A 56,365-nucleotide genomic window follows, 5' to 3' on the forward strand; every position below is an offset into this window, starting at 1 on the left:
GAAGCCCGAAGCGAAGCCAAAGGCAAAGCCCGAATCGAAGCCAAGACCCGAAGTGGCGAAGATCGACAGCAGCGCATACCCGCTGGAGGACAGCATTGGATTCCTGGTTTCCATCACCAACCGCAAGTTGATGCGGGTGCTGGACCAGCAGATTGCCCGCCATGGCATCACGTCCGGAACGTTCTTCTATCTGCGCGTGCTGTGGCAGGAGAACGGCATCAGCCAAGGCGACCTGGCGCGCCGCGTCAACTGCTCGGCGCCAACTGCCAATGCCGCCCTGCGAAAGTTGCAGACCGCGAAGCTGGTGGTGTTGAACAGCGATCCTGAAGACGGCAGGCGGGTCACCGTCAGCCTGACCCGGAAGGGACGCGAACTCGAGCAAAAGATACTGCCGATCATGGCGGAAAGGAACAAGCTCCTCTCCCGGGGGATGAGCAAGAAGCAGATCGATGAGCTGCGCAGGACATTGACCCTGTTGCAAGCCAACGCGGAATTTTAGGCAACACCGGCAGTTTCTTGATCCACGCACCGACAGAGGCCATCCATGGAAAAGAATCAGTTCTCCCGCAGGAAATTCTTGGCGACATCAGCTGCCGCCGGCGTTGCGCTGGCAGCACCGGCGCTGATCCAGGCGCAATCCCGCTCATCTGCGCCCATCAAGCTGGGGGTCAACCTGCCGACCTCCGGCGTCTTTGCCCAAGTTGGCCAGAACGCGATCGTGGGCATGAAAATGTACCTGGATTCGGTGAAGAGCAAAGCTGCCGGCCGCCCCATCGAATTGATCATCGAGGACGAAACGGTACAGGTGAATGTCGGCGTGGCGAAGGCGCGCAAGCTGCTGGAGAACGATCGCGTCCATGCGCTGCTGGGCGGCGTCGCCACACCGGTCATTTACGCTACGGCGCCGCTGATCATCAAGGAGCGCACGCCCTATGTCATCACAGTGGGCGGTGGCTCCGAGATAACGCGTCCAGGCAAGCGAAACAAATATACGGTGCGCACCAGCTACAACATCTGGGCACAGGCCTATCCGTTTGCCAAGTGGCTCGCGCAGAACAAGCTCAAGCGCGCCTACATTTTTTGCCCGGACTTTGCCGCAGGCAAGGAATATGCCGCAGCATTCCGCGCCGGCTTCACCGAAGGGGGTGGCACCATCACCGGTGAGTCGTACGCGCCGCTGGCCTCGCCCGATTTCCTGCCTTTCGTGCTCAAGGTCGCTGAGACCAAGCCGGAATCGGTCTTCGGCTTCTGGGCTGCCAGCGCGGCTGTTCGCTTCCTCAAGGCCGCCGACCAGGTCGGCCTGAACCGCAGCGCCAAGCTGCTGCTTTCGGGATTCGCCACCGACTACGACACTCTTCCGGAGACCGGCAATGCATCGATCGGCGCGCTGTCCATGCATGCGTGGAACCTCGACCTGCCGAATCCGGAAAACAAGGCATTCGTCCAGGGCTACACCTCGCAGTTCAACAAGCCGCCCTCCTACCTCCAGTTGTTCGGCTGGGATGCGCTGCGTGCCGTAGCCGCTGCAGCCGAGCGGGTCAAGGGCGATGTCGAGGACAAGGAAAAATTTGCGGCGGCCTTCCGCGGCCTGGTTTTCGCAAGCCCGCGCGGACGCATGGCCATCGACGAGACAACCGGCGACGTGGTGCAAGACCTGTACATCCGCGAAACCGTCGCCGGCGGACGCGATCTGCCGAAGATGAACGTGATCGCCACCTTGCCCAAGGCGACCGACCCGATGGCAAACCAGGCATGATGGCAATTTCTCTGATCGTCGAAACGGCAGCCGACTGATATGGATTATGTTTTCATACAGCTCCTGAATGGACTGTCGTTCAGCCTGCTGCTGTTCTTCGCAGCAGCAGGCTTGTCGATCACCTTCGGGCTGCTCAACCTCGCCAACCTTGCGCACGGCGGCTTCTACATGATCGGCGTCTATATCGCGTTGACTGTGCTGGCCGCCACCAAGAACTTCTGGCTGGCCCTGGTCATCGCGCCCGTCCTGGTCGCCGGCCTGGGTGCCCTGATGGAACTGGGCTTCCTGCGCAAGCTTTATCGGCGCGACCACCTCGACCAGGTATTGCTGACACTGGGCTTTGCCTACCTGATCTGGGACCTTGCGAACTGGATCTGGGGCGGCGACCCTTACCTGCTGCCGCCGCCGGCCGGCCTGGACAGCTCGATCAAGATTGCGAATATCAGCTACCCGGTGTATCGCCTCGGCGTGCTGAGCGCCGGCATTCTGCTGGCGACGACGCTGCTGTGGGTAGAAGCCCGTACCCGCATCGGTGCGATTATCCGCGCCGGCGTTTCCGACCCGGACATGCTGCGCGCCATGGGCGTGAATGTCAGCCTGGTGTTCACGCTCACATTCTGCTTCGGCGCGGCACTTGCCGGTCTCGGCGGCGTCGTCGGCGCACCCATCATCGGCCTCTATCGCGACGTCGACTTCGAGGTGCTGATGCTGGCCACCGTCGTGGTCGTGGTCGGCGGCCTTGGCTCCCTGCGCGGCACGCTCGCCAGTTGCCTGCTGGTGGGCATCCTGGACAGCCTGGGCAAGGTCTATTTCCCGGACTTTTCGTTGGTCTCGATCTACATCGTCATGGTGGTTGTGCTGCTGGTGCGGCCATCGGGCCTGTTCGGGCTCCAACGTTCACACATCACAGGGCATTGACATGAAATCGACGATGTCTCCCATTTCCATAGCCGTCGCGCCACCGGTGTCCGGCCCGCTCGGCGCCGATGCCGAGAAGCGCCGCACCAGGCTGGAAATGCTGGTTTTGTTATTGCTGATCCTGCCCGTGATGTTGAAGAGCGGATATGGCGTCACGGTACTGACCGAAGTGATGGTGTTCGCCATCGCTGCGATGAGCCTCGACTTGCTTCTGGGTTACACCGGACTGGCCTCGTTCGGCCACGCCATGTTCTTCGGGATGGGCGCGTACGCGGCGGGCTTGCTGGGGGTGCACTATCCGGCCCTTCTGCCATTCACACTTGCCGCCGCCGCGCTGGTCGGTGCCGTTGCTGCCTGCGGCACCGCCTACCTGGTGCTGCGATCGGCCGGGATCTACTTCATCTTCCTGACCCTCGCTTTGTCGCAAATGATCTTTGCCGTGGCGTTCAAGTGGAAATGGCTGACCGGCGGCGATGATGGCCTGCCCGGGGTGCCTCGCCCCAGTTTCGGTCCGCTGGACCGTTATTTCAGCGCCGACGACAACACCGTGTTCTACGTCCTGACACTGGTGGTCTTCGTGCTCTCCTACCTGGCACTCAAGCGCATTACCAATTCGCCTTTCGGCTCGGTATTGATCGGGATCCGGGAAAACCGCAGCCGCATGGAAGCCCTGGGCTACGACACGCGCGCCTACATGATCGCGGCATTTGCCATCGCGGGACTGTTCGCCGGCGTTGCCGGCGGGCTGTTCGCCCACCAGTTCCGCCTGGTCTCGCCGGAACAGTTGCACTGGCAAGCGTCGGCAATCCTGCTGGTGATGGTGGTGCTCGGCGGCTCCGGCTCACTGATCGGGCCGGTGATTGGCTCGCTGCTTATCATCCTGCTGCAAAACGTGGTCTCCAGCTACACGCAGCGCTGGCCGTCAATCATGGCGGTGTCCTTCATCATCGTGGTGTTGTATGCACGCGGCGGCATATGGGGTTTCATCAGCAAGCTCGGGCAGTCGCGGGGGGAGAAATGAGCGCTCTCATCGCGACCGGCATCACCCGGCGCTACAGCGGCTTCAACGCCCTGGAGGACGTGAATTTTTCGCTTGCGGCAGGCGAGCGCCGGGCTCTGATAGGTCCCAACGGAGCCGGCAAGTCAACTTTGTTCGACATCCTCGGCGGCCAGCGCGAGCCGAGTTCCGGGACCATCACCTTTGACGGCCAGGACATCACCAGGCAACCGGCTCACCAGCGTGCGCTCAACGGACTGGCCCGCACTTTCCAGCGCAACAACCTGTGCCAGGCACTGAGCGTGCTGGAGAACATCCGGCTTGCGGTGCAGGCGCACGGCAAGGCGAAGCATGACCTGATGCGCCACGCTAAAGCGCACACCGCGATCGTTGAGCGCGCGGAACAGGTGCTGGAAAACATGTCGATGTCCAGCCTGGCCATGCGCCGCGCCGGCGAACTCTCCTACGGCGACCAGCGCAAGCTTGAAATCGCGATGGCGATTGCGAGCGAGCCGCGCGTGCTGATGGTCGATGAACCTACCGCTGGCATGTCGCCGGCGGAAACCGCAGAAATGGTGGCGGTAATGCAAAATCTTCCACGATCGATGTCCCTGCTGATCGTCGAGCACGACATGGATGTGGTAGCAGCGCTGGCAGACCGCACCACTGTGCTGCAAAACGGCATCGTGATCGCGGAAGGCAGCTGGGACGACGTCCGCAACAGCGAAGTCGTGCAACGAGCGTATATCGGCGGGCAAAGGACACCTTGACGATGCTGCAACTCGAATCAGTCAACACGCACTACGGCAGCAGCCACATCCTGCAGGGCGTGAACATGCAGGTCAACGAAGGCGAGGTGGTCTGCCTGCTCGGGCGCAACGGCGCCGGCAAGACCACCACGGTCTCGTCTATCGTCGGCTTTGCCCCGCCCAGCAGCGGCAACATCACTTTCAAAGGCGTCGACATCACTCGCATGCCGGTGGAGCGCCGGGCACGTGCAGGCATTGCGCTGGTGCCGCAGGGCCGGCGGGTATTCCCGATGCTCACCGTCCGGGAAAACCTTGAAGTTGGCAAGCGTCCACTACCAGGCGGGTGGGACCTGGAACGGGTCTACGCCATGTTTCCCCGCCTGAAGGAACGCATGGGCAACCTCGGCAGCAACCTCTCCGGGGGCGAGCAGCAGATGGTGGCGATTGGCCGCGCATTGATGGCCAATCCCTCGCTGATCCTGATGGATGAGCCGTCGGAAGGACTGGCGCCGCTCATCATCGAGGAAATGTACCGTCACATCGAGCAAATTGCCAGGGATGGCACTGCCATCTTGCTGGTGGAGCACAGCCTGGACCAGGCAATTCGCATGGCTAGCCGCATCTACATCATGAACAAGGGATCGATCATGTTCGAAACCAATGATCCGAACGAACTCACCCAGGAAACACGGCACCGCTTGCTGGGCGTGGGCCACAAGGAATGAAGATCCGTCCTGTCCGGGCCGCACGCGGCATGGTTGGCGCCGGCAATCCGCTGGCCAGCGCCGAAGGACTGGCAGTGCTGCGCGCAGGCGGCAATGCCTTTGACGCCGCTGTCGCCGCGGCCGCAGTACTGGCCGTCGTCTCGCCTCATGAGTGCGGGCTCGGTGGCGACCTGCTGGCCGTGGTGCACCACGCAAAGACCGGCCGCACGATGGCGCTCAATGCAAGCGGCCGCTCGCCGGCAGCAGCCACCGTCGACCGCTATCCCGACGGCATGCCCCTGACCGGCCCGCGCTCCGTATCGGTACCCGGAATGGTCGGCGGCTGGGCCGCCCTGCTGGAAGGCTTCGGCACACGCCCCTTCGGCAAGCTGCTGTCCGGCGCGATCCAATATGCCGAGCAGGGCTTTCCGGCTTACGACGACCTGATCGAAAACGCGGCACAGCGCACGGCATCGATTTTTGCGAACCCGCACTGCAAGGCATTGTTTTTCCCGCAGGATCGGCCTTTGCGCGAGGGAGAGATGATCCGCCAGGCCGCTGCCGGCAGGACTCTGCGCGCAATCGCCGCGGACGGCGCTGCCGGTTTCTATCGCGGCCCGGTGGCTGAATCGATGGCGCACACCGTGCAGGCTGGCGGCGGCCTGCTTTGCGCCGCTGACCTCGCTGCCTTTGAACCGCTGTGGCAGGATGTGATGGACGCGCATTTCGGCGAGCACCGCATTTGCACCATGCCGCCAAGCTCATGGGCGACGGCCATGCTGCTGCAAATGTCCTTGATGGAAGCAGAGGGCATTGCGCCCCTATCGCAAGAAGCTGAATTTGTGCTGCAGGGCATCCGCACCCGGCGCCAGGCCTATGCAATGCTGGAAGGATGTATCGCCGATCCCGACGTCGCGGGTGAGCAGGCGCGCACCGTGCTGAACCAGCATCGTGCAGGCTTGGCAACGGGAGCGTGCCCGCCGGCACAGCCGGAAGGCCTGCATGGCATGGACACCAGCAATGTCGTGGTCATCGACAATGAAGGCAATGCCGTATCGCTTCTGCAAAGCGTGTTCGTCCCGTTTGGCTCCGGCGTGCTGGACCCCGAAACCGGCGCGCTCTTCAATAACCGCATGCGCGGCTTCGGCACCCGCCCGGACGATCCCAACTGCGTCGCACCTGGCAAGCGACCAGCGCAAACCTTGACGCCGGTCCTGGTGCTGAAGAATGGACAAGCGTGGCTGGCATGCGGCACGCCGGGCGGACCGGGCCAAACCGGCACCATGGCGCAATTCGCGGCGCGGCTGCTGTTCCACGGACAATCGATGCAGGATGCAATCGGCGCACCTCGCTGGTCCAAGACCCTGGTCGGCGACTTCATCCTGGAAGACACCGCAAGTCCCGCACTGCAGCAGGCGGTCCTGAAGGACGAACCCGAAGTGAAGGTAGCGCCATGGGGATCGATCAATTTCGGCTCCATCGTGGCTATCATGCGCGATGGCGAAGGCCTGGTCGGCTGCGCGGATAATCGGCGCAACGCAGCGATGCACGGCTTTTGAACCATCCACCTCAAGCCCTACAGTCAAGGAATCATCATGAGCGGAAAACTCGACACGCACCTCAAACAGGCTGGCATTGAAATCCCGCCAGCTGGCCCCGCCGCCGGCAATTACCTGAACTTTGTCGTCAGCGGCAACATGGCCTACATCGCAGGTTCGGTGCCGATTGAAAACGGGGTCCGCAAATTCATCGGCAAGGTCGGCCGCGAATTTTCGATTGAAGAAGGCCAGAAGGCAGCTGAACTGGCGGCGCTCAACATGCTGGCGCGCCTGAAGGAAGCCTGCGGCGGCGACCTCGATCGCGTGGTCCGTTGCGTCAGGCTGACGGGCTACGTCAATGCACCCGATGATTTCACCGAGCAACCCAAGGTGATCAACGGCGCATCAGACCTGATGGTCAGGGTATTTGGCGAGGCGGGCAAGCACACGCGCACGGCGATCGGCGTCGCTTCGCTTCCTTTCGGCGTCGCGGCCGAAGTGGAAGGCGTTTTCGAGATTCGTTGATACCCATGACAGTCAACGCAAACACGCTGCCCGCCTGGCGTAGCGATCCTGCTGGCCCGGCGCGCGGCGCCGTGATCGTCGTGCATGAAATATTTGGCCTCACGCCTCACATCAAATCACTGTGTGTGCGGCTAGCCGGCGACGGCTATATTGCAGTTGCTCCCGACCTGTTCGCGGGGCAGTTCGATGGTGAATTCCTGCCCTACACGCCGGACGGAAAGCAGACCGGCATCGCCGTCAAGAACCAGCTTGGCGAGGAAGCAATGGCGGCGCAACTGGCGCTGTGGGTAGAACAGCTGGCTACGGAAAACAATGTTGCCGTCATCGGCTTTTGCCTTGGCGGAACGCTGGCGTGGCTGTGCTCGGCGTTGCCCGGCGTGTCATGCGCAGTAGCCTACTACGGCGTCGGCCTGGGCCGTCATCTCGGCGTCCATCCACGGGCTCCGGTCCTGATGCATTTCGGCCGCAGGGATCCATCGATCCCGGCCGCCGAAATAGCGGCACTGCGTGACGCGCATCCCGCTCTCGAAATCCACGAATACGACGCCGGCCACGCATTCAACCGGGACGACGACGTCAACTATCAGGAAGCCAGCGCCAAGCCGGCGTGGCAGCGGACCATGGCTTTCCTCGACCAGCATCTTGGAGAAAAATCATGAAGCGACTGGCTGGCAAAGTGATCCTGGTCACTGGCGCCGCCCGCGGGCTGGGCCGGGCGTTCGCCGAGCGCTGCGCACAGGAGGGCGCTGCGCTGGCCCTGATCGACGTACTGGCGGATGCCGGCGAAGAAACGGCGAGGGGATTGGCTGCGCAAGGCACCGATGTCATCTTTCGCCGCTGTGACATTACCCGGACCGATGAGCTGGATGCGCTGCGCGATGAGATTCAAGCGCGCTGGGGCCGGCTGGACGGGCTGGTGAACAACGCGGCGCTGGCGACCGGCCTGGCCGGGAAAACATTCGACCAGATCGAAGAAGCGAATTGGGATCGCGTGTTCCAGGTCAACGTGAAGGGCACCTGGCTGGTGACCAAGGCTGTGCTGCCACTGTTGAAGGCGGCTGGCGAGGGGCGCATCGTCAACCTTGCATCCGACACTGCCATCTGGGGCGCAGACCTGTTCATGCACTACGTTGCCAGCAAGGGCGCCATCATCGCGATGACACGTGCCATGGCGCGCGAACTGGCGCCGTTCCAGATAACGGTCAACGCCATTGCGCCGGGATTGACGACAACGGAAGCGACCGAACTTGCCCCGCCACGGCGCTGGCAGCAATACCTGGACAACCAGCTGGTCAAGCGCAGTCCGGAACCGGAGGACATCGTCGGCGCTGCAGCCATGCTGCTGTCGGCCGATTCCAGCTTCATCACCGGCCAGACCATCATCATCAATGGCGGAATGACGCTGTCCTGAAATCCGCAATCCGCCATTGACCTGTCACGGCACCGCACCAATCCACATCATGAATTCCATACCAGTCAAAGTCAGCCGCAAGAGCCGGGAAGCCGAGGATATTTTCAGCTACGAACTGGTCAGCGCAGATGGCTCCCCATTGCCAGCCTTCACCGCCGGCGCGCATATCGATGTGCAGGTGCGTCCCGGCCTGATCCGCCAATACTCGCTGTGCAACGACCCTGGCGAGCGACATCGTTATGTGATCGGCGTGCTGCGCGACCCGGCGTCGCGCGGCGGCTCGGTGGCCATCCACGCCGGCATCGGCGAAGGCGACATCATTGAAGTCAGCGAGCCCCGAAACCTGTTTCCGTTGATGTCGGCCCGAAAGACACTGCTGTTCGCTGGCGGCATTGGCGTCACGCCGCTGCTATCGATGACGGAACAGTTGTCGAAAACGGGCTCGGATTTCAGCTTGCATTACTGCACCCGTTCGATCGAACGTACCGCATTTCGCGACCGGATCGCGGCGTCGCGCTTCGCCGACCAGGTCCACTTTCACCTGGACGACGGCGCCGCAGCACAAAGGCTCGACCTGCAGGCGCTGCTGGGTCATCCCGATGCCGACACGAATTTGTACGTGTGCGGTCCGGCCGGCTTCATCGAATATGTGACCGGCACTGCCCGTACGCTCGGCTGGCCGGCCCGGTGCCTGCATGTGGAGTACTTCACGGCGGCGCCGCAAGATGCGTCCGGCGACGATGGCTTCGAAGTGCGGATTGCGAGCTCAGGTGAGGTGATTGCCGTTGCGCCGGGGCAGTCGGTGGTGGCCGCACTCGGCGAGCACGGGATCGAGATACCCCTGTCGTGCGAGCAGGGTTTCTGCGGAACCTGCCTGACCGGCGTGCTGGAGGGCACTCCCGACCATCGCGATATCTTCCTCACCGACGAGGAGCGCAGCCGCAATGACCAGTTCACGCCCTGCTGTTCGCGCTCCAGGACCAGGATGCTGGTGCTCGACCTGTAAGGGCCGCTGCCGCTGGACCAATCAAACCCGGCGGCGGAATCGCCAATCGCGCCGTCTCAATACGCTTCCGAGAGCTGGTCCAGCAGGTTCAGTGAAGAAACCTGCAGCGGCATCAGGCGCGCGCAGGCCAGCAGTTCGGCGGCCATCTGGTCGACTGCCTCGTCGCTGAAATCGGCGGAGTGCCCGGTCAGCGCAATGCATCCGACCGCCCGCCGGTCCCATGAATGGAAGTTGGCCGACAACGCGCTCAGCCCGTCATAGAACTCGTCGCGCACCAGCGAATAGCCGCGCGAGGCAGCAAGCTCGAGATCGGCCTGCAAGGCTGCTTCCGAGGTGATGGTGGAAGATGTGTACGTGGCATAGGGCGCCGCGCCCAGCAGCGCCTTGCGGCGGGCGGGTCCCATTGCGAGCAGCAGCGCCTTGCCTGGTCCGGATGCATGCAGCGGCCCCTGCAACCAGTTGGAGTAGTAGGGACTGAGCGAGCCGGCGGACTGCATGATGTCGACCACGACCCGTTCCGTGCCGAGATAGGCCACCAGCACCACTGTCTTGGAGACCTTGGCCGCCAGTTCACGGATGATCGGATCGGCCTCCCTGCGCAACTGCTCCAGCGGATGCATCAGCGGCAGCGGCCGCATTGCCTTGGGCGAAGCAAGATAGCGTTTGCCATCGCCCACCCGGATCAGTTGGCGCGCCTCTTCGAGCGCGCGCAGCAGGCGCAAGGTGGTGCTCTGGTCGAGGTCGACCTCGCCTGCGATTTCTGCCAGCGACAGGGCACGTCCCGCGGGGATCAGCACATCCATGATGGCCAGCCCGCGTGACAGGGTGCCCGACCGCAGGCTGCTGCCGCTGTCGGCTACAGCCTCCAGCCCTTCGTCGCTTGCCATCTTTGGCGCGGGAGATCGTTTGGACATGTGTCAGGGTGCCAGGGTCAGAAGTAAATGACGCTTGAGAGCGCAGAGCAAGTCACGCGCCAGGCATGCGCAAAACCTGGCGCCATCTGCCAGGTTTTCAAGCCTGGCCACGTCCGGCTGCAATCGCCGCCGCCCGCACCTCGTCCAGCGTGAATGCCGGGCTGATCGCCTGCGGGTCAATCAGGCAATGGATGATGGACGGCCGCCCCGACGCCCTTGCCCGCGCAAAGGCCGGCGCAAACTCTTCCGTGCGCTCCACCCTCTCGCCATGGCCGCCGAAGGCTTTGGCATAGGCGGAAAAGTCCGGATTGCGCAGTTGGGTCGCGCTGATGCGTCCCGGATATTCCCGCTCCTGGTGCATGCGGATGGTGCCATACATGCCATTGTCGACGACGATTACCACCACCGGCAGGTCGTACTGTACCGCCGTGGCGAACTCTTGCCCGTTCATCAGGAAGCAGCCATCGCCCGCAAAGGCGATCACCGTGCGGCCGGGGAACACCCGCTGCGCACCGACCGCAGCCGGGACGCCATACCCCATGGATCCGGAGGTCGGCGCGAGCTGCGTGCCGAAGGCGCGAAAGCGATAGAAGCGGTGTATCCAGGTGGCATAGTTGCCGGCACCGTTGCAGATGATGGCATCGGCCGGCAGTGTTTGGTTAAGGTAGTCCATCACCTCCGCCATCTGCAGGTCGCCGGGTGTGCGGATCGCGCTGGCATCGCTCCACGCCAGGTAGTCGGCGCGGGCCTGCTCGCGATAGCTGCTGCGCGACACCGAGGGCGCCACTTTGGCCTGCCGCAGCGCCTGGACGAAGGCGGCCGGGCTTGCATTGATAGCCAGGTCAGGGCGGTACACCCGACCCAGTTCGCTGCTGTCGGGATGGACATGCACCAGCTTCTGGCTCGGCGCCGGGATCCCGAGCAGCTGGTAACCTTGGCTGGGCACCTCGGACATGCGGCTGCCCACCAGGATCACCAGGTCAGCCTGCTTCGCGCGCGCCACCAGCTGCGGGTTCGGGCCGAAACCAAGGTCGCCTGCAAAGCACGGGTTTTCAACGGAAAACAGCATCTGCCGCCGCAGCGACACCGTCACGGGGATGTCCCACTGGCGGGCGATGTCCTCGAATTCGCCGACCGCCTGGGCCGACCAGCGGGAGCCACCCAGCACCACCAGCGGACGCTGGGCCTGTCCCAGCAATGCGACCAGCTCGGCAATCTGGTCCGGCCCCGGGTGCGCCTCCACCGGCAGCGCCGGCTTGCCGTCCGGCGCGTCGGTCATGTCCACCAGCATGTCCTCGGGCAGCGCGATCACCACCGGACCGGGCCGCCCCGAGCTGGCGGTATGTACCGCGCGCGAAATGATCTCGGGAATGCGGTCGGCGCTGTCGACCTCGGTCACCCATTTGGCCATGGCCCCGAAGGCCGCGCGGTAATCGAGCTCCTGCAGTGCGCCGCGTTCGCGCACATTGCGTTCGACCTGGCCAACGAAGACCAGCAAGGGTGTGGAATCGTGCTGCGCAATGTGGATGCCCGGCGCCGCATTGGCCGCGCCAGGGCCGCGCGTCACGAAGCAGGCCGCGGGCCGGCCGGTCAGCTTGCCGTGCGCCTCCGCCATCATTGCTGCGCCACCTTCCTGGCGGCAAACCGTCACCTGGATCTCGGTGTCAACCAGCGCGTCGAGCACGGCCAGGTAACTTTCACCGGGGACGCAAAAAACATGATCAATTCCGTGAATGCGGAGTTGGTCTACCAGGGCGCGGGCGCCAGTTCGGGATGTGGATGCAGACATGGGCAGGCTCGATGATTTGGCAGGTGGGCGCGTGACACGGCGCAATTACCTATTGTCATTCATTGAAATATTAATTTCAATATTATTTACTCATAAGCCTGTTTATTAAAATAAATATCGTGCAATAATTCCGGCTGACCACGCGCAGATGTGGGGCGCAAAGATGGATTACATGACTAATGGAGACGAGTGACATGGAAGTAACAGGCAAGCGACTTGCTTTGAAGAGTCTGGCTGTGGCGCTGGTTGCCGGGTCGGCAGTTTTTTCCGGACTGGCGATGGCGCAGGCTGACTACCCGAACCGTCCCATCACCTTCATGGTTCCTTACGCTGCCGGCGGTCCGACTGACGTCATCGCCAGGAAGCTGGCGCTGGGCCTGACCCAGGAATTGGGACAGACCGTCGTGGTCGAAAACAGGACCGGCGCCGGCGGCCTGATCACGCTGGGCTTGCTGGCACGGGCCCAGCCCGACGGCTACACGCTGGCTTTCGTCGCGTCACCGGTGACGGCGATCTCGCCGCTGACCCAGCCCAATTTCCCGTATGACACGGTGACCGCGTTCACCCCGATTACCGACGTGGTCGACTATTCGCTGGTGCTGATGGCAGGCAAACATGTGCCGGCTAAAAATGTCGCGGAGCTGGTCGACTACGCCAGGAAGAACCCCAAGGCGGTTTCCTATGGATCTTCGGGTATCGGCGGCACCAACCACCTGGCCGGCGAACTGTTCTCCCGCGCCGCGGCAGCGCCGATGCTGCATGTCCCGTACAAAGGCAATGCCCCGGCGGTCAATGATGCGATGGCAGGGCAGATCAGCTTCGTTTTTGACCAGCCCAATACCGCCCAGGCCATGGCGCGCAGCGGCAAACTGACGCCGCTGGCAATCACTTCGGCCAAGCGCAACCCCATGCTGCCCGACGTGCCGACGATGATCGAGAGCGGCTATCCCGACATGGTGGTCGAAGGATGGCAGGGCCTGATCGGCCCCGGAAAACTGCCGCCGCAGGTGGTGAAGAAGCTCGAAGACGCGATCCGTAAAGTCAAGGCATCGCGTGTCTTTGCCGATAGTGTCGAGTCCGGTGGATTCATCATGACGCCGACTTCGTCCGCGGCCTTTGGCGAGCGCATGCGCAAGGAGCGCGACTTCTGGAAGAACGTGATCACCAGCGGCAACATCAAGCTGCAATGAGCCGGCGTCAGTTCCTGTCCCATCAGGATTTTGAAGACCTCGCCAGGCGCCGCCTTCCGAGCATGGTGTACGGCTATGTCGCGGGCGGCACCGAAGACGGGCTGACCCGCGACGCCAACCGGCAGGCTTTCCGCGACTATGCTTTCATGCCGCGCGGACTGGCCGGCATCGCTGTTCGCAGCCAGGCCGTCGAGTTGTGGGGGCAAACATGGGCCAGTCCGTTCGGCATCGCCCCGATGGGCGTGGCCGCGATCTGCCGGCACCAGTGCGACCGCATCTTCGCCAGCACTGCGGCGCAGGCCGGCTTGCCTTTCATTCTGTCCGGACTATCGACCGAGCCGCTGGAAAATATCCAGCGCCAGGCACCGGGCACCTGGTACCAAGGCTACCTGCCGGGCGACAAGCAAAAACTCGAGCCCCTGCTGGCGCGCCTCAAGCGTGCCGGTTTCGAGGTGCTGGTCGTCACCATCGACACCCCGGTGGGCGCAAACCGCGAAAACAACCAGCGGGCCGGCTTCACCATTCCCTTCAAGCTGAGCGCATCCCTGGTGTGGCAGGGACTGACCCATCCACGCTGGAGCCTCTCGGTTTTCATGCGCACCCTGCTGAGCCAGGGGATTCCCCGCTTCACCAATGTGAGTGCCGACCCGTCGGGCTTCCGCATCAACGAGGAGCCCGCGGGAGGGCTACGCGGCGGCCGTGACCGGCTGGACTGGGAGCATCTGCGGTGGATACGCAAGTACTGGCCAGGCAAGATCGTGCTGAAGGGCGTTGCGCATCCGGAAGATGCGCGCCTGGCGGTTGAGTGCGGGCTGGACGGCGTGATCGTATCCAACCATGGCGGTCGCCAGCTCGATGGCGCACAGGCTTCGCTGCATGCCTTGCCGGCGGTCGTGGCAGCAGTTCCGGCAGACTTTCCGGTGATGGTGGACGGCGGCTTCCGGCGCGGTACCGACATCCTGAAAGCCATCGCACTCGGTGCGCGCATGGTCTTCATTGGCCGGCCGATGATCCATGCCGCCGCCGCCCACGGCGAGCAAGGCGTCGCGCGCCTGATTGAGATCCTCAAGACGGAAGTCGACACCAACCTGGCCCTGCTCGGCTGCACCGACCTGCGCGAACTCGACGGCAGGTATATCACCAAAGCGCGCTGAGATTTACTGACGCTCAACATCAACCCCCAACCTCAACATCCAAGACCATGGCAACTGCAATCATGCTGCGCACCTACGGATCGCCAGACGTGCTGGTGCCGGAGACTGTCGAGGTCGGCCAACCGGCCGCCAACGAGCTCCGCATCCGCCAGACCGCGATCGGGGTGAATTTCCATGACGTGTATGTCCGCACGGGGCTCTACAAGACCTTGGCCTTGCCTGGCATTCCGGGCATCGAAGGTGCCGGCGTCGTGGAACAAGTAGGCCCTGGCACTGAAGGATTCGCGCCGGGCGACCGGGTTGCCTACATCACCCGGCAATACGGGGCCTACGCCTCCGAACGCCTGTTGCCGGTGCATCTCGCCGTGAAGCTGCCAGCTGACGTGAGCGAAGAGCTCGCGGCCAGCAATTTCCTGAAGGCGCTGACAGCGGAAGTGCTGGTCAACCGCGTGCATGCGGTCGCTGCCGGCCAATTCGTGCTGGTGCACGCCGCTGCCGGCGGCGTTGGAAAACTTCTCGTTCAATGGGCCAGCCGCAAGGGCGCAATCGTGATCGGCACCGCCGGCAGCGCCGAAAAAGCCGCCATCGCAAAAGCCGCAGGTTGCGCCCACGCCATCAACTACCGGGAAGAAGACTTTGCCGCCCGCGTGCGCGAGATCACCAATGGCCAGGGCGTGCATGTGGCCTACGACGCCGTCGGACGGGACACCTTTGACGGCTCGCTGGAATGCCTGCGCGCGCGCGGTCACCTGGTGAACTATGGCCAGGCATCCGGCCCGATCCCGCCTTTTGATATCTCGCGCCTGATGCCACGTTCGAACTCGCTGACGCGGCCGAGCGTCTTCAACTACGCTGCCGAGCCAGCCCTGTACCGGGAAATGGCGGCAAATGTTTTTGCCGCATTCAGCGACGGCACCCTGTCCCGCGAGACCGGCCAGGCCTTTGCGCTGGCGGCAGCCGCCGATGCACACCGCGCACTCGAATCACGCGAGCGCGCCACCTCCATCATCCTGAAACCATGAGGCTTGAGATTCCATGATCCTGATTGAAGTGACCCTGATTGCCGGCCGCAGCCCTGAGCAGAAGACCGCCATGTTCAGGGAGATGACGCAAGCCGCCAGCATCGCCCTCAAGGTGCCGGCCGACACGGTGCGCATCGCCCTGAACGAAATCCGGCCGGACCATTTTGCTGCGGGAGGCATCGCCAAGACCGGCCCCTCCAGCAATGCTGCACCGGCACCCGCACCTGCTCCCTGACCCGACCACGAGGCAACATAACCATGCCCATCATTCGAGTGACACTACCTGCCGTGTTCAACGCAGAAGAAAAAGCGGCGCTGTTCCACGGCCTGACCCAGGCCGCACACCAGACCGTCGACGCGCCGCTCAGCGCCGTGCGCGTTGTCCTGCTTGAAGTACCTGCGCAAAACTTTGCCCACGCGGGCGCTGGACTGAACGAACAGACAGTCATCCAGCGCACCCCTGGCACCTGAGGCAGAAAGAAAGCAATCACATGAAATTCGGAATCGAAGGAAAGACCGCGCTGGTGTGCGGCGCCAGCAAGGGACTGGGCCGTGCCTGCGCCGAGGCGCTGGCGGATGAGGGCGTGCAACTGGTCATCGTTGCCCGCCAGGCCGATGCACTGGCACAGGCTGCGCATGAGATCGCACAGCGCAGCGGCACCCGGGTCATACCGGTCGCCGCCGACGTCACCACGCCGGAGGGCCGGGCGCTGGCGCTTGACGCCGCCACCCAACTGGCGCATGGCGCAGCAGCAGCCTACGACATCGTCGTGACCAATGCCGGCGGCCCGCAGACCGGTGACTACCGCGACCTCGACATCGAAAAATGGCAGGCTGCGCTCAACGCCAACATGCTGTCGCCGATCGAGCTGATGCGCGCCACGGTCGATGGCATGATAGCCCGCGGCTGGGGCCGCATCGTCAACATCACCAGTGCCGCCGTCAAGGCGCCCAGCCCCTACCTGAGCCTGTCCAACGGCAGCCGTACCGGCCTGACCGGCTTTGTGGCGGGCTTCGCCCGGCAGGTCGCGCCCATGGGCGTGACTGTCAACAACCTGTTGCCCGGAACGTTCGCAACCGACCGCCTGAAAGGCAATCTGGTGGCCGGCGCGAAACAGGCAGACATGGCGCTGGATGCCTACACCGACATGCGCATCAAGGGCGTTCCTGCCCGCCGTTTTGGCGACCCCGCCGAATTCGGCGCGGCCTGCGCCTTCCTGTGCAGCCAGCAGGCCGGCTACATCACTGCCCAGAACATGTTGATCGACGGCGGCGCCTATCCAGGCACGTTCTGATACCGGCACGCTCTGACACTCGCACCCTTCCACTCATACTAAAAATCAGATTTCAACCTGAGAGACAACCATGAAAAAAACCGTCCTTTCCCTGCTCCTCGCTCCGGCCCTGGCACTGGCCTCTTACGCAGGCTCTGCCGGCGCCGCCGACTACCCGCAAAAGCCGATCCGCATGGTGGTGCCTTTTGCGCCGGGCGGCATCACCGATGTGATGGGCCGCACGATTGCCAACAAGCTCACCGCGGAACTGGGCCAGCCCGTCATTGTGGAAAACAAGCCGGGCGCGAGCGGCATGATCGGTTGCGAGATGGTGGCCAAGTCCGCCCCTGACGGCTACACCCTGCTGATGGCCGGCATCGCACCGCTGGGAACCAATCCGGTGATGTACAAGGCCATCAAGTACGATCCGGTCAAGAGCTTCGAACACATCTCGATGATCGCCAAGCAACCGCTGATCGTCGCCATCAATCCCAAGATCCCGGCAAACAACATCCAGGAACTGGTGGCCTACCTGAAGAAGCGGCCCGCCGGCGACATGTTCTATGGCACCTCCGGCAGCTCCTACCAGTTGATCACCGAAGCGTTCACTAGCGCGCTGGGCGTCAAGATGACGCACGTTCCCTTCAAAGGCAGCACCCCGGCAATCGAGGCGCTGATCGGCGGCCAGATCGGCTTCATGATCGATCCGTTCTCGACTCTGAACGGCCAGGTCAAGGGTGGTCGGGTCAAGGGCCTTGCCCTGACCTCCGACAAGCGGCTGGAAATCGCAAATGAATTGCCGACCGTGTCCGAGACTGCCATTGCCGGCTTCGAAGCATCGTCATGGCAAGGCGTGCTGGCCCCGGCTGGCACGCCGGCCGACATCGTCAAGAAGCTCAACGAAGCGATCGTCAAGATTCTCAAGACTAACGAAATCAAGCAGCAATTTGCCGCCGCCGGCGTGCAGCCTTCGCCCTCCACGCCAGCCGAGTTCAGGAAGCACATCGTGGATGAGAACGCACGCTGGAGGAAAGTGGCGGACACTGCCGGCATCGTGGCCGAGTAAGGCTGCGCAATGGACTTGTACACCCGCCATGACAGGCGCGCCGTGCCTGATGAAGCGATGCAGGCATTGAGCAGCACCTTCGGCAGCCGGTTCAACACCAGCATGGCGGTGCGCGAGCACCACGGCAAGGACGAGTCGCCCTACCCGGCCTGCCCGCCCGACGCCGTGGTGTTCGCCGAAAGCGTCGAGGACGTGATCGAGGCAGTGCGCATTTGCAGCCAATACAAGGTGCCGCTGGTCCCGTTCGGCATCGGGTCTTCGATGGAGGGGCATATCCATCCGGTGCAGGGTGGTATTACCCTGGACATGTCCGGCATGAACAAGGTGCTGGCGGTGAATGCCGAGGACTTCACCGTGACGGTGCAGCCGGGCGTGCTGCGGCTGCAGCTCAACGACGAGATCCGCGACACCGGCCTGTTCTTTCCTATCGATCCGGGCGCCAATGCATCGCTCGGGGGAATGGCCGCTACCCGCGCCTCCGGCACCAATGCCGTCAAATACGGGACCATGCGTGAAAACGTGGTCTCGCTCAAGGTGGTCACTGCCGACGGTTCGCTGATACGCACCAGCAGCCGGGCCCGCAAGTCGTCATCGGGCTACGACCTGACCCGGCTGTACGTTGGCAGCGAGGGCACCCTGGGCATCATCGTCGAGGTGACGGTGCGGGTCTATCCGCTGCCGGAAGCGGTATCGGCCGCCATCTGCAATTTCCCGACCCTGCAATCGGCAGTCGACAGCGTGATCCAGATCATGCAGGCCGGCGTTCCCGTTGCCCGCGTCGAATTCATGGATGACCGCGCGGTCAGGGCAGTCAACAGCTACAGCAAGCTGACGCTGAAGGAAACGCCGCTATTGCTGTTCGAATTTCACGGCAGTCCCGCGGCGGTCGAGGAGCATGCGCAACTCGCGCAGGAAATCACGAAGGACAACGGCGGCATGGATTTCGAGTGGGCCGTGAACCCGGAAGACCGCAGCCGGCTCTGGACCGCGCGCCACAAGGGCTATTACGCAGGCCTGCAGATGCGTCCCGGCGCGCGCAGCGTGTCGACCGATGTCTGCGTGCCGATCTCGCGCCTGGCTGACTGCGTCACGCAGACCGTGACCGACCTCGAACAGATGCTCTTTCCGTTCAAGATCGTCGGCCATGTCGGCGACGGCAACTTCCATGTGCAGATGCTGCTGGACCCGGACAGCCAGGACGAATGGGCCAAGTCCGAGGAAATCAACCGGCGCCTGGTGCTGCGCGCCATCCGCATGGACGGCACCTGTTCCGGCGAACACGGGGTGGGCATCCACAAGATGGCCTTCCTGAAGGATGAGCACGGCGAAAAGGCGCTGGAAGTCATGCGCAAGATCAAGCATGCGCTGGATCCGGACAATATTTTCAATCCGGGAAAGATGGTCAGTTGGGATTGACGGGGCGACGGCGAGCGGCGCTTGGCCTGATCGTTGCGTAGGCCGGCGCACGCGACGAACGCTCCCTCCCTTTCCTCAGCCAGCGCCCCACGCCCGCAATATCTCCGCCGCATCCCGCTGCCGCACCTGCGGCGTTGCGCCCGGCGTGCGGCTGAACTTCGGGGCAGGCGAAGGCTGGGTAATGCCGTCGCGCGTGAAAAAAGCCTCGCGAGCGACATTGTGCGGGTGCTGCGGCGCCTCATCCCAGTCCAGCACCGGCGCCGCGCAGGCATCGGTGCCGTCCAGCAGTTGGCACCACTGGTCCCGGGTTTTCGCGCGGAAGATCGCCGCCAGGCGCGACTTCAGTTCCGGCCACATGGCCCGCTCCCACTGGCGCTCGCGCAGCGCCGGGTCATCGATGCCGCAGCGCTGCATCAACTCGGCATAGAACTGCGGCTCGATGGCGCCGACCGCCAGGTACTTGCCATCGGCGCATTGATAGGTGCCGTAGAAATGGGCGCCGCCGTCGAGCAGGTTGTCGCCGCGGCGATTGCTCCAGTTGCCGCTAGCGCGGAAGCCGTAGATCATGGCCGACAGCAGGGCCGAGCCTTCTGTCATCGCCGCATCCACCACCTGCCCCTTGCCTGAACTCCTTGCTTCCAGCACCGCCGCCAGCACGCCGAAGGCGAGCAGCATGCCGCCGCCGCCAAAATCGCCAACCAGATTGAGCGGCACCACCGGCGGACCGCCAGTGTCGCCAATGGCGTGCAGCGCGCCACTCAGGGCAATGTAGTCAATGTCGTGGCCGGCTGCTTGCGCCAGCGGTCCGGTCTGGCCCCAACCTGTCATGCGCCCGTAGACCAGCTGCGGCCGCCGTGCCAGGCAGACATCCGGCCCCAGGCCCAGGCGCTCCATCACGCCCGGACGGAAACCCTCTACCAGCACGTCGGCCGATTCGAGCATGCGCAATACCACCTGCGCATTTTCCGGCTGGCGCAGGTCGAGCTCAAGCACCTCGCGGCCGCGCGCGGTGACATCGAAGCGATCGATGCGGGCCGCGCCGCCCGGCCGCTCGATGCGCACAATCTCGGCGCCGGCATCGGCAAACATCATCGCGCAGAACGGGGCGGGGCCCATGCCGCCCATCTCGATCACCTTCAGGCCTTGAAGCGGTCCCGCCATCTTTACCTCGCTCGCGTGCTGTGCCGGGTTCAGAGATTGCGCTGGAACAGGTCGAACAGGACCTCCCAGTGCCGCTCCGACGCGCCCTTGTGGAACGCCTTGCGCGCCGGGAAGGCAAAGCCGTGCTCGCGATGCGGATAGATCTCGATCCGGTTGCGGACCCTGGCCTTTTCGAGCACGTCCTTTACTGCATTGAGTTCGTCCATGCCGATGTACTTGTCGTGTTCGGCAGAACCGAAATACATTTCGCCCTTGATGCGGTCGGCAATCAGGTGCGCCGAGTCCGGCTTGTCGGTGATCAGGTGCACGCCGTAGAGCGAAGCCGCCGCCGCCACCCGTTCCGGATATTCGCCGGCCACGCGGAACACGAACGGGCCGCTCATGCAATAGCCGATGATGGCCAGCTTGCCGGGACGGGCCGCGGGATCGCTGTCGATGAATTCCAGCAGCGAGCCGGTGTCCTGCGCCACCATGGTGTTGGACAGGCCGTCGATCAGGGACCACAGCAGGCGGAATTTTTCGTCGTAGGCCGGGTCGAGGATGCGCACCGGGTCGATGTCGACTGAGCGATAACGGCGATAGTAGAGGTTGGGCATGATGACGTAATAGCCCACCGTGGCGATGCGCCGGCACATGTCGGCCAACTCCTCGCGCACACCGATCGAATCCATGTACATCACGACCACCGGGAACGGACCCGGGCGGTCGGGATGGTAGATATATGTGTTCATTTCCCCGTCACGGGTCTTGATCTCGACGACGCGTTCCTGCATCTGGCTGTCTCCTTGTCTGTTTTGGTTCGGCTTGGTCTAGACTTCCCGGTTCCACACCGGCTTGCGCTTCTCCGCGAAAGCGAGGGCGCCTTCGCGTGCATCGGGCGACTGGAACACAGGTTCGGAAAGCACACGCTGGCGCTCGAACAACTCCGATACCGGCCAGTCTGCGGACTCCATGATCACGCGCTTGCTGGTGATGACCGCCAGCGGACCGTTCTCGCCGATCGCGCGCGCCAGTGCCAGCGCTTCTTCCAGCGCATGGCCGGACGGGACGACACGGTTCAGCAGGCCGCACTCATGCAGCCGTGCCGCGCTCGTCATGTTACCGGTCAGCGCCAGCTCCATCGCCACCCGTTGCGGCAACTGCCGCGGCAGGCGAACCAGGCCGCCGGCGGTGGCCATCAATCCGCGCTTGGTTTCGGGCAAGCCAAACCTGGCGTCCTCCGCGGCCACGACCAGGTCGCACGAAAGCACGATCTCGAAGCCGCCCGCCAGCGCATAGCCTTCGACTGCGGCCAGCAAGGGCTTCTTCGGCGGCCTTTCTGCGATGCCTGCGAATCCGCGGCCCTCGACACGCGGCCGCTCGCCGCGCAAGAAGGCTTTCAAGTCCATGCCGGAACAGAAGTTGCCGCCGGCGCCGGTAATCACTGCGGCATAGAGGTCTGGGCGGCGGTCAAGCTCGTCTAGCGCCGCGGCCACACCTTGCGCCAGGGCCAGCGTAACGGCATTGCGCGCTTCCGGCCGATTAAGCGTGATGATCTGGATGCCATCCGATTCAGTGACGAGTACTTCCTGGGTCATGCTGTGTCTCCTTCAGAAGATTAACGCGGCGCCATGCGGATCGCGCCATCGAGGCGGATCGTTTCGCCGTTGAACATCGGGTTCTCCACAATCTGCATGACCAGCATCGCAAATTCGTCCGGCTTGCCCAGCCGTGCCGGATTCGGAACCATCTTGCCCAGCGAGAGCTTGACCTCTTCAGGCAGGCGCGCCAGCAAAGGCGTATCGAACAAGCCGGGGGCAATGGTGCAGACCCTGATTTCGCTCCTGGCCAGGTCGCGTGCCGCGACCAGCGTCATGCCGACGATGCCGGCCTTGGCCGATGCGTAAGGCACCTGTCCGACCTGGCCTTCGTAGGCTGCGATCGAAGATGTCAGCACGCAAACGCCGCGCTCGCCGTCGATCGGCTCGTTCTTTGCCATCCGCGAGGCGGCCAGGCGCAGTGCATTGAAGGTGCCGAACAGGTTGACCCGCACCACGGATTCATAGGCTTCCTGGGAACCGGGAGAGCCATCTTTTTCCACGATCCGTACCGCACCGCCGCGGCCGGCGCAATTCACCAGCACCCGTAGCGGACCCAATGCCTCTGCCGCGTCGCATGCGGCAATCATCTGCGCTTCGCTAGTGACGTCGGCCGCGACGAAACGCGCGGCGTCGCCCAGTTCGCGCGCCACCTCTTCGCCGTTGGAACCCGGCAGATCGGCAATCACCACTTTCGCGCCTTGCGCAATCAGCCGCCGCACGCTCGCCAGGCCCAGGCCTGAGGCGCCGCCGGTCACAAGAGCTGAGGCCCCTTTGATCTGCATGTTTGTTATCTCCTGATAGATCTGAAATCTGAATTTGTCTGCAATCTGAATGTGTCTGGATATTTCCTGATCAACGAGCTGTCACAGCCGCTCGATGATGGTGGCGTTGGCCATGCCGCCCGCTTCGCACATGGTCTGCAGGCCGTAACGGCCGCCACTCGCCTCCAGTCCATTGACCATCGTGGTCAGCAGTCGCACGCCGGACGCGCCCAGCGGATGACCGAGCGCGATCGCGCCGCCGCAGGGATTGAGCCGCGCCGGATCCGCGCCCAGCTCCCGTTGCCACGCCAGCGGCACCGAGGCGAAGGCTTCGTTCACCTCGAAATGGTCGATGGCATCGAGGCTGATGCCGGTCTTTTGCAGAACCCGGCGGGTGGAGCGGATCGGTGCGGTCAGCATCAGCAGCGGGTCGTCGCCGCAGACATCGAATGCGACCAGCCGCGCGCGCGGCGTCAGGTTCAGCTGGGAAGCCCGCTTTTCGCTCATGATCAGCGTCACTGCAGCGCCATCGGAAATCTGTGACGAGTTGCCGGCCGTGGTGCTCCAGCGGATCTGCGGAAAGCGCGCGGACAAGGCGGCGTCCTCGAACGAGGGTTTCAATTGCGACAGCCGTTCCATCGTCGTTTCGGCGCGGATGGTCTCGTCGAATTCGATCACGGCCATGCCGTCTTCACGCTGGACGCGAATCGGCAGGATCTCGCGCGCGAACTGGCCGGATGCGCGGGCCGCATCGGCGCGCTGGTGCGAGCGGATTGCGTACTCGTCAAGGTCCTGCCGTGTGATGCCCCATTTCGCCGCCACCAGGTCGGCCGATACGCCCTGCCCGACCAGTCCCTCTGGATAGCGCGCATGGAAAGATGGGCCAAACGGATCGCGGCCGACGCGGGCACTGCCCATCGGCACCCTGCTCATCGACTCGATGCCGCCGGCGATCACGATGTCATAGGCACCCGCGATCACGCCCTGCGCGGCGAAATGCACAGCCTGCTGGCTCGATCCGCACTTGCGCTCGATGGTCGTGGAAGGAACGTGCTCCGGAAATCCGGCCCCCAGCCATGCGCCCCGACCAGGGGTCGATGACTGTTCGCCGACCTGGCTGACGCAACCGATGATCACATCCTCGACTTCGCCCGGATCAAGGCGGTTGCGCTCCACCAGGCCCTTGAACAACTGGGCCAGCAGTTCGTTCGGATGGGTGTCGACAAAGGCGCCGCCCGCTTTGGTCCGGCCCATGGGTGCGCGCAGCACGTCCACGATTACCGCGTGATTGCTCATTTTCTCTCCTGGCTCCAGCAATATGGCCGGAAAACGAGCCGGCCGTCTTGCTTTCAGTTATAACTGTATCAAAATCAACGATCTTATATTAGCACGCCGCCGAATTTTTCGTATAAAATAAACCATCAGAGTCGTATTGTAGATTTTTACAACCAAAAACCGAACAAAAAATAAGAAAAAATGAGACGGCAGCAACAGACAAGGAATTCGCGTTCCCTGCCCGTGCTCTCCTCAGCCGGTGACCATGCATTTTTTTCCAGTTGCAACCACAGGAGACCAAAGGTGAACAACAAGACGCCGTACAACAGCCGCATCAAACTCAACCGCCGATCCCTGCTGCGCACCGTCGCCACGGCTACGGCGGCGGCAGGTTTTGCCCTTGCAGCCGCCGCGCCGGCCATGGCGCAGCAGGGGATCTCCGACGGTGTCGTGAAGATCGGACTGATCCTCGACATGAGCGGCGTCTATGCCGATATTTCGGGCAAGGGTTCAGCGACGGCTGCGCAGTTGGCGATCGAGGATTTCGGCGGCGCCGTGCTGGGCAAGAAGATCGAGTTGGTGGTAGCGGATCACCAGCTCAAGCCCGACAACGCCGCCTCCAGGGCGCGCCAGTGGTTCGACCAGGACAAGGTCGATGCCATCCACGACGTGACCGGCTCCGCCGCTTCGCTGGCCGTGCTGCAGATCGCAAAGGAAAAGAACCGGATCGCCGTGTTCAACGGCCCGGCGACGGAGCGCTTCACCAACGACCTGTGCACGCCGGTCTCGGCTCACTATGCCTACGATTCCTACGCGCTGGCCAATACCGTTGCCCGCGCGCTGGTCAACTCCGGCAAGAAGGACTGGTACTTCCTGACCGTGGATTACGCCGGCGGTCATGACCTGGAGAAAAACGCCGCAGCTGCTGTCCTGCGTGGCGGCGGCAAGGTAGTGGGCTCGGTGCGCCACCCGCTCGGCGCCTCGGACTTTTCTTCGTTCGTGGTGCAGGCGCAGGCCAGCCGCGCGAGCGTGATCGGCCTGGCCAATGCCGGCGGCGACACCATCAATGCCATCAAGGCGGCGCGAGATTTCGGCATTGGCACCGGCAACAGCAAGCAGATCCTTGCGGCCACGCTCCTGTACATCAACGACATCCACGCGCTCGGCCTTCCTGCCACCCAGGGGATGGTGCTGGCGGAGGGCTTCTACTGGGATCTGAACGCCGAAACCCGCGCCTGGTCGCGCCGCTACTTCGAGCGGATGAAGCGCATGCCCAACATGAGCCAGGCGGGCGTGTATTCCTCGGTGCTGCACTACCTGAAGGCGGTAAAAGCCGCTGGCACCGACGACACCGCAGCCGTGATGCGCAAGATGAAGGAATTGCCGGTGAATGACTTCTTCGCCAAAAATGGCCGGATCCGCGAGGACGGCCGCATGGTGCACGACATGTATCTCTTCAAGGTGAAGACGCCGGCCGAATCGAAATACCCGTGGGATTACTACACCCACGTCGGCACGGTGCCGGGCAAGGATGCCTTCCGCCCGCTGTCCGAGTCGGCCTGCCCGCTGCTGAAAAAATCCTGAGGCCAGCGCGTTGGCATCTCTCCTGAACCGCCCGCTGGCGCTGGCTTGTGGCGCCAGCCTGTCCAACCGTATCGCCAAGGCAGCGCTGACCGAAGGGCTGGCCGATCCTGCGACCAACCAGTCGACCGAGCGGCACTGCCGGCTGTACCGCCGCTGGTCCGAGGGCGGTGCTGGCTTGCTCATCACGGGCAATGTGCAGGTGGATCGCCGCTTCCTCGAACGGCCGGGCAATGTCGCGATTGACCACAATGAAGGCATTGCCGCCTTGCGCCGCTATGCCCTTGCCGGCACCTGCGCGGGGAATCACCTGTGGATGCAGTTGAACCATCCCGGCCGGCAGACCCCGGCTCACGTCCATCAAGCGCCGCTCGCGCCATCGGCGGTGCCGGTGGAACTGCCCGGCTTTGGCCGGCCGGTCGCGATGTCCGGGGAGGACATACTGGACGTGATCGGGCGCTTCGCGCAGGCGGCGTCGGTGGCGCGCGAGACCGGGTTCACCGGCGTGCAGATCCATGCGGCGCATGGCTACCTGCTGTCACAATTCCTCAATCCGCGGGCAAATCGCCGTGAAGATGAGTGGGGCGGCACGCTCGACAACCGGGCCAGGGCGCTGCTTGAGACCGTGCGCGCCGTGCGCCGTGCTGTCGGCGCGGATTTCCCGGTCGCAGTAAAGCTCAACTCCTCGGATTTCCAGCAGGGTGGTTTCAGCACTGCCGAGTCGCTGCAGGTGGTGCAATGGCTGGAGCAGGAAGGAGTGGACTTGCTGGAAATCTCCGGGGGAAACTACGAGCAGCCGCGGATGGTGGTGGCCGCTCGCGTGCCATTGAAGGAAAGTACGCGCCGGCGCGAAGCCTACTTCCTCGAACAGGCGGCCGGCATCCGTGCCGCCTGCCGTATTCCCTTGATGGTGACCGGCGGCTTCCGTACCCTTGCGGCAATGGAGTCTGCGCTGGCTGCGGATGAGGTCGACGTGATCGGACTGGGGCGGCCGCTGCTGGTCGAACCGGACGCGCCGCGGCGCCTGCTGGCTGGCGTGACGCATGCACTGCCCTCCCCCGAGCTGACGCTGCAACTGGAGGACGGGGCCGGCGAGCTCGATGAGCAAGAGCGCGCGGCCGCCAAAATGTGGAGCATACAGGGCTGGTTTGCAGTGCAGATGCTGCGCATGGGCGACGGACTGGATCCGGATCCTTCGCTCAGCGTGCTGCACGCCTTCCGGCAATACCAGGCCAATGAACACCAGGCGGCGCAAGAGCGCAACCGATCTGGTGCAACGAATGGAGCAAAGGTCTTATGAGCGAGAACACGCTTTTCAACATCCTCGCCACTGCGCCCGCGGAGGCGGTGTGCATGCATATCCAGGGGCGCAACGTAAGCTACGGCACGGTGCGCGATCAGGCGCTGCGCATTGCCCAGGGATTGCGCGATGCCGGCATCCGTCGCGGCGACACCGCGGCCCTGTGGCTGCCCAACCTGCCTGAATGGCTTTCGATCGCGTGGGCTTGCGCCCGGATCGGCGTGAATGTGCTGCCGCTGAACATGCGCTATGGAACCCGCGAGGTCGGCGATTTCCTGTCCCGCAGCCGCGCCAGCGCGCTGTTCTACATGCCCGGGTATCGCGGACTGCGCTACGACGAGACGCTGTGCAATGTGGAGCCGGAGCGCCTGTCCACGCTGCGGATAACGGTCGCCGCCGGCCCGCGTGACGCTGAAAAATCGCTGGCTGGCGTGCAGGCGCTGGGGCTGGACGAGCTGCTGCGCAACCATCCTTGCAAGACCGAGGACGGACAAGCCGAGGACCGCGCCATCGTATTCGCCTCGTCGGGCACCACCAGCCTGCCCAAGCTGATCTGCCACCTGCAGCGCAGCGTCGCGCGCCATGCGCGCGACGTCGACGCCGCGTTCCATATCGGCCAGCAGTCGCGGGTATTGCTTGCAGTTCCGTTCGGCGGCGCCTTCGGCTACACGATTGCCGTCGGCGCCCTGGCTGCCCACGCCACGCTGGTGGTGCAGGAGCAGTTCGATCCGGCGGAAGCGGCCGACCTGCTCGCCTCGCAGCAAGCCACGCACATGTTCGGCACCGACGACATGATCGACAAGCTGCTCACCGCGGCCGGCCCTGATGCTCGCTTTCCGGCACTGCAGGTATACGGCCATGCCAACTTCACGCCGGCGCTGGGCGCCACCCTGCCGGCCAAGGCCGCAGCGCACGGCGTGCCATTGCGCGGCTGCTACGGCCTGAGCGAAGCGATGGCCCTGTTCGCCACCCAACCCGAGGATGGCACGCCAGAGCGGCGCGCAATGTCAGGCGGGATTCCGGTGTGCCCGCAAGGAAAGGTGCGGGTGCGCAGCCTGGAAACCGGCCAATTGCTGGCGCCTGGCGAGAGCGGCGAGATCGAAATCTTTTCCCCCAACCTCACGGTTGGCTACCTTGGCGACGATGCTGCGACGAAGAAGGCTTTCTGCGAGGACGACTTCTTGCGCACCGGCGACCTCGGCTACATGATGGACGACGGTGGCGTCATCCTGCTGTCGCGCATCGGCGACGTGCTGCGCATAGGCGGCTACCTGGTCAATCCGCTGGAGATCGAGGAGACGGTGCTTGCCCTGTGCGGCGCCGCCGCCTGCCAGGTCATCGCGCTCGATGCCAACAAGAGCGTGCGGCCGGTGGCGTTCGTGATCGGCAAGCCCGGCTACGTTCATGACGAGCGGGCAATCATTGAAGGCTGCCGGAATCGGCTGGCGACCTACAAGGTGCCAATCCGGGTGTTCGAGGTGCCGGACTTTCCGGTGACCGACAGTCCGAACGGAAAGAAGGTAAGAAAAAACGTGCTGAAAGACATGGCAATTGAACTGATCGCCGCAGAAAAGGAATCGCAATGAAACAATGGACACTATGGGAGTTGCCGTTTTTCGGGCCCGAGCACAGCAAGCTGGAAGCCGCACTGCAGCGCTGGCGCGACGACTTTCCACGGATCGAAAAGGCGATCGAGCCATTGCCGCTGGATGAACAATGCCGGGTGCTTGGACGCGAACTGGGACGGGCCGGCCTGCTTGAATATGCCGTGCCGGATCCGGTCGCGGGAGGCACGGTCGACGTGCGCGCCGCCTGCATGATCCGCGAGGCTTTGTCCTACGACAGCCCGCTGGCTGATTTCGTGTTCGCCATGCAGGGCATCGGCTCGGCTGCGATCTGGCTGTTCGGCAGCGAAGAACAGAAACGCACCTATCTGGCCGGCAGCCGCGACGGCTCGCGCCTGGCAGCGTTCGCCATGTCGGAGCCTGATGGCAGTTCCGATGTCGCCTCCATGACCACCCGTGCCCGCATCGACGGCGACGACTATGTGATCGACGGCGTCAAGACCTGGATTTCCAACGGCGGCATTGCCAACCAGTACATCGTGATCGCGCGCACCGAGGACATGCCCGGCTCCAAGGGCCTGTCGGCGATCCTGGTGGATGCCGACACGCCTGGCCTGACGATCGAATCGCGCATCGACATCATTGCGCCGCATCCGCTGGCCACCATCCGCTTCGAAGGCTGCCGCGTGCCGCGCAGCCAGCTGATCGGCGAGCCGGGAGCGGGATTTCGCATGGCAATGTCGACGCTGGATATCTTCCGCACTTCGGTGGGCGGCGCGGCAGTCGGGCTGGCGCGTCGGGCGCTGGATGAAACGGTCGAGCGCATGCGCGGCCGCCACCTGTTCGGCAAGCAGATGTCGGAAATGGACACGGTGCGCATGAGGGTGGCCGACATGACCCTCGACCTGGAGTCGGCGGTACTGTTGGTCTACCGCGCCGCCTGGCTGAAAGACACGGCTGGCAGGTCCGTGACGCGCGAAGTGGCGCTGGCCAAGCTGGGGGCGACGGAAGCGGCACAGCGCGTGATCGACTCGGCCGTGCAACTGTTCGGCGGCATGGGCGTGACGATCGGCTCGGTGATCGAAAGGCTGTACCGGGACATCCGTCCGATGCGCATCTATGAAGGCGCCTCCGAAGTCCAGAAAATCATCATCGGCAGGAAAATGCTGGGATAAATGCTGGGAATAACACCCGCAGCAAAAAAACAGTGCAATGACGAACCCAGGAGAACAATCAATGACGAAGAAAAGAGTATTGGTGACCGGCGCCAGCCGTGGCATCGGGCGCGCGGTGATGCGCAGGCTGGCCGACGACGGCTATCGTGTGACAGGGCTGGCCCGCAAGGCCCCGGAGGACCTGCGCGCCGACGAGGAGTTCCACTGCATCGACCTGGCCGACCTGGAGGCGACACGTGCACTGGTGACCGAGCTGGCGGCCGAGCAGCCTTTCTACGGCCTGATCAACAATGCCGCCATGTCGCCCGTCACTTCGCTGGACGAGTGCTCGATCCAGGACATGAACGATGCGGCGCAACTGAACCTGCACGCGCCGCTGGTGCTGACCCAGGTCCTGGTGCCCGGCATGCGCGCCGCGCGCGAAGGGCGGATCGTGAACCTGTCGTCGCGCGCCGCGCTGGGCAAGGTCAACCGCACTGCCTATAGCGCCTCGAAGGCCGGCATCATCGGCATGAGCCGCACCTTTGCGCTGGAACTGGCCGAGCACAACATTACCGTCAACGTCATCGCGCCCGGCCCGATCTCGACCGAACTGTTCCGCACCGCCAGCCCGCCGGACCATCCGCGCACCAAGGCACTGATGGCAGCAGTGCCCCTGAAACGGGTCGGCTCACCGGAGGAAATCGCCCATACCGTCGCCTTCCTGCTGGAGGAGCGTGGTGGCTTCATGACCGGCCAGACGCTGTATGTCGATGGCGGCCTGACGATCAGCGCCGTGCATCTTTGAACTGATACCTGAACGGCTCCTTCCGCGTGACCGGAAGGAGCGCAAGTCGGGGGGGCGAAGGTCTGGATATCAGGATTTTTGAGATAAACTCTTTCTTTATCAAGACATCGGGCTTGTTTATCCCGATACCCCCTCCCCAGACAATTCCATGCCATCACAATCTGCTGACAAGTCAGCCGCCGAACAACAGGAAGCACCCCAGAGCGCGCTCGCGCGCGGGATCCGCATCCTGCAATGTTTTTCGACCGAAGAATATGACCTGAGCGCCAAGGACCTGATCCAGCGCTCCGGCCTGCCCAAGCCCACCGCTTTCCGCATTATCGGCACCCTGCGCGAGCTCGGGCTGTTGCACTATTCCGAACGCCGCAACAAGTACATGCTGGCCCCCGGCGTCCTGAAGCTGACCGCGCCGCTGCTCGCCTCGATGACGATCCGTTCCATCGCGCGGCCGCTGATGCAGGACTTTGCCGACTATTCCGAGGGCCAGGTCTCACTGGCGGTCAGCACCAGCGACTACCAGATGGTGTATGTCGAGACGGCGCAGGGCCGGGGCAACTCCGTGTTCCGTCCGGAAATCGGGACCACGGTCTCCCTCACCCGCACTGCCTCCGGCCGCGCTTTCCTCAGCCTTCTTCCTCCGGACGACTTCCGGACTGTCGTCGAGCGGATCCGGGCCGGAAATCCCGAGCGGGCCGAATGGATCGACGCCAAGATGCAGGAAACCCGTCAGGATCTCGAAAACCTGGGTTATTGCCGCAACCAGGGCGAGCTGGACCGGAACACCGTCGGCGTGGCAGTCCCGGTACGCGTGCTGATCGACGAGCAGCGCTTCATATTCGGTTGCACCGTGCCAGCCTATCGCCAAAGCCAGAATCCCAAGTTGCTCGAAGACCTGGGCATGCGCCTGGCCACGCTGGTCCAGAACGTCCAGACAGCCCTCGGCGCTCCCCGCGCCTGACCTCCGGCTGAATCCTCCCCCTCCCCCTCCCCCTCCCCCGCCCAGGCCGGTACCAGCACGTACCGGCCGGCCCGCCTGACCACAGCCCCAAAGCTGTCTCATTTTTTTTAATGCTGGTCTCATAAATAATATGAGTGCAGCCGTTTTTCATTTATTGACAATGTAATTTGAGCCAAATAGAATGAATAACGATATATAACATCTTGAATTTCAGGAATTCCTGAGGTAAAGATGAAACAAAACCACAAAAAATGGAGACAGCAGTCATGAAACATCTTGCAGGGGTGCGTGCGGCGCTCAAGCTGATACGGTCAATTCCGGGCACGGCGCGCCTTGCAGCCCTGACGCTGGCCGTCGTTGCCGGGCCGGCGCTGGCCCAGTACCCGACAAAACCGATCACCATCATCGTGCCCGGCCCGCCAGGCGGCAGCGGCGACATCGTTACCCGCACCATCGCCAAGGAGTTGTCGGAGGTCCTGCGGCAGCCTGTGGTGGTAGACAATCGGGCGGGTGCCAGTGGCGTGATCGGCGCACAGGCCATGCTGCGTGCCGCGCCTGACGGCTACACCCTGATGATGGGTAATACCGGCGTGATCGGCATCAATTTCGGCTTGCTGAAGAACCTGCCCTACAAGCCGCAGGACTTCACAGCGATCACCGATGTGCTGTTGTTCCCCAACGTGCTCGCAGTGCGCTCCGATTCGCCGATCAAATCCGTTGCCGGGCTGATCGCGGCGGCCAAGGCCTCACCTGGCAAGCTGTCCTACTCGTCCTCCGGCATTGGCCAGACCACACACTTGTCGGGCGAACTGTTCAGGCAGGCAACCGGCATTCACATTTTGCATGTGCCCTACAAGGGCGCCAACCTGGGTCTGCAAGCGGTGATGTCAGGCGAGGTCGATTTCATGTTCGACAATTTCCCCAGCATCCAGGGGCAGATCAGCGGCCAGCGCCTGCGCGCGCTCGCCGTTACCGGCAAGAGCCGTTCGCCGCGGCTGCCCGATGTGCCGACCATGAGCGAAGCCGGCGTGCCCGATTTCCATATCACTGGCTGGTTCGGCCTGGTCGGGCCTGCGGGCATGCCCGTAGACATACGCGACAAACTGCAGCAGACCATCGCTGCCATCCTGAAGCGGCCCGATGTGCAGGAGCGGTTCCAGCAGCAGGGTGGCAGCACGGGCGGAACCACGCCATCGCAATTCGACGCTTTCATCCAGTCGGAAATCAAGAAGTGGGGCGCGGCGGTTAAAGGGGCCGGCGTCACCGTAGACCAATAACCCTTAATAACCCAACAGCGGACATCAGTCCCAGGGAGACATACATGCAAGCAAAAAACACTGTCCGCCGGGCCGTCACGCGCGCCTTTGCCAAGGTGGCATCGGCCATGGCAATCGGTGCGGCCTTTGCCGCCTTCCCGGCGACATCCTTTGCCGCCTTTCCGGAAAAACCGATCACCATCATCGTGCCATTCACCGCCGGCGGTTCGACTGACGTGCTGGCGCGCCTGATCGCCAAGCCGATGCAGGCGGTATTGAAGCAGCCGGTAGTGGTCGAGAACAAGGTAGGTGCCGCTGGCGCCATCGGCGCAGCCGCTGTTGCCAAGTCCCCGGCGGACGGCTACACCATCGTGTTCGGCGGCGTCGGCACCAACATCGTCAGCCCGCTGACCGTGCCGGAGACCCCCTACGACCCACAGAAAGATTTTGCCCCGGTGGGCCAGGTCTGTACCGTGGAATATGTGCTGGTGGTCAACGCCAACAGCCCCATCAAGACCTTCGGCGACCTGGTTGCACGGGCGAAGCAAAACAAGGGTGCGGTTTCCTACATGTCGACCGGAAACAAGGGGCCGCTGCACTTGGGCATGGAGTATTTCAGCAAGCTCGCCGGCGTCAACATGGTCCATGTGCCGTACAAGGGTGAGGCCGCGGCCCTGCCCGACGTGATCTCGTCGCGGGTCGACGTCGGCATGATGACCGTGCCTTTCACCGTGCCGCTGATCAATGACGGCAAGCTGCGCGCACTGGCCGCGATCGGGGGCAAGCGTTCCGCGCTGCTGCCCAATGTCCCGACTGTGAGCGAGTCCGGTTATCCCTCATACGAGTTGCCAATCTGGATCGGCCTTTCGGTTCCTGCCGGCACGCCGGCTGACCGCATCGAATTGCTGAACAAGGCAATGCGTGAGGCGCTCAAGGATGAAGACGTCAAGAAGCGCATGCTGACGCTGGGCGTGACTGCAGTCGGTAGCACGCCGGCGGAATTCGCAGCCTTCCTGGAGAAGGAACGGACGCGCTGGGTGACGATGATCAAGTCGACTGGGGCGCTGGAAAAGTAAGAGCCGGACCAAGCAGTCCGGCGGCAGAATCGGTTGAAGCTGTGGGCTGGCATCTGTCCGAGCCCCGCTCGGGGAGCCAAAAAACAGATTTGAAAAGCCCAGCCCTGACCGGTTGGGCTTTTTGCTATCCAGTCCGCCTTTTCCCTGCCGGCCAGCCCCAAGTCAATCAGCACACTCCCGCCCTGCCCCTCCTGCAATTCCACTTTCACTTACCAGGACGGTGACAACCTGGTCGGTCCTGAATGCGGGACGGAATGGTCAGCCACTGCCACTTGAAGTCGGTGTTTGTGAGGAAGGTGTAGACACGCCTAGCCTTATTCTGCGACTGGCGTAGAATAAAAAAGCATGAAAATCAGGATCAAGCGAGTGTACGAACCACCCGACCATCACGACGGCCGCCGCATACTTGTCGACAGGATCTGGCCGCGCGGCTTGAGCAGGGAAAGTGCAAGCATCGACCTATGGCTCAAAGACATTGCCCCCAGCACAGAACTGCGGAAATGGTTCAACCATGATCCGGAGAAATGGGAAGAATTCGAGAAGCGCTATCTCGCTGAACTGAACGACAAGGACGAATCGATCCGTATCCTGAAGGAAGAGCTCGGCAAAGGCGTCGCCACGCTCCTCTATGCCGCCAAAGACCAAGAGCACAACCAGGCCGAGGTACTGAAGAAAAACAGCTGGCTCTTCAGTTAGTCGTGACTTCATTTGCATCCCTGCTGGACGAAGTTCGCGCTTGCACCAGGTGTGCGGACCATCTGCCCCACGGGCCGCGGCCTGTTTTGCAGTTGCACCCGCAAGCCCGCATCCTGATTGCGAGCCAGGCGCCGGGAAGAAAAGCTCATGCATCGGGCGTACCGTTCGACGACTTTAGCGGTGACCGTTTGCGTGAGTGGATGGGGATCTCACGCGAGACCTTTTACGACGCACGAAAAATAGCAATCCTGCCAATGGGCCTCTGCTTTCCCGGCCAGGCGAAGTCTGGCGATCTGCCGCCTCGGCGAGAATGCGCACAAGCCTGGCATGGGCAGCTACTTCCTCAGCTACGTCAGCTGCAACTCACGCTGGTCATCGGCCAATATGCATTGGCATATCACCTTGCAGAGAAACGGGCTTCGCTCACCGACACGGTCCACGACTGGCAAGCCTATGGGCCAGACCGCATCCCCCTCCCCCACCCAAGCCCACGAAACGGTATCTGGCTCCGCCGCAATACCTGGTTCGAAACTGGGCTGCTGCCGGTGCTGAAGGCGCGAGTGGCTGCAGTGCTTGCCGACTGATCCGCCGAACAAGTGAACTGCTCCGCAAGGTTGGGTCCAACTCTTGGGGGGGCCGTTCAGAAAGCTTGGGGGGGGTTTCCTTTCGGCTGGGTCAAAAGGAAGCCGGTTCTCAACGCTGCGGCGAATCGGATCCGCATAGTCTCTACCAATGCAGACCGCTAAAAATGGGAGGATTACCCCAACAGCACGAGGTGGACAATGGCACGCGCGGCGGCGGTCGAATTACCGGACACAAGTGTCTGCATTCGACGCAATGCAGACCTTAGTATCGCGTGGGATCGAAGATCAGCTTCCAGCAGCAATCGGTCGATTGTGCCGAGGAGCTACCGCCGAATCGCAGCCGGCCCGAGCGCTCATGCGTGACCTGCAGCGGTTGCGTAGCGTGCAGACCTATCGGTCGAAATCGCCCTCAGCTTCCGGTTGATAAAGCACTTTCCCAATCCGGATATGGCAGGTTCGGTTCGGAATCCGCCAGCTAAATGCATCGCCCTCCTTGTAGCCCAGTATCGCGGTGCCGATGCCTGAGCAAACCGATAGTTTCCCGGCGCGATCGTCTGCCTCCGCGGGGTAAACCAGCGCGACTTCTACTTCCTCGTCGTTCACCTGCAGCAAGGCCCGGGAGTTCATCGTGACAACATCCTCGGCCACTTTCCTGGGATCGACGACGATGGCTCGCTCGATCTCATGCTCGAGCTCGAAAATATCGGAGTCCTGTTCGAGGTCGATCAGATTCCTGAGCCGTGCTTTGTCGATCTCGGTGACGTAGATCTCGCCGAGGTGAACCACAGGGCGTTCGCGCAAGAGCCGGAGATAGCGCGCCGAGCTCATGACCAGGGACTTCATCGTCGGCGTTTCGCTTTCCGGCAAAAAGCCGCTACGCAGGAAAGCGTTCAGTGATCGCACGTTCTCCGGGTGGATTTTGGCGATGAGCCTCTCCGCCCGCATCTCGAAGAAGGCGAGCTTCATGCCTTCGCAGATAGCGCTGGCGCCGAGCTTGCGGCCCCAGTTATCGCGGTCGCCGATGACCAGGACCATCTCGCAGTCCAGACCCATCTTGACGAGACGCACGAAGCCCACTGGCACGTCGTGCTGATCGTAGGCCATGAAGAACCTGCCACCCTGGTTGAACAGATGGGTCAAGATCGGCAACTGGACCCGACCGATGACCTGCTCGATCAACCGGGAGACGTGGCGCGAATCGCTCAGAAAGCGGGTGACATCCTCGTCATCCAGCCAGTCCATCAGCGTCAGCGCGTTTGCCCGGGTGATCTCGGGACACAGGGAAACGAAAGGTGCGTTCATTGATTAATGACTCCTGCAGGGGTTGGGGAAGACAAGGACAAAGCGACGATGGACTTGCCAGAGACGATCCCCCAGGACGCTTCCAGATGCTCGCTGACATCGATACCCTGATTCACCTCGATGCCCTGCGCAGACCAGACGCTGCCACCGACCTTCAGAGCGCCCCGGACGCGGAGATTGCCCTGGCACTTCAGGGTGGCGCCGACCGCGACATCACCGCCCACCGTCGTCTGGCCGCCAATCGCGCAATCCGTACCCACCTCGACATCCCAGCCGACGCGCAGGTCGCCGCCGCAGTCCAAGCGCTCCTCCACCAGCATGTTCCAGTCGGCACGCACATCCCCCTCCACTTGCAGGCAGCCCAGCGAGCGGACATTTCCGGCCGCCCATAGGTCTTCGCCAACCTGCAGGGTGCGACCGACCGGAATGCCGGACTCGGCGCGCAAACTGCCGCCGATGCGCAGCACGGTGTCCACATCGATCGGGCCACGAGCCAGCAGGCTGCCGGCGAACACCACAGCGTCCGCTTCCAGCGCATCGACTTCAAGCACCGCCTTGGTCGGCCCGAACTGATCCATCAGCCAACTGGCATCAGAGATCCGCCCGGCTGCCACGAGCGCGTCGAGCAGGGGCTGGTAGTCAGAGCCTTCCTGAAAATGGCGCATGAACCAGCGGAATCCATCGGCACAGGGATTTTTCTGCCGGACAAATTGACGCGAGATATCCATCGCTCTCACTCCTTATTCGACCGATTGATCACGGGGGAGGCGGCATCGTCCGGCAAGTGGACTACCCGGAACCACAGACTAATTGCTGCAGCAGCTGCAGCAATGCGCCGTGTCGGGCAGCGGGCGCGCGCCAGGTGGTTGAGGTTGTAGGCTCCCGGTGGCGGCCAGATGCTGCGGTTATGGACGTTCATAAAACTCCTGGATGGCAAGTATTAGCCCGCACCAGATGGTGCGGTAACGGAATCGCGCTGCCGCCGCTGGCAATCGCTAAAGGATCAGGCGAATGGACGCGGCGTGCGGTAAGCACAATGACGATGTGAAGCAGGGAAATATGGCGAGTTCTGAAAGGGCGGCACCGACAACGGTCAGCCGCCAGCTCGCTTCAGTGAGCCCGGCGATAGTTTTATTGCGCTATTGGGGGAAAGCGTATCGCCGGGCCTAGGAATCTGCGGTAATCGAGCAGACTCCTGAGCGCTCCGAGTGAAGCGACGCGGCACCACCCCTCTTCGCGGCAGCACAGGGCGCGAAGACGATTGGGGCGGAGAGCGGGAAATCAGCCATGGGAGAACTATAACTCGTCGCCAGAAACAGTGTCAAATCGACCCGCTGGGCAAGGAGCTAATGCAATCAATTGTCACTTGAAGAAACAACATCGTTCAGCACAACGACAATGCATCGGACCTATCTCTAGGAGATTTAAAATCGTTCATCAACTCCATATTAAGTTACATGGATTTCATCATTTCCGCTTGTAACTCTCCACGCGTGGCACCGAAGTAGTCGATATGGGAAGGAGAGTCAGCATGAAGTGCTCGATGCGCCAAGAACTGCGGCGTTCATGGTGAAAGGAAGCATAACAATCCAGTGCTCAGATTTGAATGCTTTGGGGAGCCAAGTTTGTATGAATGTGGGCACCATTGCGGTGCCCACATTGCTTTTAGCACCGCACCTATCCAGCGATTTTGCGTCCGGCAATTTTCAGAGTGTGTTCCGGCCGTCCGGACGCCGAGCAGCTACTAGCGCACAGTCGCGCCAGAAAAATGCCGCGCCGTTGTGTTACCTGCAAGCAAGTAGTATTGTCCATATCCGTAAATCCCCTGTTACGTGAACGAGGCTAGCTAGGTAAGCCTTGTATCGCTAGGCATTCGTCGATCTAGTCCGCCACTTCCATCAAACTGGTGATCTCAAAGAGAAGGATTGGAGTATTCCTGAATACGGCTCGACTTAGATCGCACTACGGGTGCGACGCTGTCGCTCCCGCAGATTCGACCTTCACCACGGCCCCGCTCCCCCAAAGTCGTTGCGACGGGGTGTTAAACAATTTATCCTGACGCGGTCTCCACCTTTGCGAAGGGCGGAATGCGTCGGCGCATCCCCAGCTTGAATTCCCTGCTTGCCTTTGAGGCCGCTGCGCGGCATCAGAGCATTACGCTTGCGTCGGACGAACTCGCGCTCACGGAGAGCGCGGTGTCCCGGCAAATTTCAATACTGGAAGAACAGCTGGGTGTGCGGCTGTTCAATCGGGTCCGGAAGCGATTGTCATTGACCGGCGCCGGCGTGGCGTATGCCCGTGACGTCGGCATTGCCCTTGAGCGCCTGGAACGCGATACGCGCGAAGTGATGGCCACGGAAGGTGCCGCCACCACCCTCGAAATCGCGGTGCTTCCTACTGTCGGCTCCCTCTGGTTGATTCCAAGATTGTCGTCTTTTTATCAGGCTCATCCGAACCTGACGATAAGCCTGAGCTCACGCAGCAAGCGATTCCTTTTCAGCGAGTCGCATCTGGACGGGGCACTTTGCTTCCTGAACTCGACCTGGCCTGGCGCCATTTCGGATTTCCTGTTCGATGAAGTATTGGTTCCCGTCGCGAGCCCGCAGCTGGCACAGGCCATGGAGACTCTTGCACCGGACGATCTTCCGAATCATCGTTTGTTGCACCTGATGTCGCGGCCCGATGCGTGGAATGACTGGGCAGCCGCAGCCGGGCAAAGCGCACCGAACTACATGAAGGGCCCGCAATTCGAAGTACAGTCGATGCTGATCAGCGCAGCGTCTTGCGGACAGGGCGTGGCATTGCTGCCCACATTCCTGATCGAAAGCCAGCTCCAGTCCGGGTCGCTCAAGGTCCTGTCGACGACCACCATCCAGACGCAAGGCGCCTACTATTTTTCGTTCCCGGAGGACAAGGCGGAAGAGCCTGCATTGCAGGCCTTCCGGCAATGGCTCCAGGAGCAGACCCGCCTCTTCCGAGAAAAGTCTGCCCCTGGCTGACGCCCCGCCCGAACTCTTGCCGGCCCCTTAGAGGCTTGCGGCTCGATCCAGGCTTTCGATCATTGAAATGCGGCGCAAAAGGGCGCGGCCCTTCTCTTTATCAGTCATCGCTTCCCGGATCTCTTTCTTGAACGCCTCCCGATCCTCCTCGGTCTTGGCTTCCAGGTTGCGTTTGTTCTTGATGGTTCCTACCTGGATTGCGTCCATGGTCACCGCCCGGCGTTGACGATCGTAGGCATCCAGGGTGCCGGACGGCTGGGCGCCCTGGATTACAGGGCCCAGCAGCGCTGTCAGGTTCAGGGCATCGTGAATGCCGCCATTCATGCCCATTCCGCCCAGGGGATTGTTGATATGGGCTGCATCGCCGGCAAGGAATGTACGGCCCTTGCGGAAATTCCCGGCCACCCGCTGGTGAACGCGGTACAAGGTGACGTGCTCGATCGGAACGTTCTCGACGCCGGGCAAGGCGCGCGCCACGGAGTTGCGGGCGAACGCATCGCTGGTGGCAAGCTCATCGCTCACATCTGCGGCGACCGGAGTCATGATCCGCCATGCGCCGATGATCTTGAGGAAGAAGTGCCAACGATCGGGATCTGCCCAATAGCTGACAGAAGTGACGTCAGGGTGTACCGAATAGACGTCAAACGGCGTGGTGACAACCAGGAAGCGCTCCGGCCAGGTGAAGCCCGTGAACTCGATATCCTGGGCGCGGCGGACAATGCTGTTGGCGCCGTCCGCACCAATCAGCCAATCGCATCGGAGCGTCTCGTTTGCTGCGCCGCCAAGGTCGATCTCGACACCGTCGTCATCCTGGCGGATGGCCGTCACTTCACTATCAAACCGGATCTCGAACAGCGGGTGGTCCTTGAGCGCGTCCAGGATGATACGCGTGAGCTTGAATTGCTCCGCCTGGAGACGATACGGATGCCGGGTGAGATCGGAAATGTCGGCAAAGTCGAACGTGCCCAATTCGCCATCGATCATGCTCCCGTATTGCACCTTGGGAGCGATCAGGCCTTCGGAGATCAGCGTCTTGGCGAATCCGAGATCATCCAGCATGTCGAGCGTGGAAGGATGAAAGGTCGAGGCGCGCGACTCCAGACTCAATGTGGCGTTCTTCTCAAGCACCAGGACTGGAATGCCCTGGCGAACCAGATCGGCGGCCGCGCTCATGCCTACGGGTCCAGCGCCGGCGACGATGACGGGACGGGAATTGCTTTTCATTGAATCTCCTGTTGATTGACAGCTCTGGTGAGCTCTGCGCCATGGACACCCGGCAGCGTGTCGGCAATCATATTTGTCAAAGCAAGGAGATGGCAAATGACGATTCGAGAACAGGTCTTGAGTTTTTTTGCAGTTGCGGCCCGGGCCGGCCCCATCTGGTGTTGGCACCAGCACCGATCAATGATCCGGATGACGGCAATTCATGCAGCCTGAAGACAGCGAATCCAGCTTCACCATTTGTCGCCTGCTTGCCGCGAACCTAGACCCCTACATATTGATGAATGACGTGTTCCTCGGTGCGCAGGTCGTCGGAACTGCCTTGCCATACCACTTTCCCCTTCTCCAGCACATAGTGGCGGTCGGCCAGGTTGAGCACGGCGCGGATGTTTTTATCGATGATAATCTGCGACAGGCCTTCCCGCTTCAATTCGGTCAAAGCATTCCAGATCTCCGCGCGGATCAGCGGCGCCAGTCCCTCGGTCGCCTCGTCAAGCACCAGTAATTGCGGATTGGTCATGAGTGCGCGCCCGATAGCCAGCATCTGCTGCTCGCCGCCGGACAGTTGCCACCCCAAGTTGGTGCGCCGCTCGCGCAGCCGCGGGAAAAATTTGTAGACGCGGTCCAGTGTCCATTCCTGCAGGCTGTAATCACCGTCGCCACCGGTGCGCGCTTTCCGTGCCGTGGCGACCAGGTTCTCTTCCACCGAAAGATTCGGGAATACCTGACGTCCTTCCGGCACCAGCCCCAGGCCGAGCCGCGCGATGCTGTACGAGGGCATCCCGTTAATCGACTTGCCAGTGAATTCAATGTTACCGGACGTCGCCGGCAACAAACCGAACAGGCACTTGATGGTCGTGGAACGCCCCATGCCGTTGCGACCAAGCAGCGTGACGACTTCCCCCCGATTCACATCAAACGACACGCCGAACAGCGCCTGCGCGTGCCCATAGGACGCCTGCAGATCCCGGACTTTCAACAATGCATTCATTCTTTTCGTCTCCTGGGCGCTTCTCTATGCTTCTTCTTCGCCGAGATACACCGCCCTGACTTCCGCATGGTTCCTGATTTCATCGGGAGTGCCAGTAAACAATACGCTGCCATAGACCAGCACCGTAACGCGGTCAGCCAAGGCGAATACTGCATCCATGTCGTGTTCGATGAGCAGGATCGAATAGCTGCCTTTCAGTCGCTGCAGCAGCGACACCACGGCGCTCGACTCCTGCACGCTCATGCCTGCCATCGGCTCGTCGAGCAGCAGGAATTTCGGCTGCGCCGCCAGGGCCATGGCCAGCTCCAGTTGGCGCCGTTCACCGTAGCCCAGGTCGGCGGCCGGCACTTCGCTGCGGTCCGCCAGGCCTGCGGCCTGCAGCGCGTCCTCGGCAGCATCGTCCAGCCCGCGGCGCTTGAGCATTGGCTGCCAGAACCGGAAGGCGTGTTCCTTGGCCCCCATTGCGGCGAGCACGATGTTTTCACGCACCGTGAATTCCTCGAAGATGGAGGTGATCTGGTAAGAACGCAGCAGCCCCAGGCGCGCGCGCTGATGGATGGGCAACGCCGTCACATCGGCGCCGGCGAACAGCACCCTGCCTTCATCGGATGGAAGCTCACCCGACAGCTGGTTGATGAGCGTCGTCTTGCCGGCCCCGTTGGGGCCAATAATGGCGTGCAATTCCCCTGGCCTGATGTCGATCGAGACATGGTCGGTGACCAGGATCCCGCCATAGCGCTTGATCAGCGCCTCGGTACGCAGTGCACTTGCAGTCATGGCATCTCTCCTGCCTTCATTGACAGCGGACCGCTGTCCGCCAGCGCGGCTGCCTTGCCTGCTGCCTTGGCTTTTGCATTGCCCAGTTCGAGCTGGCTGTCGAATTTCTCCAGCAGCCCCAGAATTCCTGTCTTGCCAAGCAGTGCCACGAGGAGAATGATCGGACCGAAAATCGCCAACCAGTATTCAGTCACGGCTTTGAGGACTTCTTCCATTCCGAGGAAGGCAATCGCACCCAGCAGCGGCCCGAATACGGAGCCTATGCCGCCCAGGACCACCATCACGATCAGGTCGCCGGAAATAATCCAGGACAACGTGGTCGGAGAGGCGAACGCATTGAGGTTGGCGAGCAGCATGCCGGCGATGCCGCACAGCACCGCCGACAGCACATAGGCTGACAGCTGGTAGCGCCGCCCTGGAAAACCGATCGCATTGATGCGGGCCGGGTTCTGCCGCGCGCCACGCAACACCATGCCGAACGGAGAGATCCGCAGGCGCGCCATCCACCACGTCGCCAGTACCAGGATGACGAGTCCGACTGCATAGAGAGTATTGGGGCTTCCCAGGTCCAGCCCGAGCAACTTGCTTGTGGACGAAATGGTAGTGCCATCGTCACCGCCGTATTGCTTCAGGCTCATGAAAACGAAGTAGCCCATTTGCGCGAAAGCCAAGGTAATCATGATGAAGGCGATTCCCGAGGTGCGCAGGCTGATGGCGCCGGTGAGCAGGCCGACCAGGCCGCAACTGGCGATGCACACCAGCAGGTGGACCCAGCCGTTGTCGATTCCGTGGAACGCCGGAATGGCGACGCTGTAGGCGCCCAGTCCGAAGAACAGCGCATGCCCCAGGCTGACCAGGCCGCCGTAGCCCAAAGCCAGGTTCAGTGCGGTGGCGGCAATCGCATAGATGATGATGCGGGCAAAGAAAGTGACATAGAACGGCTGTTCCATGAAATGGGCCACGAAGGGCACTGCCGCCAGGACGGCGAGGAACAGCAGTGGCACCAGCACGCTGGTCCTGGCCAAGGACTTTTTGGACAACATCAACTTCTCCTTGCGGGGAACAGGCCTTGCGGCCTGACTGCGAGCACTACTGCCATCAATACATAGACCAGCATCGATGCCAGCGCCGGTCCGGCCGCGTTGGCGACCTCGCGGCTCATCATCTCGCGCAGCAGCATGGGCAGGAATGCGCGGCCCATGGTGTCGGCGATACCGACGATCAGCGCGGCGTAGAACGCTCCGCTGACCGAGCCGATTCCGCCAATCACGATCACCACCAGCGCAGTGATCAGGACCGGCTCACCCATGCCTGACTGGATGGACAGGATAGGTCCGGCCATGACGCCGGCCAGGCCTGCGAGTCCGGCGCCCAGTGCGAACAGCAGCGCATTCAGGAACTTGATGTTGACGCCGAGGGCACCGACCATTTTCGGGTTGACCGAACCAGCGCGTATCAACATGCCTAGGCGCGTCTTGTGCATCAGCAGGTGCGCGCCGATGGCGACCGCCAGTCCGACGACGATGATGGCGAAGCGGTAAGCCGGATAGCTGATGCCGAACAGGTCAACGGTGCTTTCCAGGGATACCGGGACGGGAAGGAAATAGGGCTGGGGTCCCCAGACGATCCGCGTTATTTCATTAAAGAACAGCATCATGCCGAAGGTCGCCAGCACATGGTCCAGGTGGTCACGGCTGTACAGGCGCGATACCGCGAGCCTCTCCAGCAGGAACCCAAGCACAATGCAGCCGGCGACCGCCGCGACAACCGCGACCGGGAACGAACCACTGAGATTGAATGCGGTAGCCGCGAAATAGGCGCCCATCATGTACAGCGAGCCGTGCGCAAGATTCACAAAGCTCATGATGCCGAACACCAGGGTCAGCCCCGCCGCCAGCAGGAACAGCAAGACGCCGAACTGCAGTCCGTTCAACAACTGTGGAAGTACCAGGCTCAAGGCCATGATCTGCTCCTCATTTCTCTCGTTATTTCGCGCCGCACCTGGCGTAATAAGCGTCCTTGTGCTCGGTCATCGGCGTGCCGATCAGCTTCATGACCGGCTGTCCCGCTGCCTTGACCACCTGGAACGCGTAGTAGTTCTGGATCGGCATGTTGTTGACGTTGAACTTGAACGGTCCACGCACCGACTTGATTTCGCTGCCGGCGGCTTTCACTGCCGCAGCGAACGCTTTCTTGTCCGCAAGCTTGCCATTCATCTTGCGGATCGCGACATCCAGCACCTGGGCCGCATCAAATGCGGTGGCTGCGTACTGGCTCGGCGTGCGCTTGTATTTCGCCTCGAACGCGGTGACGAATTTCTTGTTCGGCGCATTGTCCAGCGCGGCGTCCCACATGATGCCGGTCACGCTTCCGACCGCTGCGTCGCGCAGCGCCGGCATGGTGGTTGCGTCCACCGTGTACACCGAGTACATCGGCAGCTTGCCCAGCAGTCCTGCCTGGTTCAGCTGCTTGACGAAGTTGATGCCCATGCCGCCCGAGTAGAACACGAACACCGCATCCGGCTTGGCTGCCTGCAGCTGGGCGATTTCCGCCGAGTAGTCGGCCTGGCCCACCTGGGTGTAGACCTCATCGACAACCTCACCTTTGTAGTAGCGCTTGAAGCCGGCCAGCATGTCCTTGCCCGCCTGATAGTTCGGCGCCATCAGGTATACCTTCTTGTGGCCTTTCTCCTGCACGAACTTGCCCATCGCTTCGGCCGATCCGTCGTTCTGCCATGCCATGGAAAACACATTGGGCGCGCAACTGGCGCCAGCCACCGGCGACGGGCCTGCGGTCGTGGCCAGCGCTACCGTGCCGGATTCCACGATGCTCTTCAGGCCCGCCATGAATACATTCGAGTAGCCCAGGCCAACGATGGCGTCGACCTTGTCCTTGTCGATGAACTTGCGGAATATCTGGCTGCCGACTTCAGGCCGCAACTGGTCGTCTTCCTTGACCACGCTCACCTGCTGTCCGCCAAGCTTGCCGCCAAATTGTTCGACCGCAAGCTGAAAGCCATCCACCTGGTCCTGTCCGACCATTGCCTGGTTGCCCGACAGCGTCGCCGACAGGCCGATTTTTACCTGGCCGGCGGCCAGTGAGGACGCGCCCATGAGCGCAGCGGTAACGACGATTGGCAAAATTTTGGGGAACGTCATGTTTGTCTCCAGTTTTCTCAGGTGGTGTATCAATCAAATAAGCAATCGACCGGCTTGAATCAGGCCGGTCGTAATTACGGCAAACGGCATCAACCAATCAGCAGGCGAGAACTCAACCCAGATTCACCAGTACACGCCCTTCTTCTACCTTCACCGGATAGATGCGAATGGCGTCGACCAGCGGAGCGCACAGCGGCTTGCCGTTGCGTATGTCGAACTTTCCCTGGTGCAGCGGACATTCGATCTCGAAGCCTTCGAGGAAGCCATCGCACAGGCGCGCATTGCCGTGCGTGCAGAGGTTGTCGGTGGCGTACACCTGCCCGTCCACACTGTAGAGCGCAAGGTCCTTGCCGCCCGCCTCCACGCCGACCACATCATCTTCCGGGACCGCGTCCACGGTACTTACGTCTGTCCAGTTTTCAGCCATATCAGTTCTAAATGGGATAAATGAGGGAGTTGGGGATCATCTCGCTGTCATAGATGCACACCCTTGACTCGAACTTCATTCCCTCGTCGCTGCAGCGGACACGGTCGAGGTAGCGTCCCACGTTGAATACCGTGGAGTCGCCGTTGAGCTTGGTGCGGAACACAGCGTAGTTCGCTTCCGAGATGATGCAGTCGCCTTCGGTCTTCAGGACAAAAGGCATGCCGACCACATGGCGCTGGTAGTAAGGATCGTGGAACAAGGTCTCGCGAATGCCATAGGCGCGATCCTTGAGCATGCCGCGGCTGATCAGGTTCAGCGTCGCCAAGGGCAGGTTGCGCTCGTAGTTTTCGCGAGGCTGCACCTTGTATTCGCAGTCCTCTGCAAAGAAATCGATCCACTTTTCCCAATCGTTGGCATCGACCGCCGCGGCATATTGCGCATACAGACTCACGAGCTCCAGATATTTCTGCATGTCTTTCATGGTCATACCTCCATTATCTTGCGCCAATAGCTGTACATCCCGCGGATCAGGCCTTCGGTCACCATGTGGTCCGTGTCCTCAAAGCCGTAGCCCCCCAACTCGGCGACCGCGCGGTGGAACGGCTTCTGCTCAAATCCGTATTGGGACATCTCGATGACTTCGCCGTCGTCTGCGGAAACGAATCCGGCCGGGCCGAACAAGTTGGCCTGGACCAGACGGCGCTGCGTCATTTCCGGCGTGTCGTCCTCGAAGCCAAAGTGCGTCCATTCGAAATCGAACGAACCGGTGCCGTTGGGACGGATATGCCGGGTCGACACGCTATTGACCTGCTGCTGGAAAATCACACTGGGGAAGATCGTCATCATGCAGGCCGTCGGACCGTTCCACCACGGCTCGGGCACGATGTCGAGAAGACGCTTGTCGTTGATCTCCATCGATTGCTTGAAACTCGACAGCCCCGAGGTAATCTCCTCGTTCTGGCCGCCGGAGCCGCGCGTATTGGACATCGCGCCATGGCGCCGATGGGAATCCATCACCAGCTTGGACTTGTTGTCAGCCCGCCATAGTCCGAAGTTGACGAACCAGGTATGCAACAGGCCGGCGTGATAAGGATCCTTGATGTTTTCCTGCATCAGCTTCCAGTTGCCGGGGATGCGCTGGCGGTTGTAGCCGAGGATCTTGAGCTTGCGGCCGTTGAACAGTCGGTCGAAGTAATGCAGGATCTCCGGACCCATGTAGTCCTCGAAGCTCTCCACATCGTGATCGAAGGATGCGAACACCACGCCACCACGGGTCGCGACCTTGAGCTTGGTGAGGCCATGTTCTTCGATCTTGAATTCCTTCGGCATGCCACCCAGCACCTTGCCGTCCTGCTTCAGTCCGCGCCGGAAGGGCACGCCCTGCAAGTCACCCTTCAGGTTGTAGTTCCACTGGTGGTACGCGCAGACCAATTCCTTCTTGTTACCGTGACGCTCGCGGCAGAACTGCATGCCGCGATGAGCACACACGTTCTCGACCACGTTGACGCTACCGTCCTGGTCGCGAATCAATATGACCGAGCGCTCGCCCACAACTGTCCGCTTGAAATCGCCCGGATTGGGAATCTCCGCTTCCAGTCCGACATAGCACCAGTGTCCCTTGTAGAAGAAACGCTCCAACTCACGCTGGTACAGGGACGCATCTGTGTACGCCATGAATGGTATGCGGCTCGAACCGGGATCCTTCCAGACCTGGTCCTCGTTGACTGCTGCGGGGGCATCGCCCATCTCTATCTCCTTTAAGCTTGAATGGCTGCGGCCAGGCTTGCGATTCACGTGCCGCTTGCGTAAAAGGCGTCGGCATAAACGTGTTCCGCCAACACTCCCTTGTTCTTCACCAGCATCGTCGCCGCTTCGACCATGGGCGGCGCACCGCACAGATATGCGCGCCAGCCGACCAGGCTTTTCCGGTCCTGTGCGACGGCATCGGTAACCAGCCCGGAGCGCTGTCCCGGGGCCGCGTTGCCAGTCGAGACGACGATGTGGACATGCAGATTGGAATGGTTCGCCGCAAGTTCCGCCAGCCAGTCCGCTCCATAGAGGTCCTGCGGGGTGCGCACACCAAAATACAAATGAATGTCGTTGCGCATGCCGCCCTTCAGCGCGGCGCGGACGATCGAAAGGACAGGTGCCAGGCCGGTGCCGCCAGCCACGCACAGCATTGGTCCTTCGTGCCTGGTGCGCAGATAGGCCGTGCCCAAAGGCCCGCTGACACGGACCGGGTCGCCGACCTTCAGCTCGCTGGCGATATAGCCGGTCACCCGGCCGTCGGGAACCACGCGCACATGGAACTCGAGCTCTGCATCATCGGACAGGCCCGCCATCGAATATGGCCGGATATGCTGTGGGGTGAACTGCAATGTGGCGTATTGCCCCGGCGAGAATTCCAGCGGCTTGGCCGGGCGCAGGCGCAAGCGCTTGATGTCGTGGGTCATGTCCTCGATGGCCACGACCGACGCCTTGATGATGCGCGCCGGATGGGTGACGACTTCGTCGGGCTCGGGAATCTCGATCGTGCAGCTTTCGGTCAGCACGCTCATGCACGCCAGGATGTACTGATCCTCGTTGGGATTGGTGATCTTCGCGTCACGTCCTGTCTCAAGGACCTCGCCCTCAATCACTTTGCAACGGCAGGTGCCGCAGCGGCCCGCCATGCAGCTGTAGGACACCGGAATGTCATTCGCGCGCAATGTCTCCAGCAGGTTCACGCCTGAAGTAATTTTCAGAGTTCGGTCTAAAGGCTGTACTACCAATTCCATGGATCTGCCCTGTTTGGGAAGCGTCGGGTGTGGCGGAATTATAGGAAGCGCCGTAGTATTAGAAAATAGATTGCCGTGAATTTTATGTATTGATTTTATGAATATAGCGACCAAGCATGGACTTGAATGAGATCGACCTGAACCTGCTGGTGGTATTCGACCAGTTGATCCACGAGAAGCGGGTATCGGCCGTGGCCGTGAAGCTCGGGCTGACCCAGCCAGCGGTCAGCAATGCCCTTAGCCGCTTGCGCAAGATGCTCGGCGATGACCTGTTCCTGAGAACCTCGAGGGGAATGGAGCCGACCCCCTACGCCAGCCGGCTGGCGGAGCCGATCGCTTATGCGCTGGGCACGATCCGCGATACCTTGAACCTGAGATCGGATTTCAATCCGGCCACGAGCACGCGCAAATTCACGCTCGCCGTGACGGACATCGGGGAAATCTATCTTTTGCCGCGGCTGATGACCGAGCTCGCGCGCATCGCCCCGGGCGTGACGATCAGCACGGTGCGCGGCACCACGGCCAACCTGCGCGACGAGATCGAGGCCGGGCATGTCGATCTCGCGATCGGCCTGCTGCCACAGCTGAAGTCAGGCTATTTCCAGCGCCGTCTGTTCCGGCAACGTTATGTGTGCATGTTCCGCAAAGGGCATGCCCTGGACAAGGGGAAGATCACCGCTGCCGAGTTTGCGGAGGCGCAGCATGTGGTGGTGGTGGCCGAAGGCACCGGCCACGCCAAGGTGGATGAATCCATCCAGCGAAAAAAGATTACCCGGAACATCGTGCTGACGGTTCCGCACTTCGTCGCAGTCGGCCATATCCTGTCCACGACCGACATGGTGGCAACCGTGCCCGAACGCTATGCGAGCGCTTGCATCGAGCCTTTTGGACTGCGGTATGTGCCGCACCCCTTGCCGCTTCCGGAAATCGGGATCAACCTGTTCTGGCATGCCAAATTCCACAAGGAACCCGACAACCAGTGGCTGCGCAGTCTTATTTCCGACACGTTTGCAGACTAGCGGCACGCCACCCGCAAGAAATCTTTGGGGTGCGTGCCGCCGGCAGGCCGATTTTTACCTGGCCGGCGGCATCCTGATAATCGGCTTGATCGCCTTGCCGGCTTCCATGTCGGCCATTGCCTGGTTGATGTTTTCCAGCTCGTAGAACGTTACCAGCTTGTCGAACGGAAAACGGCCCTGTGCGTAGAGCTCGATCATCTGCGGAATGAACAACTCCGGCACGCTGTCGCCCTGGTGGATGCCGCGCACGGAGCGCGCGCCCAGCATCATGTTCAGAATATTCAAGCTTGCATCGGCGCCCTTGGCGGAGTTGATCAGGCCGCAGACTCCACGCGGTGCGAGGTGTTCGACCGCCTGCTTGATCACCGCCAGGTTGCCGCTGGTGTCCACCGCGAAATCCATTCCAATCGGGCAGATTGCCTTCACCTGCGCAAAAGTCTCTTCGCGCGCCGCATTGACTGCGTGGGTCGCGCCCAGTTCCAGCGCCAGGTCCAGGCGCTGCTGCTGGGTATCCACGGCAATGATGGTGGCAGCGCCGGCCAGCTTCGCGGCCATGACAGCGGCAAGGCCGACCGAGCCGGTGCCGAAGATGCCGATGCTGCTTCCCGCATGCGCCTTGAGGGAATTGATGACCGCGCCCGCACCGGTCTGGATGCCGCAACCCAGGGGGCCAAGCAATTCCAGAGAGATGTCCTTGCGCACCGGCACGACATTGCGTTCGGTGCAGATGGAATACGTCGCGAATGCGGATTGCCCGAAGAAATGACTGTGCAGCCTGGTGCCGCCGGCCGTCAGCGCAGTGCTTCCATCCTTGCGCTGCCCGGCAAAATTGTAGCGGTTGTTTTCCAGGCAGTACGCCGCATCGCCGCGATAGCAGCTCGGGCATTGGCCGCAGGAATCGAAGCTCATGACCACATGGTCGCCTGGCTTGACCTTGCGCACCGCCTTTCCAGTGCGTTCGACAATGCCGGCGCCTTCATGGCCCAACACGATGGGCTTTGGCACCCGGCCTGACGCGTCACGCATTGCCACGTCGGTGTGGCAGATGCCGGTGGCAACCACGCGAACGAGCACCTCGTTATCGCGCGGCTCTTCCAGGAGCACCTTCTCGATCGACATCGGTTCGCCGGTCGTGCGGCTGACTGCTGCTGTAATCTCCATATCCCTGTCTCTTGCTGCGACGCCAGTTCGAATGATGCCGGCACCGCGCTGTTCATTTAGTCGTTATCGGTCCGCCGGCGGCCGTCAAACGTTCGTTTCGAAGTAGAAATGCTTGGTCTGCAAGAAGTCATTCATGCCTTCGATCCCATGCAACTTGCCATAGCCGCTGTCGCCGTAGCCTCCAGTCTCAGCCTCGGCGAACAGCTTGTTATGGGTATTGCTCCATACGGTCCCGAATTTGAGTTTCGCGGCGACGCGCCGCGCCTTCAGGCCGTCGCGGGTCCAGACACTCGACGCCAGGCTGTAGCGGCTGGCATTGGCCCGGGCGACAGCTTCCGACTCGCTGCCAAAGCGCTCGATCACCAGCAAGGGGCCGAACAACTCCTGCTGAATAAGCGGCGAATCGAGGTTTTGCACCTCGACCAGGCTCGGATGAATGAATGCGCCGCGCGCCAGCGGTCCGGTCGGAATATCGCCTCGCACAAGCAGCTTTTCGTCCTGCGCAGCCTGGTCGACCAGGCCGGCGATGCGGTCGCGGTTGCGCAAGTCAATCAGGCAACCCATCTGCGACTGTGGATCCTGGCCGGGGCCGAGGCGCACGTTCTTCAAGGCATTGGCCAGGCGGCCGCTGAAATCCTCGTAAATTGAATCGGCAACCAGCACGCGCGAGATCGCCGTGCACTGTTGACCGGCGATCACCAGCGCGCCGCCGACAATGCCAGCCACGGTCTTGTCCATGTCGCAGTCGTCGAACACCAGCGCCGGCGCCTTGCCGCCGAGTTCAAGCGACAGCCGCTTCAAGGTCTTGGCCGAGCTTTCGGCAATCAGCTTACCCACATGGGTAGAGCCGGTGAAACTGATGACATCGACATCCGGCGATTCGCACAGGAAGCGGGACACATCCGAACCCGACTCGATGACCGAGTTGACCACGCCGCACGGAAGTCGGGGGTCGTCCACCAGGCATTCCAGAACCAGGTTGTTGACCATTGATGTTTGATGGGCGGGCTTGATGACCACGGTGCATCCGGCTGCCAGCGCTGGCGCGAGGGAGCGGATCAAGAGCGCCACCGGCGCATTCCAGGGAAGAATGATGGCCGCTACACCCGCCGGCTCACGATCCAGCGAGGAATAGCAGCCCGGCTCCACTTCAATGATCCGTCCGAATTGGGTGCGCGCCAGACCGGCATAGAAGCGCAACTCGGAAATGCCGACCATGATTTCGCCCAGCGCTTCGCGCTTGAGCTTGCCGTTGACGGTGACCAGCCAGTCGGCGATCAGGTCTTTCTTTTCCTCGAGGCGCGATGCGAATGCCAGCAGCACGTCGCCGCGCACACGGGGACTCTGACGCCACGGCGTCTCATGGAACGCGTGCTTTGCGGCGGCGACTGCTGCTTGTGCATCCGCGACAGCGCCTTCGGCAAACCGGGCGGCAGGTTCGGAGGTGGCCGGATCGAGCACGTTCCGGATATCTTCCCTGCCTGCGACCGAGTTCAGCCAGGCGCCATCAATGTAGTGTTTTGCTGTTTCCATTCTTCCCTGCGTGATGTGCCCAAGAGTTGCACCACGACTGTCGTGGAGCACCGGCGGGACTTCGCCGCTTCAGTGCCTGTTTCGGCGCCTGTCATGGCTTGCGGATGGGAGCGTGCTTGTTGTTGAGAACGTTCCTGCTATGCCGTGCAAGCGTCCTTGATGAAGTGCGGCAGGATCGTTTCGACGGTATTAGATATCAGATGAATGCATTTTAGAATTTTAGATATCATATGAATTCATAATATTCAGATATGACTGTGCCTGCCGGGCAGATCAAGGCATTGAGGAACCAGGGCCAGCCCGGCCCTCGCCTTTCCCATCCACGCGCAGGCAATGACTTACTGCTCCATGCCGGCCAGCATGTTGGGCAGCAGGCCGGCCAGGGTCTCCGTGAACTCGGCCGCATGGTAGGCCCGGCCCGTGCCGCGCCGGGCGATCTGGTGGAAGCCGGCCTTGACCGCGGGATCCGACAACAGCTCGGTGCGCACCCGGTGGCGGCGGCAGGCCACCATCGCGAACGACGGGATCACCACGCTGCCCATTCCCGCCTCCACCATGGCAATCAGGGTATCGAAATGATTGAAGACCAGCCTTTCCTCATTGCCGCGACCGATATGCACCAACTCTTTCTCCACCATGCGCTGGATCGGGTTGTCCGGCGGCAAACCGATCAGGATGTCGTCCTTCAGTGCCGACCACGGCACTGAAGGCACGTCGGCCGCAGCAGCCGGCCGGCGGCGGGCGCCGAGCGGCGAGACCCGCATCAGTGGAAAGGAATAAAGCAGCGATCTCTCGATGCCCTTCACCGACTGGAAGAAGAAGCCGAGCCCGATGTCCGCCTCGCCGTTTTCCACCAGCCGGCCGACTTCGGCAATATCGGTGTCGACCAGCCGCACCGTGACCTCGGGATGGCTGGCCCGGAAGCTGGCGCAGGCAAGGGGTAGCAGGTTGGCCGACACCAGCGGCGTGGCAGCCACGCGCAAGGTGGCGCGCGCCTTTTCCGCCATGTCACCGATCTGCCCGGCAACCGAATCCAGCCCTTCAATGGCGCTGGCAGCGACCGGCAGCAGCTTCTCTCCGGCAGCGGTCAGCGTGACGCCGCGTGTGGTACGGTCAAACAGGCGGTGGCCAAGCTGGGTTTCCATCTCGCGCACCATGATGGATAGGCCGGCCTGCGTCATATGCAGCATCTCGGCGGCCCGGGTGAAATTGCGCAGCCGCGCAATCAGCAGGAAGGCGCGCAACTGGCGGGTAGATACATTCATGGCTAGTCATTTCCAAATTTTATACCTTGATATGATATCTAAATTTCCCAAATGATCGGGGCCGCTGTTTAATGCCGTCTTCGCGCAGCGATGGCCGCGCGCAAGGATCGCCAAGTGAGGACAGGTAAAAAATGAGCAAGGACGGAAAAATCATCATCGCTGGCGCTGGCATCGGCGGACTGACGGCAGCTGCCTGCCTGTTGTCGCGCGGATTCAGGGTACAGGTACTGGAACAGGCAGCGACGCTGGGTGAGGTCGGCGCCGGCATCCAGAACAGCGCGAACGCAGTCAAGGTGCTGGATTCGCTCGGGCTGGTGCCAGAGATCGCAAAGGTAGCGGTCAAGCCCAAGGCTTTCGAATTCCGCCGCTTCGACACAGCCGAGCTGATGCATCGCATCCCGCTCGGCGAAACCCATGAAGCAGCCTTCGGCGCGCCCTACTTCCACATTCATCGCGCCGACCTGCATGACATCCTGGCCAACAAGGTTCGCTCGCTGGATGCGGACTGCATCCGCCTGAATGCGCGTGCCGAAGGCTTCGAGGAAACCGATACCGGCGTGACCTTGAAACTGGCGGACGGCTCCCGCGTGGAAGGCGATGTGCTGGTTGGCGCGGACGGCATCAAATCGGCCATCCGGACCCAGATCGTGGGCCCTGACCAGCCGGTCTACACCGGCGATATCGCATGGCGGGCAGTGATACCCGTCTCGCGCCTGCCGGCCAATATCATGGACGTGGTATCGACCGTCTGGTGCGGGCCGAAGAAGCATGCCGTGGTGTATTACCTGCGTTCCGGGACCCTGTTCAATTTCGTCGGCTGCGTCGAGCAGGAGCGCGGCGAGGAAGAGTCCTGGACCACCAAGCGCCCTTGGGAAGAACTGAAGGCAGACTATGCCGGCTGGCATCCGACCATACAAACCGTGATCGACGCGATCGACAAGGACAGCTGCTACCGCTGGGCGCTGAACAACCGCGCCCCCGTGTCGAACTGGAGCACGCACCGCGCCACCCTGCTGGGCGACGCCGCCCATCCGACCCTGCCTTACATGGCCTCCGGCGGCGTGATGGCAATCGAAGACGCGGCAGTGCTGGCGCGCTGCCTGGATTCAGGCGATGCGGCGCCCGCTGCGCTGCAGCGTTACCAGCGCAACCGCATCGAGCGCACAACGCGCATCGTCAACGGCTCGACCGATGCCCGCACCCTGTACCGCATCGAGGATGTGGAAGAGATGCGGCGCGCGTTCAAGGAGCAGAACCTGTCGAAGTCGCGCTCGGAATGGCTGTACAGTTACGATCCGATGACAGTTCCGCTGCCCTAGGACTGGCAGGTCAGGCAAGGGCGCTCATCGGCGCCCGGTTCGCCGTATCAATTCCTGCATTCATGACAGGGCGCCCGAGCGCCCGAACCACCATTACGGAGATATTTCATGTCCAAGCATTTCACCCGACAGCCCGCCTTTTCCGCACGACGTCGCTTCATCGCCTCGGCCTGCGCAATCGCCTGCGCCGCGACCGGCATTGCGCCCGCCGCCCTGGCACAGAGCTGGCCGTCCAAGCCGATCACCATCATTGTTCCGTTCACCCCCGGCACCGGGATGGACAACCTGGCGCGCACTTTGTCGCCGCGACTGGCGCAGCGCCTGGGCCAGCCGGTGATCGTGGACAACAAGCCTGGCGCCAGCGGCAACATCGGCACCGGCATCGCGGCCAGCGCGGCGCCCGATGGCCACACGCTGTTGGTGACGGCCAATACCTTCGTCACCAATGCCTCGCTGTTCAAGAACATTCCCTATGATCCGGTGAAGAGCTTCGTGCCAGTCGCGCCGGCGTCGGTCGGCGCCCTGGCGCTGGCGGTGAATCCCTCGGTACCTGCCCGCAACCTGCAGGAGTTCATCAATCTGCTGAAAGCGAACCCGGGCAAGTACAGCTTCTCGTCGCCCGGCAACGGCACGCCGCAACACCTGGCGATGGAGCTGTTCACAATCAACACCGGCACCCAGATGCTGCACGTTCCCTACAAGGGCTCGGCCGGTGCCATCACCGACCTGCTCGGCGGTTCGGTGCAGGCAATGGTGCTGCCGGTGCATTCTGCGCTGGGACACGCAAAGACCGGCAAGCTGGTGCTGCTGGGCGTCGCGCAGGAGAAACGTGCAGCAGCTGCGCCCGCAGTGCCGACATTTGCCGAACAGGGTGTGAAGGGTGCCGAGGTTGATCTCTGGTATGGCGTACTGGCACCTGCCGGCACGCCACCGGCCGTTGTCAGCCGGCTGAATACCGAAATCAACCAGATCCTGTCCCAGCCAGACGTTCGCGAAGCGCTCGACAAGCAAGGCATGACCGCGACGCCCGGTTCGGCGGACAAGTTGGGCAACCTGATCCGCACCGATGCCAAGCGCTGGGCGGATGTGATCAAGCGGGCCAATATCACGGCGGATTGACCGGCCAGGGGCCCGCGCACAAAAAAGCGGGCCCGAGGCGACATCAGCACTTCAAGCCGGCCCCTGGCATCGACAGCGGGCCGGCTTTTTTATTGGCCAGAACTCAGGCAGCC

Annotated in this window: 57 protein-coding genes (2 of these 57 running past the window's edge); 34 read left to right on the forward strand and 23 right to left on the reverse strand. The window is 62.2% G+C overall.

The genetic code is table 11. The features are described from left to right. The 11 genes from FVE66_RS16850 to FVE66_RS16900 all read left to right on the forward strand — a co-directional run. On the forward strand, positions 1–499 hold the 3' portion of the coding sequence (locus tag FVE66_RS16850; protein ID WP_151448639.1) for a MarR family winged helix-turn-helix transcriptional regulator. It extends 23 nt beyond the left edge of the window; only the last 499 of its 522 coding nucleotides appear in the window; its start codon lies beyond the left edge, outside the window; its stop codon occupies positions 497–499. Between the two features lie 78 nt (positions 500–577). Continuing rightward, entirely contained in the window at positions 578–1,756 is a 1,179-nt protein-coding gene (locus FVE66_RS16855; protein ID WP_161993321.1) for an ABC transporter substrate-binding protein, read from the forward strand. A 39-nt stretch (positions 1,757–1,795) separates the two neighbouring features. Then, entirely contained in the window at positions 1,796–2,674 is an 879-nt protein-coding gene (locus tag FVE66_RS16860; RefSeq protein ID WP_151448640.1) for a branched-chain amino acid ABC transporter permease, read from the forward strand. A gap of 13 nt (positions 2,675–2,687) precedes the next feature. Beyond that, on the forward strand, positions 2,688–3,695 hold the full coding sequence (locus tag FVE66_RS16865) for a branched-chain amino acid ABC transporter permease (RefSeq protein ID WP_161993322.1): 1,008 nt from the start codon (positions 2,688–2,690) through the stop codon (positions 3,693–3,695). Continuing rightward, positions 3,692–4,441: an ABC transporter ATP-binding protein gene (locus FVE66_RS16870; protein WP_161993323.1), complete on the forward strand. Its 750-nt coding sequence runs from the start codon at positions 3,692–3,694 to the stop codon at positions 4,439–4,441. Before FVE66_RS16865 ends, FVE66_RS16870 begins: the two co-directional genes overlap by 4 nt. A 2-nt stretch (positions 4,442–4,443) precedes the next feature. Next, a complete protein-coding gene (locus FVE66_RS16875) occupies positions 4,444–5,145 on the forward strand; it encodes an ABC transporter ATP-binding protein (protein WP_151448643.1) in 702 nt (233 codons plus the stop codon). Further along, the gene (locus tag FVE66_RS16880) at positions 5,142–6,683 is read left to right on the forward strand and encodes a gamma-glutamyltransferase family protein (RefSeq protein ID WP_151448644.1); all 1,542 of its coding nucleotides are present in this window, start codon (positions 5,142–5,144) and stop codon (positions 6,681–6,683) included. The genes FVE66_RS16875 and FVE66_RS16880 overlap by 4 nt, the downstream gene beginning before the upstream one ends. Before the next feature lie 36 nt (positions 6,684–6,719). Continuing rightward, positions 6,720–7,187, forward strand: coding sequence for a RidA family protein (locus tag FVE66_RS16885; protein WP_151448645.1), 468 nt, complete (start codon positions 6,720–6,722; stop codon positions 7,185–7,187). Between the two features lie 5 nt (positions 7,188–7,192). Further along, a complete protein-coding gene (locus FVE66_RS16890; protein WP_151448646.1) occupies positions 7,193–7,846 on the forward strand; it encodes a dienelactone hydrolase family protein in 654 nt (217 codons plus the stop codon). Further along, positions 7,843–8,598 carry an SDR family NAD(P)-dependent oxidoreductase gene (locus tag FVE66_RS16895; RefSeq protein ID WP_194164408.1) on the forward strand — a complete coding sequence of 252 codons (756 nt, stop codon included), beginning with the start codon at positions 7,843–7,845 and terminating at the stop codon, positions 8,596–8,598. The genes FVE66_RS16890 and FVE66_RS16895 overlap by 4 nt, the downstream gene beginning before the upstream one ends. A gap of 49 nt (positions 8,599–8,647) precedes the next feature. Continuing rightward, complete coding sequence (locus FVE66_RS16900; protein WP_151448647.1) at positions 8,648–9,604, forward strand: PDR/VanB family oxidoreductase; 957 nt, start codon at positions 8,648–8,650, stop codon at positions 9,602–9,604. 56 nt (positions 9,605–9,660) lie between these two features. Here FVE66_RS16900 and FVE66_RS16905 read toward each other — a convergent pair whose 3' ends face one another. After that, positions 9,661–10,518, reverse strand: a complete 858-nt coding sequence (locus tag FVE66_RS16905) for an IclR family transcriptional regulator (RefSeq protein WP_151448648.1) — start codon at positions 10,516–10,518, stop codon at positions 9,661–9,663. Positions 10,519–10,615: 97 nt separating this feature from the next. Next, complete coding sequence (locus FVE66_RS16910; protein ID WP_151448649.1) at positions 10,616–12,307, reverse strand: thiamine pyrophosphate-binding protein; 1,692 nt, start codon at positions 12,305–12,307, stop codon at positions 10,616–10,618. A 194-nt stretch (positions 12,308–12,501) separates the two neighbouring features. Here FVE66_RS16910 and FVE66_RS16915 point away from each other — a divergent pair, with 194 nt between their 5' ends. The 8 genes from FVE66_RS16915 to FVE66_RS16950 all read left to right on the forward strand — a co-directional run bounded on the left by FVE66_RS16915 (position 12,502) and on the right by FVE66_RS16950 (position 19,429). Next, positions 12,502–13,497: a Bug family tripartite tricarboxylate transporter substrate binding protein gene (locus FVE66_RS16915; protein ID WP_161993325.1), complete on the forward strand. Its 996-nt coding sequence runs from the start codon at positions 12,502–12,504 to the stop codon at positions 13,495–13,497. After that, on the forward strand, positions 13,494–14,651 hold the full coding sequence (locus FVE66_RS16920; protein ID WP_151448651.1) for an alpha-hydroxy acid oxidase: 1,158 nt from the start codon (positions 13,494–13,496) through the stop codon (positions 14,649–14,651). Before FVE66_RS16915 ends, FVE66_RS16920 begins: the two co-directional genes overlap by 4 nt. A 47-nt stretch (positions 14,652–14,698) precedes the next feature. Continuing rightward, complete coding sequence (locus FVE66_RS16925; RefSeq protein ID WP_151448652.1) at positions 14,699–15,673, forward strand: quinone oxidoreductase family protein; 975 nt, start codon at positions 14,699–14,701, stop codon at positions 15,671–15,673. Positions 15,674–15,686: 13 nt separating this feature from the next. Continuing rightward, a complete protein-coding gene (locus FVE66_RS16930) occupies positions 15,687–15,908 on the forward strand; it encodes a tautomerase family protein (protein ID WP_151448653.1) in 222 nt (73 codons plus the stop codon). Between the two features lie 23 nt (positions 15,909–15,931). Continuing rightward, entirely contained in the window at positions 15,932–16,144 is a 213-nt protein-coding gene (locus FVE66_RS16935) for a tautomerase family protein (RefSeq protein WP_151448654.1), read from the forward strand. 20 nt (positions 16,145–16,164) lie between these two features. Beyond that, the gene (locus tag FVE66_RS16940) at positions 16,165–16,968 is read left to right on the forward strand and encodes an SDR family oxidoreductase (protein ID WP_151448655.1); all 804 of its coding nucleotides are present in this window, start codon (positions 16,165–16,167) and stop codon (positions 16,966–16,968) included. 70 nt (positions 16,969–17,038) lie between these two features. Beyond that, positions 17,039–18,013 carry a Bug family tripartite tricarboxylate transporter substrate binding protein gene (locus FVE66_RS16945; RefSeq protein WP_151448656.1) on the forward strand — a complete coding sequence of 325 codons (975 nt, stop codon included), beginning with the start codon at positions 17,039–17,041 and terminating at the stop codon, positions 18,011–18,013. A gap of 9 nt (positions 18,014–18,022) precedes the next feature. Further along, positions 18,023–19,429, forward strand: a complete 1,407-nt coding sequence (locus tag FVE66_RS16950) for an FAD-binding oxidoreductase (RefSeq protein ID WP_151448657.1) — start codon at positions 18,023–18,025, stop codon at positions 19,427–19,429. Between the two features lie 75 nt (positions 19,430–19,504). On the opposite strand, the gene FVE66_RS16955 is transcribed toward FVE66_RS16950, so the two are convergent. From FVE66_RS16955 to FVE66_RS16975, 5 genes are all read right to left on the reverse strand, one after another. Further along, positions 19,505–20,590: a CaiB/BaiF CoA transferase family protein gene (locus tag FVE66_RS16955; RefSeq protein ID WP_151448658.1), complete on the reverse strand. Its 1,086-nt coding sequence runs from the start codon at positions 20,588–20,590 to the stop codon at positions 19,505–19,507. Between the two features lie 29 nt (positions 20,591–20,619). Then, a complete protein-coding gene (locus FVE66_RS16960; RefSeq protein ID WP_151448659.1) occupies positions 20,620–21,363 on the reverse strand; it encodes a dienelactone hydrolase family protein in 744 nt (247 codons plus the stop codon). 36 nt (positions 21,364–21,399) lie between these two features. Next, on the reverse strand, positions 21,400–22,167 hold the full coding sequence (locus tag FVE66_RS16965) for a crotonase/enoyl-CoA hydratase family protein (RefSeq protein ID WP_151448660.1): 768 nt from the start codon (positions 22,165–22,167) through the stop codon (positions 21,400–21,402). Positions 22,168–22,187: 20 nt separating this feature from the next. Beyond that, positions 22,188–22,952, reverse strand: a complete 765-nt coding sequence (locus tag FVE66_RS16970) for an SDR family NAD(P)-dependent oxidoreductase (RefSeq protein WP_151448661.1) — start codon at positions 22,950–22,952, stop codon at positions 22,188–22,190. An 81-nt stretch (positions 22,953–23,033) separates the two neighbouring features. Further along, the gene (locus tag FVE66_RS16975) at positions 23,034–24,227 is read right to left on the reverse strand and encodes a thiolase family protein (RefSeq protein WP_151448662.1); all 1,194 of its coding nucleotides are present in this window, start codon (positions 24,225–24,227) and stop codon (positions 23,034–23,036) included. A gap of 282 nt (positions 24,228–24,509) precedes the next feature. Between FVE66_RS16975 and FVE66_RS16980 the strand changes: the two genes are divergently transcribed. The 11 genes from FVE66_RS16980 (at position 24,510) to FVE66_RS17030 (ending at position 35,184) form a co-directional block, all read left to right on the forward strand. After that, positions 24,510–25,790 carry an ABC transporter substrate-binding protein gene (locus FVE66_RS16980; RefSeq protein WP_241673255.1) on the forward strand — a complete coding sequence of 427 codons (1,281 nt, stop codon included), beginning with the start codon at positions 24,510–24,512 and terminating at the stop codon, positions 25,788–25,790. A 10-nt stretch (positions 25,791–25,800) separates the two neighbouring features. Further along, a complete protein-coding gene (locus tag FVE66_RS16985; protein ID WP_151448663.1) occupies positions 25,801–27,087 on the forward strand; it encodes an NADH:flavin oxidoreductase/NADH oxidase family protein in 1,287 nt (428 codons plus the stop codon). Then, entirely contained in the window at positions 27,084–28,673 is a 1,590-nt protein-coding gene (locus FVE66_RS16990; RefSeq protein WP_151448664.1) for an AMP-binding protein, read from the forward strand. The genes FVE66_RS16985 and FVE66_RS16990 overlap by 4 nt, the downstream gene beginning before the upstream one ends. Beyond that, positions 28,670–29,827 (forward strand): acyl-CoA dehydrogenase family protein, encoded by a 1,158-nt coding sequence (locus tag FVE66_RS16995; protein ID WP_151448665.1) that lies wholly within the window; start codon positions 28,670–28,672, stop codon positions 29,825–29,827. Before FVE66_RS16990 ends, FVE66_RS16995 begins: the two co-directional genes overlap by 4 nt. A gap of 61 nt (positions 29,828–29,888) precedes the next feature. Beyond that, a complete protein-coding gene (locus FVE66_RS17000) occupies positions 29,889–30,614 on the forward strand; it encodes an SDR family oxidoreductase (RefSeq protein ID WP_151448666.1) in 726 nt (241 codons plus the stop codon). Positions 30,615–30,762: 148 nt separating this feature from the next. Then, positions 30,763–31,572 (forward strand): IclR family transcriptional regulator, encoded by an 810-nt coding sequence (locus FVE66_RS17005; protein WP_151448667.1) that lies wholly within the window; start codon positions 30,763–30,765, stop codon positions 31,570–31,572. Positions 31,573–31,838: 266 nt separating this feature from the next. Then, on the forward strand, positions 31,839–32,849 hold the full coding sequence (locus tag FVE66_RS17010; RefSeq protein WP_151448668.1) for a Bug family tripartite tricarboxylate transporter substrate binding protein: 1,011 nt from the start codon (positions 31,839–31,841) through the stop codon (positions 32,847–32,849). Positions 32,850–32,893: 44 nt separating this feature from the next. Then, positions 32,894–33,904, forward strand: a complete 1,011-nt coding sequence (locus FVE66_RS17015; RefSeq protein ID WP_151448669.1) for a Bug family tripartite tricarboxylate transporter substrate binding protein — start codon at positions 32,894–32,896, stop codon at positions 33,902–33,904. Positions 33,905–34,069: 165 nt separating this feature from the next. Continuing rightward, positions 34,070–34,180, forward strand: a complete 111-nt coding sequence (locus tag FVE66_RS17020) for a hypothetical protein (protein ID WP_151448781.1) — start codon at positions 34,070–34,072, stop codon at positions 34,178–34,180. 69 nt (positions 34,181–34,249) lie between these two features. Next, complete coding sequence (locus tag FVE66_RS17025) at positions 34,250–34,600, forward strand: DUF488 domain-containing protein (protein ID WP_151448670.1); 351 nt, start codon at positions 34,250–34,252, stop codon at positions 34,598–34,600. 2 nt (positions 34,601–34,602) lie between these two features. Then, positions 34,603–35,184: a uracil-DNA glycosylase family protein gene (locus tag FVE66_RS17030; RefSeq protein ID WP_151448671.1), complete on the forward strand. Its 582-nt coding sequence runs from the start codon at positions 34,603–34,605 to the stop codon at positions 35,182–35,184. A 390-nt stretch (positions 35,185–35,574) separates the two neighbouring features. On the opposite strand, the gene FVE66_RS17035 is transcribed toward FVE66_RS17030, so the two are convergent. Continuing rightward, positions 35,575–36,486, reverse strand: a complete 912-nt coding sequence (locus tag FVE66_RS17035) for a bifunctional GNAT family N-acetyltransferase/nucleoside diphosphate kinase regulator (RefSeq protein WP_151448672.1) — start codon at positions 36,484–36,486, stop codon at positions 35,575–35,577. Continuing rightward, positions 36,483–37,214 carry a DUF342 domain-containing protein gene (locus FVE66_RS17040; RefSeq protein ID WP_151448673.1) on the reverse strand — a complete coding sequence of 244 codons (732 nt, stop codon included), beginning with the start codon at positions 37,212–37,214 and terminating at the stop codon, positions 36,483–36,485. The genes FVE66_RS17035 and FVE66_RS17040 overlap by 4 nt, the downstream gene beginning before the upstream one ends. Before the next feature lie 1,359 nt (positions 37,215–38,573). On the opposite strand from FVE66_RS17040, the gene FVE66_RS17045 reads away from it, so the two are divergent. Then, positions 38,574–39,485, forward strand: coding sequence for a LysR substrate-binding domain-containing protein (locus tag FVE66_RS17045; RefSeq protein ID WP_151448674.1), 912 nt, complete (start codon positions 38,574–38,576; stop codon positions 39,483–39,485). Between the two features lie 27 nt (positions 39,486–39,512). On the opposite strand, the gene FVE66_RS17050 is transcribed toward FVE66_RS17045, so the two are convergent. The 10 genes from FVE66_RS17050 to FVE66_RS17095 all read right to left on the reverse strand — a co-directional run bounded on the left by FVE66_RS17050 (position 39,513) and on the right by FVE66_RS17095 (position 48,836). Continuing rightward, entirely contained in the window at positions 39,513–40,883 is a 1,371-nt protein-coding gene (locus FVE66_RS17050) for an FAD-dependent oxidoreductase (protein ID WP_151448675.1), read from the reverse strand. Positions 40,884–40,968: 85 nt separating this feature from the next. Continuing rightward, positions 40,969–41,697 (reverse strand): ABC transporter ATP-binding protein, encoded by a 729-nt coding sequence (locus FVE66_RS17055; protein WP_151448676.1) that lies wholly within the window; start codon positions 41,695–41,697, stop codon positions 40,969–40,971. 24 nt (positions 41,698–41,721) lie between these two features. Beyond that, on the reverse strand, positions 41,722–42,474 hold the full coding sequence (locus tag FVE66_RS17060) for an ABC transporter ATP-binding protein (protein ID WP_151448677.1): 753 nt from the start codon (positions 42,472–42,474) through the stop codon (positions 41,722–41,724). Further along, complete coding sequence (locus tag FVE66_RS17065) at positions 42,471–43,517, reverse strand: branched-chain amino acid ABC transporter permease (RefSeq protein ID WP_151448678.1); 1,047 nt, start codon at positions 43,515–43,517, stop codon at positions 42,471–42,473. Before FVE66_RS17065 ends, FVE66_RS17060 begins: the two co-directional genes overlap by 4 nt. Continuing rightward, entirely contained in the window at positions 43,517–44,437 is a 921-nt protein-coding gene (locus tag FVE66_RS17070; RefSeq protein WP_151448679.1) for a branched-chain amino acid ABC transporter permease, read from the reverse strand. The genes FVE66_RS17065 and FVE66_RS17070 overlap by 1 nt, the downstream gene beginning before the upstream one ends. A gap of 22 nt (positions 44,438–44,459) precedes the next feature. Next, entirely contained in the window at positions 44,460–45,632 is a 1,173-nt protein-coding gene (locus FVE66_RS17075; RefSeq protein ID WP_151448680.1) for an ABC transporter substrate-binding protein, read from the reverse strand. Between the two features lie 112 nt (positions 45,633–45,744). Continuing rightward, complete coding sequence (locus FVE66_RS17080; protein WP_151448681.1) at positions 45,745–46,059, reverse strand: non-heme iron oxygenase ferredoxin subunit; 315 nt, start codon at positions 46,057–46,059, stop codon at positions 45,745–45,747. A 7-nt stretch (positions 46,060–46,066) separates the two neighbouring features. Next, a complete protein-coding gene (locus FVE66_RS17085) occupies positions 46,067–46,540 on the reverse strand; it encodes an aromatic-ring-hydroxylating dioxygenase subunit beta (RefSeq protein ID WP_421830107.1) in 474 nt (157 codons plus the stop codon). A 2-nt stretch (positions 46,541–46,542) separates the two neighbouring features. After that, a complete protein-coding gene (locus tag FVE66_RS17090; RefSeq protein WP_151448683.1) occupies positions 46,543–47,805 on the reverse strand; it encodes an aromatic ring-hydroxylating dioxygenase subunit alpha in 1,263 nt (420 codons plus the stop codon). Between the two features lie 44 nt (positions 47,806–47,849). Continuing rightward, positions 47,850–48,836, reverse strand: coding sequence for a 2Fe-2S iron-sulfur cluster-binding protein (locus FVE66_RS17095; protein WP_151448684.1), 987 nt, complete (start codon positions 48,834–48,836; stop codon positions 47,850–47,852). 116 nt (positions 48,837–48,952) lie between these two features. On the opposite strand from FVE66_RS17095, the gene FVE66_RS17100 reads away from it, so the two are divergent. Then, on the forward strand, positions 48,953–49,855 hold the full coding sequence (locus tag FVE66_RS17100; RefSeq protein WP_151448685.1) for a LysR family transcriptional regulator: 903 nt from the start codon (positions 48,953–48,955) through the stop codon (positions 49,853–49,855). A 54-nt stretch (positions 49,856–49,909) separates the two neighbouring features. Here the strand turns inward: FVE66_RS17100 and FVE66_RS17105 are convergent, their stop codons facing one another. From FVE66_RS17105 to FVE66_RS17115, 3 genes are all read right to left on the reverse strand, one after another. Then, positions 49,910–51,016, reverse strand: coding sequence for an NAD(P)-dependent alcohol dehydrogenase (locus FVE66_RS17105; RefSeq protein ID WP_151448686.1), 1,107 nt, complete (start codon positions 51,014–51,016; stop codon positions 49,910–49,912). A gap of 84 nt (positions 51,017–51,100) precedes the next feature. Further along, a complete protein-coding gene (locus FVE66_RS17110; RefSeq protein WP_151448687.1) occupies positions 51,101–52,549 on the reverse strand; it encodes an aldehyde dehydrogenase family protein in 1,449 nt (482 codons plus the stop codon). A 338-nt stretch (positions 52,550–52,887) separates the two neighbouring features. Next, complete coding sequence (locus tag FVE66_RS17115; protein ID WP_151448688.1) at positions 52,888–53,814, reverse strand: LysR family transcriptional regulator; 927 nt, start codon at positions 53,812–53,814, stop codon at positions 52,888–52,890. Between the two features lie 131 nt (positions 53,815–53,945). Between FVE66_RS17115 and FVE66_RS17120 the strand changes: the two genes are divergently transcribed. Then, positions 53,946–55,133, forward strand: coding sequence for an FAD-dependent monooxygenase (locus FVE66_RS17120; RefSeq protein ID WP_151448689.1), 1,188 nt, complete (start codon positions 53,946–53,948; stop codon positions 55,131–55,133). A 108-nt stretch (positions 55,134–55,241) separates the two neighbouring features. After that, complete coding sequence (locus tag FVE66_RS17125; RefSeq protein WP_151448690.1) at positions 55,242–56,252, forward strand: tripartite tricarboxylate transporter substrate binding protein; 1,011 nt, start codon at positions 55,242–55,244, stop codon at positions 56,250–56,252. 103 nt (positions 56,253–56,355) lie between these two features. On the opposite strand, the gene FVE66_RS17130 is transcribed toward FVE66_RS17125, so the two are convergent. Next, a protein-coding gene (locus FVE66_RS17130; protein WP_206668784.1) for a fumarylacetoacetate hydrolase family protein crosses the window boundary here: on the reverse strand, positions 56,356–56,365 show its end. Its footprint extends 695 nt past the window's final position; only the last 10 of its 705 coding nucleotides appear in the window; the start codon falls outside the window, past its right edge; its stop codon occupies positions 56,356–56,358.

It is taken from the genome of Lacisediminimonas profundi (genome assembly GCF_008831265.1).
In the GTDB taxonomy this organism is placed as follows: domain Bacteria; phylum Pseudomonadota; class Gammaproteobacteria; order Burkholderiales; family Burkholderiaceae_D; genus Lacisediminimonas; species Lacisediminimonas profundi.

Excerpts from the sequence above, each read along its gene's own strand:
- FVE66_RS16970 (WP_151448661.1), bottom strand. The coding sequence starts at position 22,952 with ATGCAGATCAAAGGGGCCTCAGCTCTTGTGACCGGCGGCGCCTCAGGC.
- FVE66_RS16880 (WP_151448644.1), top strand. The coding sequence starts at position 5,142 with ATGAAGATCCGTCCTGTCCGGGCCGCACGCGGCATGGTTGGCGCCGGC.
- FVE66_RS17015 (WP_151448669.1), top strand. The coding sequence starts at position 32,894 with ATGCAAGCAAAAAACACTGTCCGCCGGGCCGTCACGCGCGCCTTTGCC.
- FVE66_RS17085 (WP_421830107.1), bottom strand. The coding sequence starts at position 46,540 with ATGAAAGACATGCAGAAATATCTGGAGCTCGTGAGTCTGTATGCGCAA.
- FVE66_RS16965 (WP_151448660.1), bottom strand. The coding sequence starts at position 22,167 with ATGACCCAGGAAGTACTCGTCACTGAATCGGATGGCATCCAGATCATC.
- FVE66_RS16910 (WP_151448649.1), bottom strand. The coding sequence starts at position 12,307 with ATGTCTGCATCCACATCCCGAACTGGCGCCCGCGCCCTGGTAGACCAA.
- FVE66_RS16875 (WP_151448643.1), top strand. The coding sequence starts at position 4,444 with ATGCTGCAACTCGAATCAGTCAACACGCACTACGGCAGCAGCCACATC.
- FVE66_RS16870 (WP_161993323.1), top strand. The coding sequence starts at position 3,692 with ATGAGCGCTCTCATCGCGACCGGCATCACCCGGCGCTACAGCGGCTTC.
- FVE66_RS17070 (WP_151448679.1), bottom strand. The coding sequence starts at position 44,437 with ATGGCCTTGAGCCTGGTACTTCCACAGTTGTTGAACGGACTGCAGTTC.
- FVE66_RS17100 (WP_151448685.1), top strand. The coding sequence starts at position 48,953 with ATGGACTTGAATGAGATCGACCTGAACCTGCTGGTGGTATTCGACCAG.
- FVE66_RS17075 (WP_151448680.1), bottom strand. The coding sequence starts at position 45,632 with ATGACGTTCCCCAAAATTTTGCCAATCGTCGTTACCGCTGCGCTCATG.
- FVE66_RS17045 (WP_151448674.1), top strand. The coding sequence starts at position 38,574 with ATGCGTCGGCGCATCCCCAGCTTGAATTCCCTGCTTGCCTTTGAGGCC.
- FVE66_RS17040 (WP_151448673.1), bottom strand. The coding sequence starts at position 37,214 with ATGGATATCTCGCGTCAATTTGTCCGGCAGAAAAATCCCTGTGCCGAT.
- FVE66_RS16945 (WP_151448656.1), top strand. The coding sequence starts at position 17,039 with ATGAAAAAAACCGTCCTTTCCCTGCTCCTCGCTCCGGCCCTGGCACTG.
- FVE66_RS17105 (WP_151448686.1), bottom strand. The coding sequence starts at position 51,016 with ATGGAGATTACAGCAGCAGTCAGCCGCACGACCGGCGAACCGATGTCG.
- FVE66_RS17000 (WP_151448666.1), top strand. The coding sequence starts at position 29,889 with ATGACGAAGAAAAGAGTATTGGTGACCGGCGCCAGCCGTGGCATCGGG.
- FVE66_RS17035 (WP_151448672.1), bottom strand. The coding sequence starts at position 36,486 with ATGAACGCACCTTTCGTTTCCCTGTGTCCCGAGATCACCCGGGCAAAC.
- FVE66_RS16900 (WP_151448647.1), top strand. The coding sequence starts at position 8,648 with ATGAATTCCATACCAGTCAAAGTCAGCCGCAAGAGCCGGGAAGCCGAG.
- FVE66_RS17025 (WP_151448670.1), top strand. The coding sequence starts at position 34,250 with ATGAAAATCAGGATCAAGCGAGTGTACGAACCACCCGACCATCACGAC.
- FVE66_RS17095 (WP_151448684.1), bottom strand. The coding sequence starts at position 48,836 with ATGGAATTGGTAGTACAGCCTTTAGACCGAACTCTGAAAATTACTTCA.
- FVE66_RS17065 (WP_151448678.1), bottom strand. The coding sequence starts at position 43,517 with ATGTTGTCCAAAAAGTCCTTGGCCAGGACCAGCGTGCTGGTGCCACTG.
- FVE66_RS17110 (WP_151448687.1), bottom strand. The coding sequence starts at position 52,549 with ATGGAAACAGCAAAACACTACATTGATGGCGCCTGGCTGAACTCGGTC.
- FVE66_RS16885 (WP_151448645.1), top strand. The coding sequence starts at position 6,720 with ATGAGCGGAAAACTCGACACGCACCTCAAACAGGCTGGCATTGAAATC.
- FVE66_RS16955 (WP_151448658.1), bottom strand. The coding sequence starts at position 20,590 with ATGGCGGGACCGCTTCAAGGCCTGAAGGTGATCGAGATGGGCGGCATG.
- FVE66_RS16990 (WP_151448664.1), top strand. The coding sequence starts at position 27,084 with ATGAGCGAGAACACGCTTTTCAACATCCTCGCCACTGCGCCCGCGGAG.
- FVE66_RS16930 (WP_151448653.1), top strand. The coding sequence starts at position 15,687 with ATGATCCTGATTGAAGTGACCCTGATTGCCGGCCGCAGCCCTGAGCAG.
- FVE66_RS17090 (WP_151448683.1), bottom strand. The coding sequence starts at position 47,805 with ATGGGCGATGCCCCCGCAGCAGTCAACGAGGACCAGGTCTGGAAGGAT.
- FVE66_RS17055 (WP_151448676.1), bottom strand. The coding sequence starts at position 41,697 with ATGAATGCATTGTTGAAAGTCCGGGATCTGCAGGCGTCCTATGGGCAC.
- FVE66_RS16935 (WP_151448654.1), top strand. The coding sequence starts at position 15,932 with ATGCCCATCATTCGAGTGACACTACCTGCCGTGTTCAACGCAGAAGAA.
- FVE66_RS16950 (WP_151448657.1), top strand. The coding sequence starts at position 18,023 with ATGGACTTGTACACCCGCCATGACAGGCGCGCCGTGCCTGATGAAGCG.
- FVE66_RS17005 (WP_151448667.1), top strand. The coding sequence starts at position 30,763 with ATGCCATCACAATCTGCTGACAAGTCAGCCGCCGAACAACAGGAAGCA.
- FVE66_RS16960 (WP_151448659.1), bottom strand. The coding sequence starts at position 21,363 with ATGCAGGAACGCGTCGTCGAGATCAAGACCCGTGACGGGGAAATGAAC.
- FVE66_RS16890 (WP_151448646.1), top strand. The coding sequence starts at position 7,193 with ATGACAGTCAACGCAAACACGCTGCCCGCCTGGCGTAGCGATCCTGCT.
- FVE66_RS16925 (WP_151448652.1), top strand. The coding sequence starts at position 14,699 with ATGGCAACTGCAATCATGCTGCGCACCTACGGATCGCCAGACGTGCTG.
- FVE66_RS17060 (WP_151448677.1), bottom strand. The coding sequence starts at position 42,474 with ATGACTGCAAGTGCACTGCGTACCGAGGCGCTGATCAAGCGCTATGGC.
- FVE66_RS16975 (WP_151448662.1), bottom strand. The coding sequence starts at position 24,227 with ATGAGCAATCACGCGGTAATCGTGGACGTGCTGCGCGCACCCATGGGC.
- FVE66_RS16940 (WP_151448655.1), top strand. The coding sequence starts at position 16,165 with ATGAAATTCGGAATCGAAGGAAAGACCGCGCTGGTGTGCGGCGCCAGC.
- FVE66_RS17010 (WP_151448668.1), top strand. The coding sequence starts at position 31,839 with ATGAAACATCTTGCAGGGGTGCGTGCGGCGCTCAAGCTGATACGGTCA.
- FVE66_RS16995 (WP_151448665.1), top strand. The coding sequence starts at position 28,670 with ATGAAACAATGGACACTATGGGAGTTGCCGTTTTTCGGGCCCGAGCAC.
- FVE66_RS17115 (WP_151448688.1), bottom strand. The coding sequence starts at position 53,814 with ATGAATGTATCTACCCGCCAGTTGCGCGCCTTCCTGCTGATTGCGCGG.
- FVE66_RS17125 (WP_151448690.1), top strand. The coding sequence starts at position 55,242 with ATGTCCAAGCATTTCACCCGACAGCCCGCCTTTTCCGCACGACGTCGC.
- FVE66_RS16860 (WP_151448640.1), top strand. The coding sequence starts at position 1,796 with ATGGATTATGTTTTCATACAGCTCCTGAATGGACTGTCGTTCAGCCTG.
- FVE66_RS16905 (WP_151448648.1), bottom strand. The coding sequence starts at position 10,518 with ATGTCCAAACGATCTCCCGCGCCAAAGATGGCAAGCGACGAAGGGCTG.
- FVE66_RS16865 (WP_161993322.1), top strand. The coding sequence starts at position 2,688 with ATGTCTCCCATTTCCATAGCCGTCGCGCCACCGGTGTCCGGCCCGCTC.
- FVE66_RS16920 (WP_151448651.1), top strand. The coding sequence starts at position 13,494 with ATGAGCCGGCGTCAGTTCCTGTCCCATCAGGATTTTGAAGACCTCGCC.
- FVE66_RS17120 (WP_151448689.1), top strand. The coding sequence starts at position 53,946 with ATGAGCAAGGACGGAAAAATCATCATCGCTGGCGCTGGCATCGGCGGA.
- FVE66_RS16915 (WP_161993325.1), top strand. The coding sequence starts at position 12,502 with ATGGAAGTAACAGGCAAGCGACTTGCTTTGAAGAGTCTGGCTGTGGCG.
- FVE66_RS16895 (WP_194164408.1), top strand. The coding sequence starts at position 7,843 with ATGAAGCGACTGGCTGGCAAAGTGATCCTGGTCACTGGCGCCGCCCGC.
- FVE66_RS17080 (WP_151448681.1), bottom strand. The coding sequence starts at position 46,059 with ATGGCTGAAAACTGGACAGACGTAAGTACCGTGGACGCGGTCCCGGAA.